Source organism: Xanthomonas sp. LMC-A-07, from assembly GCF_030208825.1.
In the GTDB taxonomy this organism is placed as follows: domain Bacteria; phylum Pseudomonadota; class Gammaproteobacteria; order Xanthomonadales; family Xanthomonadaceae; genus Xanthomonas; species Xanthomonas campestris.
The window spans coordinates 114,841-170,191 of record NZ_JARVTF010000017.1 but is presented as its reverse complement, the minus strand read 5'-3'; the positions used below and the strand labels follow the sequence as shown (position 1 = coordinate 170,191).

Annotated in this window: 56 protein-coding genes and 2 other RNA genes (2 of these 58 running past the window's edge); 35 read left to right on the top strand and 23 right to left on the bottom strand. The window is 66.6% G+C overall.

Annotated features, from left to right (window positions below):
• The 4 genes from QRM89_RS18375 to sufT form a co-directional block, all read right to left on the bottom strand.
• On the bottom strand, window positions 1-48 hold the 5' end (the start) of the coding sequence (locus QRM89_RS18375) for a S8 family peptidase (RefSeq protein WP_225041724.1). The gene continues 1,362 nt to the left of window position 1, outside the view; 48 of the gene's 1,410 nt are visible here — the first part of the coding sequence; the start codon lies at window positions 46-48; its stop codon lies off the left edge, out of view.
• Window positions 49-285: 237 nt separating this feature from the next.
• Window positions 286-2,028, bottom strand: a complete 1,743-nt coding sequence (locus QRM89_RS18370; RefSeq protein WP_285448668.1) for a S8 family peptidase — start codon at window positions 2,026-2,028, stop codon at window positions 286-288.
• A 315-nt stretch (window positions 2,029-2,343) separates the two neighbouring features.
• A complete protein-coding gene (locus QRM89_RS18365) occupies window positions 2,344-3,429 on the bottom strand; it encodes a branched-chain amino acid aminotransferase (RefSeq protein ID WP_011036086.1) in 1,086 nt (361 codons plus the stop codon).
• 64 nt (window positions 3,430-3,493) lie between these two features.
• Complete coding sequence (sufT, locus tag QRM89_RS18360) at window positions 3,494-4,048, bottom strand: putative Fe-S cluster assembly protein SufT (protein WP_011036085.1); 555 nt, start codon at window positions 4,046-4,048, stop codon at window positions 3,494-3,496.
• 173 nt (window positions 4,049-4,221) lie between these two features.
• Between sufT and QRM89_RS18355 the strand changes: the two genes are divergently transcribed.
• The 5 genes from QRM89_RS18355 (at window position 4,222) to QRM89_RS18335 (ending at window position 6,921) form a co-directional block, all read left to right on the top strand.
• Complete coding sequence (locus QRM89_RS18355) at window positions 4,222-4,641, top strand: hypothetical protein (RefSeq protein WP_285448667.1); 420 nt, start codon at window positions 4,222-4,224, stop codon at window positions 4,639-4,641.
• A gap of 348 nt (window positions 4,642-4,989) precedes the next feature.
• Window positions 4,990-5,553, top strand: coding sequence for an RNA polymerase sigma factor (locus QRM89_RS18350; RefSeq protein WP_014506786.1), 564 nt, complete (start codon window positions 4,990-4,992; stop codon window positions 5,551-5,553).
• On the top strand, window positions 5,550-5,903 hold the full coding sequence (locus tag QRM89_RS18345; RefSeq protein ID WP_076056415.1) for a hypothetical protein: 354 nt from the start codon (window positions 5,550-5,552) through the stop codon (window positions 5,901-5,903). Before QRM89_RS18350 ends, QRM89_RS18345 begins: the two co-directional genes overlap by 4 nt.
• A 5-nt stretch (window positions 5,904-5,908) precedes the next feature.
• A complete protein-coding gene (locus QRM89_RS18340; protein ID WP_285448666.1) occupies window positions 5,909-6,388 on the top strand; it encodes a DUF3106 domain-containing protein in 480 nt (159 codons plus the stop codon).
• A gap of 458 nt (window positions 6,389-6,846) precedes the next feature.
• Window positions 6,847-6,921: non-coding RNA, sX9 sRNA (locus tag QRM89_RS18335), on the top strand.
• Between the two features lie 407 nt (window positions 6,922-7,328).
• Here QRM89_RS18335 and QRM89_RS18330 read toward each other — a convergent pair.
• Window positions 7,329-7,988, bottom strand: coding sequence for a TetR/AcrR family transcriptional regulator (locus QRM89_RS18330; protein WP_285448665.1), 660 nt, complete (start codon window positions 7,986-7,988; stop codon window positions 7,329-7,331).
• Between the two features lie 141 nt (window positions 7,989-8,129).
• Between QRM89_RS18330 and QRM89_RS18325 the strand changes: the two genes are divergently transcribed.
• Window positions 8,130-8,993 carry an alpha/beta fold hydrolase gene (locus QRM89_RS18325; protein WP_285448664.1) on the top strand — a complete coding sequence of 288 codons (864 nt, stop codon included), beginning with the start codon at window positions 8,130-8,132 and terminating at the stop codon, window positions 8,991-8,993.
• A 63-nt stretch (window positions 8,994-9,056) separates the two neighbouring features.
• On the opposite strand, the gene QRM89_RS18320 is transcribed toward QRM89_RS18325, so the two are convergent.
• The 3 genes from QRM89_RS18320 to QRM89_RS18310 form a co-directional block, all read right to left on the bottom strand.
• Window positions 9,057-9,131, bottom strand: a non-coding RNA gene (locus tag QRM89_RS18320) — sX9 sRNA.
• Window positions 9,132-9,192: 61 nt separating this feature from the next.
• Window positions 9,193-11,541 (bottom strand): DUF1631 domain-containing protein, encoded by a 2,349-nt coding sequence (locus QRM89_RS18315; protein ID WP_115004007.1) that lies wholly within the window; start codon window positions 11,539-11,541, stop codon window positions 9,193-9,195.
• A gap of 221 nt (window positions 11,542-11,762) precedes the next feature.
• Window positions 11,763-13,976 carry a DUF1631 domain-containing protein gene (locus tag QRM89_RS18310; RefSeq protein ID WP_285448663.1) on the bottom strand — a complete coding sequence of 738 codons (2,214 nt, stop codon included), beginning with the start codon at window positions 13,974-13,976 and terminating at the stop codon, window positions 11,763-11,765.
• Window positions 13,977-14,106: 130 nt separating this feature from the next.
• On the opposite strand from QRM89_RS18310, the gene QRM89_RS18305 reads away from it, so the two are divergent.
• Genes QRM89_RS18305 through QRM89_RS18290 form a run of 4 tightly spaced genes read left to right on the top strand, consistent with a single transcriptional unit; the run spans window position 14,107 to window position 16,997 of the window.
• On the top strand, window positions 14,107-14,682 hold the full coding sequence (locus QRM89_RS18305; RefSeq protein WP_011036076.1) for a nitroreductase: 576 nt from the start codon (window positions 14,107-14,109) through the stop codon (window positions 14,680-14,682).
• On the top strand, window positions 14,679-15,677 hold the full coding sequence (locus QRM89_RS18300; protein WP_285448662.1) for a 5'-3' exonuclease H3TH domain-containing protein: 999 nt from the start codon (window positions 14,679-14,681) through the stop codon (window positions 15,675-15,677). Before QRM89_RS18305 ends, QRM89_RS18300 begins: the two co-directional genes overlap by 4 nt.
• Window positions 15,674-16,225, top strand: coding sequence for an NUDIX hydrolase (locus QRM89_RS18295; RefSeq protein ID WP_012439149.1), 552 nt, complete (start codon window positions 15,674-15,676; stop codon window positions 16,223-16,225). Before QRM89_RS18300 ends, QRM89_RS18295 begins: the two co-directional genes overlap by 4 nt.
• Entirely contained in the window at window positions 16,206-16,997 is a 792-nt protein-coding gene (locus QRM89_RS18290) for an N-formylglutamate amidohydrolase (RefSeq protein ID WP_285448661.1), read from the top strand. Before QRM89_RS18295 ends, QRM89_RS18290 begins: the two co-directional genes overlap by 20 nt.
• A 260-nt stretch (window positions 16,998-17,257) precedes the next feature.
• Here QRM89_RS18290 and pip read toward each other — a convergent pair whose 3' ends face one another.
• Both pip and prmC read right to left on the bottom strand, forming a co-directional pair.
• The gene (pip, locus tag QRM89_RS18285; RefSeq protein ID WP_115576576.1) at window positions 17,258-18,199 is read right to left on the bottom strand and encodes a prolyl aminopeptidase; all 942 of its coding nucleotides are present in this window, start codon (window positions 18,197-18,199) and stop codon (window positions 17,258-17,260) included.
• 173 nt (window positions 18,200-18,372) lie between these two features.
• The gene (prmC, locus tag QRM89_RS18280; protein WP_285448660.1) at window positions 18,373-19,224 is read right to left on the bottom strand and encodes a peptide chain release factor N(5)-glutamine methyltransferase; all 852 of its coding nucleotides are present in this window, start codon (window positions 19,222-19,224) and stop codon (window positions 18,373-18,375) included.
• A gap of 199 nt (window positions 19,225-19,423) precedes the next feature.
• On the opposite strand from prmC, the gene ahpC reads away from it, so the two are divergent.
• The 6 genes from ahpC to QRM89_RS18250 all read left to right on the top strand — a co-directional run bounded on the left by ahpC (window position 19,424) and on the right by QRM89_RS18250 (window position 25,333).
• A complete protein-coding gene (gene ahpC, locus QRM89_RS18275; protein WP_011036070.1) occupies window positions 19,424-19,987 on the top strand; it encodes an alkyl hydroperoxide reductase subunit C in 564 nt (187 codons plus the stop codon).
• Window positions 19,988-20,176: 189 nt separating this feature from the next.
• Window positions 20,177-21,766 (top strand): alkyl hydroperoxide reductase subunit F, encoded by a 1,590-nt coding sequence (ahpF, locus tag QRM89_RS18270; protein WP_076056427.1) that lies wholly within the window; start codon window positions 20,177-20,179, stop codon window positions 21,764-21,766.
• A 90-nt stretch (window positions 21,767-21,856) separates the two neighbouring features.
• Window positions 21,857-22,798 (top strand): LysR substrate-binding domain-containing protein, encoded by a 942-nt coding sequence (locus QRM89_RS18265; RefSeq protein ID WP_011036068.1) that lies wholly within the window; start codon window positions 21,857-21,859, stop codon window positions 22,796-22,798.
• Between the two features lie 226 nt (window positions 22,799-23,024).
• Entirely contained in the window at window positions 23,025-23,456 is a 432-nt protein-coding gene (gene rnk / locus QRM89_RS18260) for a nucleoside diphosphate kinase regulator (RefSeq protein ID WP_285448659.1), read from the top strand.
• A gap of 62 nt (window positions 23,457-23,518) precedes the next feature.
• Complete coding sequence (locus QRM89_RS18255) at window positions 23,519-24,487, top strand: transaldolase (RefSeq protein WP_285448658.1); 969 nt, start codon at window positions 23,519-23,521, stop codon at window positions 24,485-24,487.
• A 276-nt stretch (window positions 24,488-24,763) separates the two neighbouring features.
• The gene (locus QRM89_RS18250; protein WP_285448657.1) at window positions 24,764-25,333 is read left to right on the top strand and encodes a type 1 glutamine amidotransferase family protein; all 570 of its coding nucleotides are present in this window, start codon (window positions 24,764-24,766) and stop codon (window positions 25,331-25,333) included.
• 518 nt (window positions 25,334-25,851) lie between these two features.
• Here the strand turns inward: QRM89_RS18250 and msrA are convergent.
• Complete coding sequence (msrA, locus tag QRM89_RS18245; protein WP_042596344.1) at window positions 25,852-26,502, bottom strand: peptide-methionine (S)-S-oxide reductase MsrA; 651 nt, start codon at window positions 26,500-26,502, stop codon at window positions 25,852-25,854.
• An 83-nt stretch (window positions 26,503-26,585) separates the two neighbouring features.
• Entirely contained in the window at window positions 26,586-27,110 is a 525-nt protein-coding gene (locus QRM89_RS18240; RefSeq protein ID WP_076056430.1) for a calcium/calmodulin-dependent protein kinase type II, read from the bottom strand.
• Between the two features lie 124 nt (window positions 27,111-27,234).
• Here QRM89_RS18240 and QRM89_RS18235 point away from each other — a divergent pair, with 124 nt between their 5' ends.
• Genes QRM89_RS18235 through QRM89_RS18225 form a run of 3 tightly spaced genes read left to right on the top strand, consistent with a single transcriptional unit; the run spans window position 27,235 to window position 30,310 of the window.
• Window positions 27,235-27,942 carry a response regulator transcription factor gene (locus QRM89_RS18235; protein WP_103699479.1) on the top strand — a complete coding sequence of 236 codons (708 nt, stop codon included), beginning with the start codon at window positions 27,235-27,237 and terminating at the stop codon, window positions 27,940-27,942.
• Complete coding sequence (locus QRM89_RS18230) at window positions 27,939-29,849, top strand: ATP-binding protein (protein ID WP_050911687.1); 1,911 nt, start codon at window positions 27,939-27,941, stop codon at window positions 29,847-29,849. The genes QRM89_RS18235 and QRM89_RS18230 overlap by 4 nt, the downstream gene beginning before the upstream one ends.
• Window positions 29,846-30,310 carry a response regulator gene (locus QRM89_RS18225; RefSeq protein WP_011036060.1) on the top strand — a complete coding sequence of 155 codons (465 nt, stop codon included), beginning with the start codon at window positions 29,846-29,848 and terminating at the stop codon, window positions 30,308-30,310. Before QRM89_RS18230 ends, QRM89_RS18225 begins: the two co-directional genes overlap by 4 nt.
• 133 nt (window positions 30,311-30,443) lie before the next feature.
• Here the strand turns inward: QRM89_RS18225 and QRM89_RS18220 are convergent, their stop codons facing one another.
• Both QRM89_RS18220 and QRM89_RS18215 read right to left on the bottom strand, forming a co-directional pair.
• Window positions 30,444-30,674, bottom strand: coding sequence for a DUF2007 domain-containing protein (locus tag QRM89_RS18220; protein WP_012439155.1), 231 nt, complete (start codon window positions 30,672-30,674; stop codon window positions 30,444-30,446).
• A 2-nt stretch (window positions 30,675-30,676) separates the two neighbouring features.
• Complete coding sequence (locus tag QRM89_RS18215) at window positions 30,677-31,318, bottom strand: glutathione S-transferase family protein (protein ID WP_103699476.1); 642 nt, start codon at window positions 31,316-31,318, stop codon at window positions 30,677-30,679.
• Window positions 31,319-31,547: 229 nt separating this feature from the next.
• On the opposite strand from QRM89_RS18215, the gene QRM89_RS18210 reads away from it, so the two are divergent.
• The 7 genes from QRM89_RS18210 to rlmM all read left to right on the top strand — a co-directional run bounded on the left by QRM89_RS18210 (window position 31,548) and on the right by rlmM (window position 37,643).
• Window positions 31,548-33,287, top strand: a complete 1,740-nt coding sequence (locus QRM89_RS18210) for a glutamine--tRNA ligase/YqeY domain fusion protein (RefSeq protein ID WP_115539712.1) — start codon at window positions 31,548-31,550, stop codon at window positions 33,285-33,287.
• Between the two features lie 43 nt (window positions 33,288-33,330).
• Entirely contained in the window at window positions 33,331-34,071 is a 741-nt protein-coding gene (locus QRM89_RS18205; protein WP_285448656.1) for an AraC family transcriptional regulator, read from the top strand.
• A gap of 125 nt (window positions 34,072-34,196) precedes the next feature.
• Window positions 34,197-35,126, top strand: a complete 930-nt coding sequence (locus QRM89_RS18200) for a DMT family transporter (RefSeq protein WP_115003995.1) — start codon at window positions 34,197-34,199, stop codon at window positions 35,124-35,126.
• Between the two features lie 58 nt (window positions 35,127-35,184).
• Window positions 35,185-35,547 carry an STN domain-containing protein gene (locus QRM89_RS18195; RefSeq protein ID WP_238148479.1) on the top strand — a complete coding sequence of 121 codons (363 nt, stop codon included), beginning with the start codon at window positions 35,185-35,187 and terminating at the stop codon, window positions 35,545-35,547.
• Between the two features lie 72 nt (window positions 35,548-35,619).
• The gene (locus QRM89_RS18190; protein ID WP_115004059.1) at window positions 35,620-36,018 is read left to right on the top strand and encodes a hypothetical protein; all 399 of its coding nucleotides are present in this window, start codon (window positions 35,620-35,622) and stop codon (window positions 36,016-36,018) included.
• Window positions 36,018-36,578, top strand: coding sequence for a nucleoside deaminase (locus tag QRM89_RS18185; protein WP_011036053.1), 561 nt, complete (start codon window positions 36,018-36,020; stop codon window positions 36,576-36,578). Before QRM89_RS18190 ends, QRM89_RS18185 begins: the two co-directional genes overlap by 1 nt.
• Window positions 36,579-36,599: 21 nt before the next feature.
• Window positions 36,600-37,643: a 23S rRNA (cytidine(2498)-2'-O)-methyltransferase RlmM gene (gene rlmM, locus QRM89_RS18180; RefSeq protein WP_285448655.1), complete on the top strand. Its 1,044-nt coding sequence runs from the start codon at window positions 36,600-36,602 to the stop codon at window positions 37,641-37,643.
• A gap of 269 nt (window positions 37,644-37,912) precedes the next feature.
• Here rlmM and QRM89_RS18175 read toward each other — a convergent pair whose 3' ends face one another.
• Window positions 37,913-39,022 carry a Gfo/Idh/MocA family oxidoreductase gene (locus QRM89_RS18175; protein WP_285448654.1) on the bottom strand — a complete coding sequence of 370 codons (1,110 nt, stop codon included), beginning with the start codon at window positions 39,020-39,022 and terminating at the stop codon, window positions 37,913-37,915.
• A 124-nt stretch (window positions 39,023-39,146) separates the two neighbouring features.
• Here QRM89_RS18175 and QRM89_RS18170 point away from each other — a divergent pair, with 124 nt between their 5' ends.
• The 7 genes from QRM89_RS18170 to QRM89_RS18140 all read left to right on the top strand — a co-directional run bounded on the left by QRM89_RS18170 (window position 39,147) and on the right by QRM89_RS18140 (window position 46,215).
• Window positions 39,147-40,049, top strand: a complete 903-nt coding sequence (locus tag QRM89_RS18170) for an SMP-30/gluconolactonase/LRE family protein (protein WP_012439163.1) — start codon at window positions 39,147-39,149, stop codon at window positions 40,047-40,049.
• Window positions 40,050-40,130: 81 nt separating this feature from the next.
• The gene (locus QRM89_RS18165) at window positions 40,131-40,853 is read left to right on the top strand and encodes a hypothetical protein (RefSeq protein ID WP_040941735.1); all 723 of its coding nucleotides are present in this window, start codon (window positions 40,131-40,133) and stop codon (window positions 40,851-40,853) included.
• Window positions 40,854-41,087: 234 nt separating this feature from the next.
• Window positions 41,088-41,483: an EF-hand domain-containing protein gene (locus tag QRM89_RS18160; RefSeq protein ID WP_285448653.1), complete on the top strand. Its 396-nt coding sequence runs from the start codon at window positions 41,088-41,090 to the stop codon at window positions 41,481-41,483.
• 144 nt (window positions 41,484-41,627) lie between these two features.
• Complete coding sequence (locus tag QRM89_RS18155; protein ID WP_228423923.1) at window positions 41,628-42,098, top strand: MarR family transcriptional regulator; 471 nt, start codon at window positions 41,628-41,630, stop codon at window positions 42,096-42,098.
• Between the two features lie 33 nt (window positions 42,099-42,131).
• On the top strand, window positions 42,132-42,959 hold the full coding sequence (locus QRM89_RS18150; RefSeq protein ID WP_076039506.1) for a p-hydroxycinnamoyl CoA hydratase/lyase: 828 nt from the start codon (window positions 42,132-42,134) through the stop codon (window positions 42,957-42,959).
• An 86-nt stretch (window positions 42,960-43,045) separates the two neighbouring features.
• A complete protein-coding gene (locus QRM89_RS18145) occupies window positions 43,046-44,515 on the top strand; it encodes an aldehyde dehydrogenase (protein WP_285448652.1) in 1,470 nt (489 codons plus the stop codon).
• A gap of 221 nt (window positions 44,516-44,736) precedes the next feature.
• A complete protein-coding gene (locus QRM89_RS18140; protein ID WP_285448651.1) occupies window positions 44,737-46,215 on the top strand; it encodes an AMP-binding protein in 1,479 nt (492 codons plus the stop codon).
• Window positions 46,216-46,548: 333 nt separating this feature from the next.
• Here the strand turns inward: QRM89_RS18140 and QRM89_RS18135 are convergent, their stop codons facing one another.
• From QRM89_RS18135 to QRM89_RS18125, 3 genes are all read right to left on the bottom strand, one after another.
• Entirely contained in the window at window positions 46,549-47,550 is a 1,002-nt protein-coding gene (locus QRM89_RS18135) for a LysR substrate-binding domain-containing protein (protein WP_011036042.1), read from the bottom strand.
• A gap of 72 nt (window positions 47,551-47,622) precedes the next feature.
• Window positions 47,623-47,982, bottom strand: a complete 360-nt coding sequence (locus QRM89_RS18130) for a protocatechuate 4,5-dioxygenase subunit alpha (protein ID WP_011036041.1) — start codon at window positions 47,980-47,982, stop codon at window positions 47,623-47,625.
• Window positions 47,983-47,991: 9 nt separating this feature from the next.
• Window positions 47,992-48,891 (bottom strand): gallate dioxygenase, encoded by a 900-nt coding sequence (locus QRM89_RS18125; protein WP_011036040.1) that lies wholly within the window; start codon window positions 48,889-48,891, stop codon window positions 47,992-47,994.
• Between the two features lie 236 nt (window positions 48,892-49,127).
• On the opposite strand from QRM89_RS18125, the gene QRM89_RS18120 reads away from it, so the two are divergent.
• Entirely contained in the window at window positions 49,128-49,802 is a 675-nt protein-coding gene (locus QRM89_RS18120) for a GntR family transcriptional regulator (protein WP_011036039.1), read from the top strand.
• Between the two features lie 173 nt (window positions 49,803-49,975).
• Here QRM89_RS18120 and QRM89_RS18115 read toward each other — a convergent pair whose 3' ends face one another.
• From QRM89_RS18115 to ubiH, 5 genes are all read right to left on the bottom strand, one after another.
• Entirely contained in the window at window positions 49,976-51,070 is a 1,095-nt protein-coding gene (locus tag QRM89_RS18115) for a transporter (RefSeq protein ID WP_080870031.1), read from the bottom strand.
• A gap of 48 nt (window positions 51,071-51,118) precedes the next feature.
• Window positions 51,119-51,550 (bottom strand): nuclear transport factor 2 family protein, encoded by a 432-nt coding sequence (locus tag QRM89_RS18110; protein ID WP_115000435.1) that lies wholly within the window; start codon window positions 51,548-51,550, stop codon window positions 51,119-51,121.
• A 114-nt stretch (window positions 51,551-51,664) separates the two neighbouring features.
• Window positions 51,665-52,384, bottom strand: a complete 720-nt coding sequence (locus QRM89_RS18105; protein WP_285448650.1) for an alpha/beta hydrolase — start codon at window positions 52,382-52,384, stop codon at window positions 51,665-51,667.
• 102 nt (window positions 52,385-52,486) lie between these two features.
• Entirely contained in the window at window positions 52,487-53,668 is a 1,182-nt protein-coding gene (locus QRM89_RS18100; protein ID WP_285448649.1) for a UbiH/UbiF family hydroxylase, read from the bottom strand.
• Window positions 53,665-54,873: a 2-octaprenyl-6-methoxyphenyl hydroxylase gene (ubiH, locus tag QRM89_RS18095; protein WP_285448648.1), complete on the bottom strand. Its 1,209-nt coding sequence runs from the start codon at window positions 54,871-54,873 to the stop codon at window positions 53,665-53,667. The genes QRM89_RS18100 and ubiH overlap by 4 nt, the downstream gene beginning before the upstream one ends.
• Before the next feature lie 193 nt (window positions 54,874-55,066).
• Here ubiH and QRM89_RS18090 point away from each other — a divergent pair, with 193 nt between their 5' ends.
• Window positions 55,067-55,351, top strand: partial view of a hypothetical protein gene (locus QRM89_RS18090; protein WP_116902993.1) — the beginning only. It continues 294 nt past the right edge of the window; only the first 285 of its 579 coding nucleotides appear in the window; it begins with the start codon at window positions 55,067-55,069; its stop codon lies off the right edge, out of view.

Genomic DNA, 55,351 nt, shown 5'->3' with positions numbered 1-55,351 from the left:
GACTACCAGCGCGCGCGTAGGCGCACGACGTTGCGACACATTGGACATCGATCGTTCCTTTCAGTGATGAGGTGCCGCGGATGCGGCGTGATGGCCGGACCCCGTCGCGCGCTGCGATGGCAGGTCTGGAAGTGCACAGGCAGGTGCCTGTCGAAACGACTGACCGGTGTCCGTCCCGGCCACGCGGCAACACATCCCCAGCGCCTGCCGAATCGGTAGGCGTGGGAGTGGATTGCAGATGAGGAGCGCGCCCTGGCGCAGTGCCGGGGCGCGCGTGACGCGCGGTTAGTAGCTGGCGCGCAAGGTGACGCCGGAGAACGTGCTGTAGGCCTTCAGCCGCACGTAATACGTTCCGGACGGTGCGGTGATGGTGCAGGTCTCGGCATTGCCGCTGCGGTATGGGCGGCAGGTGTAGGCCGAGTCGGTCGGTGCACTGCCGGCGCGCACGTACAGGTCGGCATCGCCGCTGCCGCCGCTGGTGGTCACCGTCAAGGTGCCGCTGCCGGCCGGCACGGTGATGGTGTAGTTCAATTCCGCGCCGGTTGCCGCGCCCAGGCCGGTCACCGGAGTGCCGTTGGTCAAGGTGTTTCCACCACCGCCACCGCCGCCGCTCCCGCCATTGATGGCCGCAGTGACCGCGGCATCGGCGTTGACGATGCCGGCACCGCAGCCGCCCGAGCAGGCGCCCGGCAATGCACGCGCGGTGTTCTTCAACAAGGTTTCCACCGCCGCTGGCGTCAGCGCGGTCGGGGCGACCGACTGCACCAGCGCGACCACGCCGGCCACATGCGGCGACGCCATCGAGGTGCCGTTGTAGGACGCATAGCTGGCGCTACCCGGCGTGGTGGTGCCGCTGTTGAGCGTGGACAGGATGGCCGAGCCGGGTGCCGACACATCGATACCGGTGCCGAAGTTGGAATAGCTGGCCTTCGCGCCCGCCGAGGTGGTGGCGGCCACCGCAATCACGTTGGCGCAGTTGGCCGGCAGCGAACCGGACACGTTGGATGCATCGTTACCGGCCGCGACCACCACCGTGGTGCCGCGCGACACCGCACCGTTGATGGCGTTCTGCATGGTGGTCGAGCAGCTACCGCCGCCGCCGAGCGACATGTTGATCACCTCGGCCGGGTTGGCATTGGCCGGGATGCCGCTGACGGTGCCGCCGGAGGCCCAGACGATGGCGTCGGCGATATCCGACAGCGACCCACCGCACTTGCCGAGCACGCGCACCGGTACGACCTTGGCGCCGTAGGCGGTGCCGGCCACGCCGGTGCTGTTGTTGGTCACTGCCGCGACCGTGCCGGCCACATGGGTGCCGTGCCAGCTCGAGCTGGCGGCGGGAATGCCGGCGCCGCATTCGTTGGCGGCGTACCAGTCGCCTTCGTCGGCGGCATTGCTATCACGGCCGTTGCCGTCGCGTGCGGTGGTTGCATCGCTGATGAAGTCGTAGCCCGCGAGGATGTTGGCGTTGAGGTCGGCATGACTGGTGATGCCGGTATCAATCACCGCCACGACCGTGCCGCTGCCGGTGGCCTTGTCCCAGGCCGGGCGGATGTTCAGGCCGGCGTTGGTGGTGCCGAACGCCCACTGCTCGGACAACCGGGTGTCGTTGGGGGTAAGCGTGGCATGCAGGATCTGGTCGACTTCAACGCTCTGCACGTTGGGATCAGCGGCCAATTGCCGCATCAGGGTTTCGGCCTCGGCGCGGTCCAGGGCGCGGTCTGCCCTAACCAGTTCCGGCCCCAACGCCAGGCGGCGCACCGAGTTCAGACCAAGCGCCTTGCCGGCTTTGGCCGGCACCGCGCGCGCAGCAGTGCGCAGCGAGGTGGTCAACGCGGACGGGCTGGCCAGCGCGGTGCTGCCATCCTTGTAGGTCACGATGAATTTCTGATGGGTCTGTGCGGTGGCCAGGCCATCCAGGTAGACCTCGCCGGCAAAGGCCGGCCTCGCGAGCAGCAGCGAGGTCAGGGCGGACGCGCCCAGGATGGTGAGCGAGCCAGTACGCTTGCGGAGAGACGCAGTCGACATCGAATTCCCTTCCATATCAAAGAGAACCGCCGGAGCGGTGTTATCCGGCGCCGCCTTCCGTAGGTCAGCGCCGAGGTCCCCGGATCGCCCCTGTTATCGATCCGTTCAGCGAACCTACCGCACTGCAACCGAACTGGACAATAAGAACTTCGCACTTTCAAAAAATTAAATATCAGATTTGTGACACCGTACGGCACCGTTCAGTCTCGCGATGACATGTAGCGACACCAAATGACACGCACGTGCTGCACTGCGCGCAAAAAAAAGGCCCCCGCGCTGACGCGCAGGGGCCCTGATTTGGCTTGACGTGTTGGCTTAGGACAGACGCACCAGCCAACCGTGGCGGTCCGGCACGCGCCCGTACTGGATGTCGGTCAGCTCCTGGCGCAGCGACATCGTCACCTCGCCCGCCGGTGCAGACAGGTCGCCGACCGCAAAGCCATCGCCCTTCAGCTCGCCGATCGGGGTGACCACGGCCGCCGTGCCGCAGGCGAACACCTCGCTGATCTCGCCGGAGGCCACGCCGTCCTTCCACTCGTCGATGGACACCTTGCGCTCCACCACCTGCATGCCGCGGTCGCGGGCCAGTTGCAGGATGCTGTCGCGGGTGATGCCTTCCAGGATGCTGCCGGACAGCTCCGGGGTCACCAGCGTGCCGTCCTTGTAGACCAGGAATACGTTCATGCCGCCCAGTTCCTCGATGTACTTGCCTTCCACCGGGTCCAGGAACAGCACCTGCGAGCAGCCTTGCGCGTAGGCTTTCTGCTGCGGCAGCAGCGAGGCGGCGTAGTTGCCGCCGCACTTGGCCGCGCCGGTGCCGCCCTTGGCTGCACGTGCGTACTCGGTGGACAACCAGATCGACACCGGCGCCACGCCCTTGGCGAAATACGGGCCGGCCGGGCTGGCGATGACGTAGTACGAGGCCTTGTGCGCCGCGCGCACGCCCAGGAACGCCTCGTCGGCGATCATGAACGGGCGGAAATACAGGCTGGTTTCCGGCGCCGACGGCACCCAGCCGGCATCCACCGCCACCAGCTGGCGCAGCGATTCGACGAACAGGTCCACCGGCAGTTCTGGCAGCGCCAGGCGGCGCGCCGAGCGCTGCAGGCGCTCGCCATTGGCCTGCGGGCGGAAGGTCCAGATCGAGCCATCGGCATGCCGGTAGGCCTTGATGCCTTCGAAGATCTCCTGGCCGTAATGCAGCACCGAGGCGGCCGGATCCAGCTGCAGCGGGCCGTAGGCACGCACCTGCGCGTCGTGCCAACCGAGCTCGTTGGTCCAGGAAATGGCGACCATGTGGTCGGTGAAATGCAGGCCGAACCCCGGCGCAGCCAGGATCACGGATAGTTCGTCGGCGCTGCGCGGCGACGGGGAGCGGGTGGAAGCGAAGGACACGGACACCGAGAGATTCCTGTAGAGCGGAAGGAAAGACGCGGCGCCACGTGCAAGACATGGCGCCTGATGGTCAGAGCATGCCGGTCTCGAGACGGGCCGCTTCGGACATCATATGCCGGCCCCACGGCGGGTCGAAGACCAACTCCACGTCGGCCTCGGCAATGGTCGGGATCATTTCCACCTTGCTGCGCACGTCGTCGACCAGGATCTCGCCCATGCCGCAACCGGGCGCGGTGAGGGTCATCTTGACGTCCACCCGGCGCTGGTTGTCTTCTTCGCGATGGCTCACCACCGCCTCGTAGACCAGGCCCAGATCCACGATGTTGAACGGAATCTCCGGGTCGAAGCAGGTGCGCAGCTGCTGCCACACCAGCGCTTCCACTTCCTCGTCGCTGGCGTTCTCCGGCAGTTCCAGCCCCGGTGGGGCCTCCTTGCCGATCGCATCGCCGTCCTTGCCGGCAATACGGAACAGGTTGCCTTCGACGAAGACGGTATAGCTGCCACCCAGCGCCTGGGTGATATAGCCGTAACTGCCTGCGGGCAGGGTCACCGAATCGCCCTGCGGCACCATGACGGCATCGCAATCGCGTTCGAACTGGACGGGTTCGCTGCTACGGGAATACATGGGCTGGATATGGGGCCGCGTCGGGAGCGCGCAAGTCGGCCATTCTAGCCGACCACGGCGGGCAGGCTGCCGATTGCGGCGTGCAGCACGGACGACGCTGCATTCCATCCGCCAGCGCTGCACACCGCAACGGCGGCACGCGCTCTATCATGTGCGCACTGTCAGGAGTTCCAATGCCGCCCACCTCTGCGCCCGCCAGAACCGCTCACTGGCTCTGGCCCCCGCTCCTGCTGCTGGGATGCGTCACCGCCCTCATCGCCTGGATCCTCGTCGCGCTGGCCCTGGGCCATCAATCCGGCTGGATGGCAGTGCTGGTCGCGCTGGAAGTGGCCTGGATGCTGCGCCTGGGCACCTTGCCGGCTGGCCCGCTGCGCGTGGGCATCACCCTGGTGTCGACCGTGGCGCTCATCGTGGCGGCCAACTGGGGCATCGCGTCGGCACAGCTGGGCGGCGCACTTGGCCTGGATCCGTGGACCTCGTCGCTGAAGATGGGCGCCGGCCTGGCCTGGACCCTAATGCAGCTGGCCAATACCGGGTTCGACCTGGCCTGCTATGTGGCTGCGCTGGGACTGGGCTGGTGGGCTAGCCGCTAGCTGCGGTTCCCCGTGCCCGCGTGCGGTGTGCTGGCAGTGTGGGCTGTGATGGTTCGCTCGGACCCGCAGGCGTTGGTGCCTACCGCTTGAAAGGACCGGTGGCCGTCTCTTTGGCTTGTTTGCGAAGCAGACAGATCAGGCCCCAGTTCGGCCAATTGCTGCCACTTGTTTCGGCGCGCTTAGTCCTCCGCGGTGATACGCACATTAGGCCTCGGGCGCTTCGCGGCAGGCATCCCGCCCGCCGCGATTCTTGCTCACCTTCCCTGCCGTGCGCTGCCCGTGTCATCGCGTGTCAACCCGATGGCTGCCCGTGCGTTGACGGCATATCGTCTTCGCGGAAGCTACGCTGTGCTGGTGGGAACCCCTTTCGATCCGCAACCTGCTGCACCGGCAACGGCGGCGCCTGTCTCGCTGGACGCGTTCCTGTCCGGGATCGGGCCGCGCGCGTTCCGCTTTGCCGAGGCCGGCCTGCGCCACCGCGAGGACGCGCTGGACGCGGTGCAGGACGCCATGGTGCGGCTACTCGGTTATCGCGATCGTCCTGCCGAAGAATGGACCCCGTTGTTCTGGAGCATCCTGCGCAGCCGCATCATCGACCTGCAGCGGCGGCGCAGCTTCCGGCTGAAGTTCTGGGCCCCGAACGAACGTGCCGACGACGAGGGCAGCATCGACTGGCTCGATCCGGGCATCGGCCCGGCCGGCGAACAGCAGCAGCAAGAGGCCTATCAACGCCTGGTTGAAGCGCTACGCACATTGCCGGCACGCCAGCGCGAAGCCTTCACGCTGCGCGTGCTCGAAGACCTGGACGTGGCCACCACCGCCAAAGCGATGGGCTGCTCGGAAGGCTCGGTCAAAACCCATCTGTCGCGTGCGCGCGACGCCTTGCAAAAACAGTTCGAGGATTTCCTGTGAACCGCTCCCACGACCCGGCCCAGTTCGATGCGCAGATGCGCCGGCTGCATGCCACCGCGCTCACCACCTTGCCGCCGGAGACACTGGCCAAGCTGCGCCAGGCACGCCATGCGGCCACCGCCCAGCGTTCGCGGCGCCTGCACTGGCTGCTGGCCACCGCGTGCTCGGCGCTGCTGGCGGTAGGCATCGGGGTGCAGTTGCGTCCCACCGAGCAAGCACCGGCAACCACGACCACGCAGGTGGCGACCACTACGCCAGCCGCCACGAGCACCGACACCGATGACCTGCTGACCCAGAACCCGGACCTGTTCGTCTGGCTCGGCTCCGATACCGCCCTGGCCATGGAATGAGCACGATGACCCGCACCACGCGCCTGCTGTTGACCCTGTTGCTGTGCGTCTCGCCTTGCGCGGCGCTGTGGGCACAGGACCGCCCACCCGGCCCGCCTTCGGGGCCGCCACCGCACGATGGGCCCGGCCCGCGCGGCGCCGAGATGCCGATGCCCGAATGGGACACGTTGAGCGCGCAGCAACGCCAGGTCTTGATCGACGCACTGCGCGAGCGCTGGAACGACGCGCCGGACGAGCGCCCACGCATGTTCCGGCACGCACGCCGCTGGCTGGACATGACCCCGGAACAACGCAAGCAGGCCAAGGCCGGGATGGACCGCTTCCGCAACATGAGCCCCGAGCAGCGCCGCGAGGCCAAGGCCCTGTTCGAGCGCATGCGCACGCTCAGCCCGCAACAGCGCAACGAACTGCAGCAGCGCTGGCAGAAAATGAGCCCGGCCGAGCGCAGCGCCTGGCTCCGCGCGCATCCGCCGGTCGATGATTGAGCGCATGCGCCGCGTTGGCGCGTGCGCGTAAGCGTTCGCTGGGCTGGCGGTATCGGAACCCGGAGACGCTGCACCTGCACCGTCCATCGCGAAGGCGTCCGGCCCGTCCTGCTGCAGCGTCATCGCCTCGCCAGGCAGAGCAACCGCAGCTAAGTACGCGCTGTGGATGCTCGATCCAAAGACGCGCATCGAGAGAATCGTCGTTGCCGCCCCATGTGCATCGCCTCTTGCCGCGCACGTTCGTGGCAAGTCGTGCTGCAAGAAACATCCGCAGAAAACGCTTCGCGCAATGCCTGCATGAGCACTGCGCCAACACGATCGGAAATCTGGCGAGCGAGCAGTCGCCACCTGCAGTGCGGTATCGCACTTAGCGTGTGCCGGCGGCCTATTGCATTAAGAGCAGCTATCAAAACGACTGCGCAGCCGCCAGACGGGCGCGGCCGGTGCTCGGAATCGGCATGTACCCGCGTACACTCCGGTTCCTCCGCGCCGTCCGCACCCACCTGACGGCTGCTCGATACGTTTTGTTAGCCGCTCTAAATCAAGTTGATCCCCGCGTTGCTCGCCTGGCGATCGCTGCGACATCGGCTGTCGTCAAACGACGCGACGAGCACGATCCCTGCGTCAAACATTGCATCCGCCGCGCGCAGCCTCCCACTCCGGTACTACCTTGCGACACACCACTCTCGCTAGCTGCCTGTGGTGACTCACTGCGACTGCCTATTTTTGCTGCTTGATGTTTGCTGATCGCTGTTTCTGATTGCTACCAGCTGCCTGCTACTTTTTGCCTGCTGTCCGCTGATCACCGCCTGCGCTTCCCAGCCGCTAATTGCCGGTTGCCGCCAACTATCAAGCACAGCGCCCAGGTGCAAGGCGACGCCCGATTGCTGCGTACGTCACTACGCCAGACTCGCCGCCATGAAGAACAGCCAGCCTGCAGTCAGGGTGCCAGCAGCGCCGGGATCAGCGGCGCGAAGATCAGCTCTGGCGGGAACAGCGGCACCGACTGCGCAGGGTGGTCGATCGCCAACGCGGCATACCCATGCGCCGCGCTCCAGGCCAGCAAGGTGCGCTGCTGCAGCAGCTCGGCCGGCGGGGGGCTGCCGTGCTGCGCACACCAGGCGGTCGACAAGGCATTGCGCAGGCAAGCGCGCGCCGCCTCGCTGGCCTGCGCCAGGCGCGGCAACGGATGTGCGCGCAGATCCAGACTGAGCATCAGCCGGAAATGCTGTGGAAATTCGATCGCAAAGCGGATGTAGCCCAGCCCGCAACCCATCACCGGGTCGCTCACGTCCTGCTGGGTGGCCACGATGCGCGCGACCATGCGCTCGTAGCCGTCGGCCACCATTTCCGCCACCAGGCCATTGAGCGAGCCGAAGTGGTGCGCCGGTGCGGCATGCGACACGCCGGCGCGGCGGGCGCAAGCGCGCAAGGTCAGCGCGCGGGCGCCAGACTCGGCCACGATCTCCCACGCGGCCCGACGCAGTGCAGCGGGCAGATCACCGTGGTGATACGTGCCGGGCGCGTCTGGCGGGGTGGTGATAGCGCTCACGGTGCGGTCCTCATGGGGCAATTCTCGTCTGGCGCGCGCATGTGGCATGCGTTTCTCTCGCGGCTCTCATCATGAGACCAGGGCAGTGAACCACTCAATCTTGACGGTGACAAGATGCAGCAGGCAGACTCGGCCATACCGACTTCTCGGCACCGCCTGGCTGGATGCCCTCCCTTCCGGACTTCTTACATGCGCCCGTCCCGTCCCCCCCTGCGTCTTCGCCTGCTCCGCACCGCCCTGGCCACCACCAGCCGGCTCGCACCCGGCCCCACCGGCCGCTATCTGGCCAAGCGTTTCGTGACGCCGTTGCCCGCAACGCGCCGCCATGCCGCTGCCGCGCTCGCCAGCCTGCCGGACACGGCCCGCCACACCCTGCGCATCGCCGACACGGACGTGACTGTCTATTGCTGGGGCGACCCGGCCGAGCATCCGTACGTGCTGCTCTCGCATGGCTGGTCCAGTTTCGGACTGCGCTTTGCCGCCTGGGTGCCGCGCCTGCAGGCGCTGGGGTATGCCGTGGTGGCCTTCGATCAGGCCGGCCACGGCGCCAGCAGCGGCCATCTCAGCAATTTCCCGCACTTTGTCGAGGTGCTGCGCCACATCGGCCGCCATTTCGGTCGGCCGGCGGCCTTCATCGGCCATTCGATGGGCGCCTCGTCGGTGGTGTTCGCCGATGAAGCCAGCTGGCGACCGGCGCGCTATGTGCTGATCGCGCCACTGCTCACCCCGGCCAAAAGCGCGGAACGCCAGTTTGCCGCCGCCGGCATCGCCGCACGCACGTTCGCACCGTTCGAACAGTGGCTGTCCGAGCTCACCGGCAAGCGCTTCGCCGACTTCGATGCCAGCGAACGTCTGCCGCACTTCGATCGCCCCGCGCTGATCATCCACGACCGCCGCGACCGCGAAACGCCGTGGGAAGAAGGTGCGCGCTTTGCAGCATTATGGCCGGGCGCGCAGCTGGTCAGTACCGAGGGCCTGGGCCACAACCGCATGGTCGATCACGCCTCGGTGATCGATCAGGCACTGCACTTCATCGGCCCGGCGTCTCGCTGAGGCCGGCAACAGGTCGCCGCGCATGCTGCACGGTCATGGCGACCGTGCGGGTGTGCGTAGAGCAGCGAACACAACGGCGCGAGTAATCGTCAGGTGGGTGCGAACGGCGCGGAGGAACCGGAGTGTCCGCCAGTACCTGAGGATTCCTAGCATCGGCCGCGCCCGCCTGGCGGCTGCGCAGTCGTTTTGATCGCTGCTCTTAGTGCACGGTGCCGTTGTTGAGCGGATCCAGGCGATCGATCACGCCCTGCATCGCGCTGTCGAACGCGCCGTCGTTGATGTGCTCGCGCAGCCGCCCCAGCCGCACCATTACCGCCAATTCTTCCGGAGAAGCGACGCAGAAGCGCACGCCACGCCGGTTGACGAACAGCAGCCGCGAGGAGATCGGGCTCACCCACGACAGCTTGCCCGCTTGCACCTTGCCGTCCTTGTCGACGAAATCCAGCCAGGTGCCGATGTCCATCGCGCGGAACCGCTCCGCATCGGCGCTGTCGATGCTCTGTGCCACGGCCTCCGCGCCCAGCACCACGCTGACGCTCTCGGCCGCCGGCGGTGGCAGGTTCACCTGCGGCAACTCCGGCAAGGCCTTTTCCAGCTCCGGCCGCGCCTCGGCAATGGCCTGCAAGGTGTCATGCAGCGCGGTGATCGCCACCACCACGGCATCGCCATGCAATCCCACGCTGGCAAACACGCGGTGCAACGCCGGCTGCCAGGCCTGTAGCCATGGCTTGCCGATGATGTGGCGGCGCGCCTCGGCCAGTTCCTCCAGCACGCCGTCCGCCATTGCCAGCGCCTCGACGGTTCCCGGACCTTCGTCGCCGTCGCGCAGGATCGCCATGGTCAGGTGATGCAGCCACGGCTGGCGCAGGAAATCTTCCACCGCCTTGGGCAATGGCGCGCCGGCCTGCACGCGCTGCTCCAGTTCCGACAGCGCGCGGGCGCGCGCCAGTTCCAGTTTTTCCTGGCCACGCTGGGTTTCGGTAGCGCGGCGTTCGGCAATTTCCACCCGGCGCCGGTGCTGCGACAGGAAGTCGCGGAATTCTTCTTCCAGGGTCAGGAAGATCGCCAGATTCTCGTTGAATTCGGCCACCAGGCGGTCGACGATTTCTTCGACCTTGCCCATCAGTACGCGCTCGGCAGCGCTGTCGCCGTTGTTGCCTTCGCAAGCCTCGGCCAGCGAATTGAGCAGGCGCCGCGCCGGATGGGTCTTCTGCACGAACATCTTGCGGTCCAGCAGCGCAACCTTGACGAAGGGCACCACCAGCCGGCCGATCATCTCGCGCGAGCGGTTTTCCAGGTCGCGCTCGTCCAGCATCACGTCGAACAGCATGCCGACCAGGTCGATCGCATCCTCGTCCATCGGATCCAGCTTTGCGGTGGCCGGGTCCACGCCCAGACGCGTGGCGCTGTTGAGCACTTCGTTTTTCAGACGCTGCGCAAGCGATTCATTGTCGTCACCGATCGCCGCCTGCAGCGTGGCACTCGGCGTGGCCTGCAGCAGCGACAGCACCGACATCATCTCGCGCTGGCTCAGCGGGCGTTGCTGCCCCACCGCCACGGATGCAGCGGATGCGGCGTTTTCACGCACGTTGCGGGTCTGCTGCAGCAGCTCGTGCAGCGCATCGAGCAGCATGCCCTGGCTGCCGCCCGGGTGATCGGCGTCGCCGTCTCCGCCCGCATGGCCATCGGCACTGCCGCGCTGCGCGGCCGCCTGCATGCGCCCGCGGCTATGCGCCCAGCGATCCAGAAACCGGTTGGCCCAGGCCGGCGCGTACTGCTCGTTGGGGTCTTCGCCAGCGGCCTCGCCATCAAACCCCTGGCCGTCGGCGGCGCTGCGTTCGCCCTGCGCCTGATCGCGCGGCTGCATGCGCGGCGGCGCACGCTTGGGCTGGGAAATCTCGGGCATCACCCCGGCCTTGGCCAGGGTCTCGTCCAGGCGGGCGTAGAGCTTGCCGATCGGCTCGGCCAGGTCGCGCTCGCACAGTTTGATCAGCACCAAGCGCACTTCCGGCGCCAGGTCGCAGGTGGCAAAGGCTTCGTGGATGGCTACGCCCAGATGCTCGGGGCCCACCGGGTTGGTATCGGCCACCAGCTCCAGGCCGCCAGCGATCCAGCCCAGGCGACGATCGATGCGCGCCAGCACCTGCTTGAAATCCCGCAGCAGCACGGTGGCCAGGTTGCGCACCGCCAGCCGCGATTCCAGCACGTGCTCGGGCACCAGGCTCAGCGGGCCGGTGCCCATGTCGCCGGCCAGCACCACCTCCGCCGACAGCGGCGTGCCTTGCAGCAAGGCCTGCCAACCGGCCTCGAGCTGCTGGCGGAATTGTGCGCAGACCTCGTCGCGCTTGCGGCGCAGTTCGCGCATGCCATCGAGAAACAGCAACTGTGACGCGCCCGCGGATTCGGCGCGGTCGAACAGGACATCATCGAAATGTGCCACTGCAGCTGCAAATACCTGCGCGATCGGCGGCACGAAGACAGCGTGCGCCTGATCGAGCAAGCGTTGGTCACGGCCCGGGTGTCCCGACGGACTGGGCTGGAAGGTCATGCGCAAAGGCTCCCCGCCTTTGCAGGCGTGAAAATTCTCGAACGAGGAAAAACAGACGCGGCCCCAAATTCCGCCCTCGCATGGTAGGCGGTTCGTATGCGCGATAAATGTGACGAAGTTCTCACTTTACTCGTGACCGCCCTGGGTTTGCATGGCAGTCGGACATCGTAGCCCCTGCACTGCAGTGGAGCTTGCCAGAATCGGCCGGGCGGCGGCCAAGGTTAAGCATGCGCGGCGCCGGAACCGTCCAGGCGGTCCACCACCCCTTGCATCGCGCTGTAGAAGGCATCGTCCTCGCGGTGCAGGCGCAGCCGGTCCAGCCAGACCATCATGGCCAGTTCTTCGGGCGAGGACACGCACAAGCGCCCGCCACGGCGGTTGACGAACATCAGCCGCCCGGAGATCGGGCTGATCCAGGACAGCTTGCCCGGCTGTACACGCCCGGCGCGGTCGATGAAGTCCAGGCAGGTTCCCAGCGGCAACCTGCGGAAGTAATCGGCGGTGACGCGGTCAAATTCCACCTCGGCGGAGGCGTCCAGCATCGGGGTCAGCGGCTCGGCCACCGCATCGGCGGGGCTGGCGCCGACCCGCAAGGTCGCCAGGATCGGCGCGGCCGCGCCCTGCCCGGCCACCAGCGCGTGCTGCAGTTCCTGCAGCGCCTGCTCGGCTTCGCGCTGGGCCAGCCCGGCCTGGGCAAACGCCTGCAGCAGTGCCGCGCGGTACGGCTCCAGCGCTTCGCCGCCGCCGGCCTGGCTCAGCTGCGCCAGCACCGCGTCGCCGAGCGCCAGCGCCTCTTCGAGCAGCGGGCCGGCGCCATCGCCGCGCAACGCCCCCTGCTGCACCGCCGGGTGCCAGACGCGGCTGAGAAAATGTTCCACCACCGGCGGCAGCGCGCCACGCGCCAGCCGCTCAGCCAACGCCTGTGCGGCGACGCCGCGCGCACGCTCGCGGCGTTCTTCGGCGCGCTGCAGTTCGTTGGCACGGCGCTCGGCGATTTCCACCCGGCGCCGGTATTGCTCGTAGCTGGCGCCGAACTCGGCCTCCAGCGACAGAAACACTGCCGGGTGCTCGTCGAAATCGCGCACCACCTCGTCCACCGCGGCCTGCACCTGCGCCAGCAACGCCTGCTCGGCCGAGGTTTCGCCACCGTTGCCGTCGCAGGCCTCCACCAACAGGTTGAGCAGGCGCCGCGCCGGGTGGCCATCGCGCACGAACAGGCGGCCGTCGAGCATGGCCATCTTGGCCATCGGCACCATCAGATGCCCCAGCAAGGCGCGCTGCCAGTCGGACAGATGGCTCTGCACCAGGATCGCTTCGAACAACAGCGCCACCAGGTCCAGCGCGTCTTCGTCGTCGGGATTGAGCCGGGCGGTGGCCGGGTCCACGCCCAACGACGACGCCGCACGCATCACTTGTTGGCGCAGCCCGCGCGCCAGACCCAGCTGCAGCCCGTCGATGGCCTCGAAGCCGGCCTTGGGCATGGTCTGCAGCAATGACAGGGCCGAGACCACTTCGCGCGGCGACAGCAACCGTTGCTCGGTGGAGACAGTTGCCTGGCTAGGCTCACGTTGCCGGCGCGCATGCTGCAGCAACTGATGCAGCCCGGCCGGCAGCACGTCGCGGCCGGTGCGCAGATGCACGTCGATGACCTCCACTCCGACCAGCGCACTCTGGCCGCCGGACCAGTCGGCGAAGAAGCGTGCGATCCAGTCCGGCGCATCGCCGCTGTCTTCGCCCTCTGTCTCGCCCTGGCGCGGAATTCCGCGCCGGCGGCTGCGTGCGTGTGGCAGGTCGCGCAGGCGCGCCACCTGTGCCAGCGCCTGTTCGAGTTCGCCGTAGCGTGTGCCGACGCGGTCCATCAACTGCTGCTCGCACAGTTTGATCACCGCCAGATGCACCTTCGGCGCCATGGTCACGCCCTGAAAGGCTTCGTACAGCGCCACGCCCAGGTGCTCGGGGCCAAACGGATTGCTGTCGCCGTCGATGCGCAGCCCGCCGGCAATGAAGCCCAGGTAGCGGTTGAGCCGCATCAGCTCCGGGCGCCACTGGTGTTGCAGGGCGCCCGCCAGGTTGCGCACCGCCAGGCGCACCTCCAGGTCCTGTTCGGGCAGCAGGCTCAGGCCCGCGCCGCCGCGCGCCAGGGTGCGGTCGGCCGACAGCGGGCGCCCGGATTCCAGACCTTGCCAGGCCTGCGCCAGATGCCCACGGAAGCGCGCGGTGATCGGCTCACGTTGCTGGCGCAACGCCTTGATCGCTTCCATGAAATCGTTCTGCGCCGGGCCGGCATCGGCCGCCAGCCGGAACAGCGACTCGGCCAGTACGTCCTGCACGTCCAGGAAGGCGTCAGCCAGCGGCACGAGCACCACCTCGCGCACCTGGTCCAACAGTTGCGGGTTGCGGCTGGGAAGCGCATCGGTGGGCAGGAACTGGGTCATCGGACGACGCGAAGGGCACGCATGAAGAAGGATCTGCCATGGCAGGCGGACAGCGCCCGGCCGGCCATGGTGCAACGGGCGTTGGGAAGGGCCCGTCTATAATCGAGCACCCCCGCCCTGATCCGGAATTATGCACGCACCGTATTCGCTCCAGGCGCTGGACGCCCGCCGCTCGGTTCCCTCCAAACAACTCGGCGAGCCCGGCCCGGACGAGGCCACCTTGTTACGCATGCTCACCTCGGCGGTGCGCGTGCCCGACCACGGCAAGCTGGTGCCGTTCCGCTTCCTGCGCATCGCCGGCGATGCACGGCAGGCGCTGGGCGAATTCCTGGCCGAACGCACCCTGGCAGGCGATCCGCTGACGCCGCCAGCGGCCGTGCAAAAGGACCGCGAACGCTTCAGCCAGGCGCCGCTGGTAATTACGGTTATCGCCACGCTGCAGCCGGAGCACAAGGTGCCCGAGCAGGAACAGTTGATGACCGCAGGCTGCGTCTGCTTTGCGCTGCTGCAGGCCGCGCAGGCGCATGGCTTCGGTGCGCAATGGCTGACCGCCTGGATGGCCTACGACCCGGCGGTAGCCGGGTACCTGGGGTTGGGCGAACACGAGCGCGTGGTCGGCTTCATCCACATCGGCACACCGCGCATGCAGGTGCCCGAGCGCGAGCGCCCCGACCCGCGCGCGCTGCTGCGCGACTGGACGCCGTGACCACGCCCGCGCCCCCGCTTGCCACCGCGCCGCTTGCCGCGGCGCTGCAGACGCCGCGCCCGGTACCGCTGTATCTGGTTGATGCCAGCCTGTACGTGTTCCGCGCCTGGCATTCGATCCCGGACGAGTTCCAGGACGCGCAGGGCTGGCCCACCAACGCGGTGCATGGCTTTGCCCGCTTCCTGCTGGATCTGCTCGAACGCGAGCGCCCGCAGCACATCACCATCGCGTTCGACGAAGCGCTGGACAGTTGTTTCCGGCATGCGATCTACCCTGCTTACAAGGGCAACCGCGAGCCCGCGCCGGACGCACTGCGTCGCCAGTTCGCGCATTGCAAGGCACTGTGCGCGGCATTGGGGCTGAGCGTGCTGGCCCATCGCGAATACGAAGCCGACGACTTGATTGGCAGCGCGCTGCACAGCGCGCGTGCACAGGGCCTGCGCGGCATCATCGTCTCGGCCGACAAGGATTTGTCGCAGCTGTTGTTCGAACATGACGAACAGTGGGACTACGCGCGCAATGTGCGCTGGGGCATGGACGGGGTGAAGGCACGCCATGGCGTGCACGCGCACCAGATGGCCGACTACCTGGCGCTGTGCGGCGATGCGATCGACAACATCCCCGGCATCACCGGCATCGGCGCCAAGTCCGCAGCGGTGCTGCTGGCGCACTTCGGCAGCCTGGATGCCCTGCTCGAACGGCTGGACGAGTTACCGTTCCTGCGCTTGCGCGGCGCCGCGCAAATGGCGCTGCGGTTGCGCGAACAGCGCGAGCACGCCTTGCTGTGGCGTCAGCTCACCACTATCGCGCTCGATGCGCCGCTGGAACTCACCGAGTCCGGCTTCACGCGCACGCCCGCCGATACCGACATGCTGACCGGCCTGTGCGACAGCCTGCGCTTTGGCCCGCTCACGCGCCGGCGCCTGCTGGCCGCCAGTGGCGGCGCCGTGCTGCCGCCACCTCCCGCTTCCCTGTCCCAAGGTCCCTTCCCATGAATCGACACGACACTCCGCCCACCGTGGTCTACGAAGGCAAGTACCAGCGCATGGTGGTGCGCGGCACCTGGGAATATTCCGAGCGCGTACATGCCGGCGGGCTGGCCGCGATCATCGTGGCAGTGACGCCGGACGATGCAATGCTGTTCGTCGAACAATTCCGCGTGCCGTTGCAGGCGCGCACCATCGAAATGCCCGCCGGGCTGGTGGGCGATATCCATGCCGACGAATCCATCGAGCTATCGGCGATCCGCGAGCTGGAAGAAGAAACCGGCTGGACCGCCGACCATGCCGAAGTGCTGATGATCGGGCCGACCTCGGCCGGCGCCAGCAGCGAGAAGATCGCCTTCGTGCGCGCCACCGGCTTGCGCAAGGTCGGCGCAGGCGGCGGCGATGCCAGCGAAGACATCACCGTGCATGAAATCCCGCGCGCGCAGGTGGGCGCGTGGCTGGTGCAGAAGATGGCCGAGGGCTACCAGATGGATCCGAAGTTGTGGGCCGGCCTGTACCTGGTCGACCACGCACTGGATGGCACGCCGCGTGGTTGAGGTGGCCGCCCCGCTGCTCGGCACGGATGACCCCGCGCCGTTCACGGTGCACAACGCACAAGGCGCATCGCCGTGGTTGTTGATCGCCGATCACGCCGGGCAACGCGTGCCGGCGCGCTTGCACAAGCTCGGCCTGCCGCAGCACGAACTCGACCGGCATATCGGCTGGGACATCGGCATTGCCGAGGTCACGCGCCGGTTGGCCGAGCAGCTGGATGCGTTTGCGATCAGCCAGACCTATTCGCGGCTGGTGATCGACTGCAACCGCCCGCACACTGCCGCCAGCCTGATGCCGGAGGTCAGCGACAGCACGCCGATTCCCGGCAATGCCGGGCTGACCGCCAGCGCGCGCCAGCAACGTATCGACGCCATCTTTGCGCCGTACCACGCGCGCATTGCCGCCGAACTGGACGCACGCGCAGCACGCGCCCAGCCGACGCTGCTGGTCTCGATGCACAGCTTCACCCCGGCGATGGCCGGGATCGCACGGCCCTGGCATGCGGGCGTGCTGTACAACCGCGACACGCGCCTGGCGCATCGGCTGCTGCAGGCTTTGCGCGCGGAACCTGATCTGGTGGTGGGCGACAACCAGCCGTATGCGGTGAGCGATGCCACCGACTACGCGATCCCGGTGTACGGCGAAGGCCGCGGCCTGCCGCATGTGGAGCTGGAAATCCGCCAGGACCTGATCAGCGACGCCGCCGGCCAGGCCGCCTGGGCACAGCGGCTGGCGCGGCTGTTGCCGCCGCTGGCGGAGGGTTTGCTGGGCTAAGTACCGCGCTGGTTTGTTGAGCTCATTTGTTGAGCGAAATGCCGCGATGGTTTGCCGGGCTGAAAGCGACGTAGGAGCGCGCTTGCGCGCGATGGGGCGTTATCGGTAACGCTTCATCGCGCGCAAGCGCGCTCCTACGTAAGTTGGTCGTTGCATTGGCGCATTGCATCGCATTGCATTGGCGCGTTGCATTCTGCAACGCAGCTACTGCTGCAACTTGGCCAGCGGCCGGATATACCGGCCGCTCACCGCGCGCCTTCTCAGGCGAAGCTGTCGGTCGCACGCACCAGCGCGTCCACAGTCTCCGGCTCGAAGGCCGAGTGCCCGGCCGCCGGGCTGATCTTCAACTCGGCCTTCGGCCACGCCTTGTGCAGCTCCCACGCGCTCTGCATCGGGCACACCACGTCGTAGCGCCCCTGCACGATCACGCCGGGAATATCGGCGATGCGGTGCGCGTCGCGCAGCAGCTTGTCTTCGGCATCGAAGAAGCCGCCGTTGACGAAGTAGTGGTTCTCGATACGTGCGAAGGCCAGCGCGAAATGCGCGTCCTCATGCCCGGTGACGAAATCCTCGTCCACATGCAGGAAGCTGGTGGCGCCTTCCCACACGCTCCACGCCTTGGCGGCGGCCAGGCGGGTGGCTTCATCGGTGCTGGTGAGGCGGCGATGGAAGGCGGAGATCAGGTCGTGCCGTTCCTCTGCGGGAATCGCGGCGATGTAGTGCTCCCACGCATCCGGGAACAGCCGGCTCGCGCCTTCCTGGTAGAACCACTCCAGCTCCCAGCGGCGCAGTAGGAAGATGCCGCGCAGCACCAGCTCGGTGACCTGCTGCGGATGGGTCTGCGCGTACGTCAGCGCCAGGGTCGAGCCCCAGCTGCCGCCAAACACCTGCCAGCGCTCGATCCCCAGATGCGCACGCAGCCGTTCGATGTCGGCGACCAGATCCCAGGTGGTGTTGTCGGTGAGATCGGCATGCGGCGTGGAGCGGCCGGCGCCACGCTGGTCGAACAACACGATGCGGTACTTGGCCGGGTCATGGAACCGCCGCATCTTGGTATTGCAGCCGCCGCCCGGGCCGCCATGCAGCATCACCACCGGCTTGCCCTGCGGGTTACCGCATTGTTCGAAGTAGAGGGTGTGGCGGTCGTCGACCTGGAGGGTGCCCTGGTCGAAGGGCGTGATCTCGGGATAGAGCGTGCGCATGCGTCGGTCCTGCGGGAAAGGCCGCATTGTATCGGCTGCCGCCAGAGGCACGCCGCGCGGCGATGCGCAGGGACATGGCGCTGCGCGCAGGCACACAGCCTTGTGTGGAATCCGTCCTTCAGGCAGTTGCTTGCTGGACAGTCCAGACCGAACCGCTGCCGCATGCGCCGGGATCACCCCGCAGCCTGCGGCCACTGCCCCAGCGTGACGCGGTCGCGCTGCTCCAGGTCCTGGTGGCTCGCCACCGCCGCAAATCCACGCGCGGACAATAGCGCTGCCACCGCCTCGCCCTGGTCCCAGCCGTGCTCAAGCAGCAGCCAGCCGCCTGCCAGTAGATGGGCCGGCGCGTCGGCCACGATCAGACGGATGTCATCCAGGCCGTCGCTGCCGGAGGCCAGCGCGCTCGCGGGCTCGTAGCGCAGATCGCCCTGCTGCAGATGCGGGTCCGCAGCGGCGATGTAGGGCGGATTGCTGGCGATCAGATCGAACCGCTCGCCGGCCAGCGGTTGCAGCCAGTGGCCCAGGCGGCACTCCACGTTGTGCAGCCCATGCGCGTGCGCGTTGTGCCGGGCAATGGCCAGGGCGTCGGCACTGGCATCGGTGGCGACCAACTGCGCGTGCGGCCGCTCGCTGGCAATCGCCAGCGCAATCGCGCCGCTGCCGGTGCCCAGATCGGCCACCCGGACGCCGGCAGTCAGCTCCAGGCGTTCCAGCGCCAGCTCCACCAGCGTTTCGGTATCGGCGCGCGGGATCAGCGTGGCGGTGGAGACCGCCAGGTCCAGGGTCCAGAACCCGCGCGAGCCGGTCAGGTAGGCCACCGGCTCTCCCTGCTGCCTTCGCTCCACCAGCGCGCCGAAGCGCTGCGCCTGCTCAGCCGGCACCGGATCGCGCCCATGCGCGAACAACCAGGCGCGGTCGCGCCCAAGCGCATGCAGCAGCAAGGGCTCGGCGTCGCTGCGCGCAATGCGGGTGGCGGCCTCACGCAGCAGCTGTTCGGCGGACATGACGGCGGGAGCCTCAGACATGCAGCAACTTCACTTGTGCGAAACATCGGCCGACCATTATCGGGGATGGCCGCAGGTGCGCACGCCAGAGCCAGCCTGGCGTTTTGATAGCCGCAGACTATCTATGTAATTCCATCAATCGATTTGAGATATCTATTGATCCTGCCTACCATGGCGCCTGTTCCGTCCCCCAACCCCTTTCACCGCAAGAGGAAACTCAATGTCTCTCATCAACACCCAGGTCCAGCCCTTCAAGGCGAACGCGTACCACAACGGCAACTTCATTGAGGTCACCGAAGCAAGCCTGAAGGGCAAGTGGTCGGTGCTGATCTTCATGCCGGCCGCCTTCACCTTCAACTGCCCGACCGAAGTGGAAGACGCCGCTGACAACTACGCCGCGTTCCAGAAGGCCGGCGCCGAGGTGTACATCGTCACCACCGACACGCACTTCTCGCACAAGGTGTGGCACGAAACCTCCCCGGCCGTGGGCAAGGCGCAGTTCCCGCTGATCGGCGATCCGGCCCACAAGCTGACCCGCGCGTTCGGCGTGCACATTGAGGAAGAAGGCCTTGCCCTGCGCGGCACCTTCATCATCAACCCGGAAGGCGTGATCAAGACCCTGGAAATCCACGACAACTCCATCGCCCGCGACGTCACCGAGACGCTGCGCAAGCTGACCGCGGCACAGTTCGTGGCCAACAATCCTGGCCAGGTCTGCCCGGCCAAGTGGAAGGAAGGCGCCAAGACCTTGGCTCCGTCGCTGGACCTGGTCGGCAAGATCTAAGCCGCCTCACATCCCTGGCCCGGTTTCCGGGCCGGGGGTGAACCGGAGCCGGTGCCGGGCTGCCCGCCAGCCACCGCCAGCACGCACCCCGCCTTCGCGCCGGCTGCGGTTCATCCCCTTCCTCCCCAGGCGACCTGCGCATGCGCAGCGACGCCCTGCCCTCCCCTTGCCCATTCCCAGGAGTTTTCCATGTTGGATGCCAACCTCAAGACCCAGCTGACCGCCTACCTGGAACGGGTCACGCGGCCGATCCAGATCCATGCCTCGATCGACGACACCCCCAAGGCGCGCGAGATGCTCGAGCTGCTCGAGGATCTGGTGCTGCTCTCGGACAAGATCAGCCTGGACGTGCACCGCGACGACAATCAGCGCAAGCCCTCGTTCGCGCTGACCACGCCGGGCCAGGACATTTCGGTGCGCTTTGCCGGCCTGCCGATGGGGCACGAATTCACCTCGCTGGTGCTGGCGCTGCTGCAGGTCGGCGGCCACCCTTCCAAGGCCACTGCCGAGCTGATCGAGCAGGTGCAGCATCTGGATGGCGACTACCAGTTCGAAACCTATTTCTCGCTGTCGTGCCAGAACTGCCCGGACGTGGTGCAGGCGCTGAACCTGGCCGCGGTGCTGAACCCGCGCATCAAGCACGTGGCCATCGATGGCGCGCTGTTCCAGGACGAGGTGGAAACCCGCCAGATCATGTCGGTGCCCACCGTGTACTTGAACGGTGAACTGTTCGACCAGGGCCGCATGACGCTGGAGCAGATCGTCGCCAAGCTCGACACCAATGCAGCCAAGCGCGATGCCGCCAAGATCGCCGCCAAGGACGCCTTCGACGTGTTGGTGGTCGGCGGTGGCCCGGCCGGCTCGGCAGCAGCGGTCTATGCCGCACGCAAGGGCATCCGCACCGGCGTGGCTGCAGAGCGTTTCGGTGGTCAGGTACTGGACACGATGTCGATCGAAAACTTCATCTCGGTGCCGGAAACCGAAGGCCCGAAGATGGCTGCCGCGCTTGAGCAGCACGTGCGCCAGTACGACGTGGACATCATGAATCTGCAGCGTGCCGAGCAGCTGATCCCGGCCGGTGCCGATGGCCTGGTCGAAATCAAGCTAGCCAATGGCGCATCGCTCAAGAGCAAGACCGTGATCCTGTCCACCGGCGCGCGCTGGAGGCAGATGAATGTGCCGGGCGAAGACCAGTACAAGAACAAGGGCGTGGCCTACTGCCCGCATTGCGATGGCCCGCTGTTCAAGGGCAAGCGCGTGGCGGTGATCGGTGGCGGCAATTCAGGCGTGGAAGCGGCGATCGATCTGGCCGGCATCGTGGCGCATGTCACGTTGGTGGAATTCGACGACAAGCTGCGCGCCGACGAAGTGCTGCAGCGCAAGCTGCGCAGCCTGCACAACGTGCGCATCATCACCAGCGCGCAGACCACCGAAGTGCTGGGCGATGGTCAGAAGGTCACCGGCCTGGTCTACAAGGACCGCACCGGCGGCGATACGCAGCACATCGACCTGGAAGGTGTGTTCGTGCAGATCGGCCTGCTGCCCAACACCGAGTTCCTGCGTGGCACGGTGGAGTTGTCCCCGCGCGGCGAGATCATCGTCGACGACCGCGGCCAGACCAATGTGCCGGGCGTGTTCGCGGCCGGCGATGCGACCACGGTGCCGTACAAGCAGATCGTGATCGCGATGGGCGAAGGTTCCAAGGCTGCACTGAGCGCGTTCGATTACCTGATTCGCTCCAGCGCACCGGTCAGCGCCGACGTGGCCCAGGCTGCGTAAGCGTGAGCTCAGCCAGCGCCCGGCCCGCCCGGGCGCTAAGCTGCGGTTGGTCCAGTCCGTTCCACGTCACAGCCACGAGGGCTGCTGCACATGAATCTGCGTGACCTGAAATACCTGGTAGCCCTGGCCGACCACAAGCACTTTGGCCGTGCCGCCACCGCCTGTTTCGTGAGCCAGCCCACCTTGTCCACCCAGATCAAGAAGCTGGAAGACGAGCTCGGTGTGCCGCTGGTCGAACGCGCGCCGCGCAAGGTGATGCTCACCCCGGCAGGCCGCGAAGCCGCCATGCGCGCGCGCAGCATCGTGGCCGAAGTGGAACAGATGAAGGAAGCCGCCCGCCGCAGCCAGGACCCGGAAGCGGGCACCGTGCGCCTGGGCATCTTCCCCACCCTGGCGCCGTATCTGCTGCCGCATGTGGTGCCACGCATCCGCGAGCGTTTTCCGCGCCTGGAGCTGCTGTTGATCGAAGAAAAAAGCGACCAGCTCATCCACCAGTTGCGCGAAGGCCGTATGGACGCCGCACTGCTGGCCCTGCCCCTGCAGGACGAGCAATTGCATGCCGAATTCCTGTTCGAAGAACCCTTCGTGCTGGCGGTGCCGGAAGGCCACCCGCTGTCACGGCACGACAGCATGACGCTGGACGATCTCTCCGAGCAGCGCCTGTTGCTGCTCGAAGACGGCCACTGCCTGCGCGAACAGGCGCTGGACGTGTGCCATCTTGCCGGCGCGCTGGAAAAGTCCGAATTCCAGGCCACCAGCCTGGAAACCCTGCGCCAGATGGTGGCGGCCAATGTCGGCGTCACCCTGCTGCCGATGCTGGCGGTCAAGCCGCCGGTGGCACGCTCGGAAAACATCCGCCTGATCCGCTTCCGCGAAGACAAGCAGCCCAACCGGCGCATCGCCATGGCGTGGCGGCGCAGCTCGGCAATGACGGCGTTCCTGGAGCAGCTTTCGCAGATCTTCAAGGAATTGCCGGACAGCCTGTTTACGCTGGACCAGCCGGCAAGCGGCCCGAAAGCTGTCGCCGCCTGAAGGCCGCGCACTGCCGCGGTCGCTTCACAACGCAATCTTGTCGACAATGGACGAAGGCGGCACGCAGGTCGCCTTTTGCTTGTCCACTCTTTACCGCTGATGCCGGCGCCTACTGGCAACGCGTGACCGGTGCGATGTGCCCGCCTGCATTGTGGTCACGCCGCGCCGCCCTCACCTGTTGTTGGAGGGCGCACCGTGCGTCCGCTGCCCTTGTCAGGAGATTGCCATGACCTCGCAACACCACAGCGGCTTGCCACCATCCATTCTGGTGTCCAGCCACGACCTCGCCCGCCTTGAAGCGATGCTCGAGTCTTCCGCGTTGAACAACCATCCGGCCGCCGCTGCGCTGGCCGACGAACTGGGCCGCGCACGCGTCGTGCCGCCCGAACAGATTCCCGGCGATGTCGTCACCATGCACTCACGCATCGAATGCGAAGACGAGCTGCATGGCGAACGTCACACGCTCACCCTCGTGTACCCGCACGAAGCCGATGTCCAACACAGCCGCATCTCGGTGCTGGCGCCGGTGGGCACCGCCTTGCTCGGCCTGTCGGTCGGCCAGTCCATCGATTGGCGCGCACCCGGCGGACGCGACCTGCGCTTGCGCGTGACCGCCGTGCACGACCAGCCCGAAGCGGCGGGCGACTTCCGTCGCTGAGCGCGCTAACGTAACGCGCTGCGTCCTATCCCCGACCCGTTCCACGATTCGAGAGAACCCGCATGACTGCATCCCCCTCCAAGCTTGCCCAACTGCGTGACCTGTCCGTTGTCGTTGCCGATACGGGCGACTACGACGCGATCAAGCGGCTCAAGCCGGTCGATTGCACCACCAATCCCACCCTGGTCAAGAAAGCCCTGGATCTGCCGGTGTATGCCGACCTGATCGAGCGCGAGCTGGCCTGGGGCCGTGCGCACGGTGGCGAAGACCGCAACAGCACCATCAACGAAGTGGCCGATCGCCTGACCGTCGGCGTGGGCACCATGTTGTCGGAACTGGTACCCGGCCGCGTGTCCACCGAAGTGGACGCGGACCTGGCGCACGACACCCAGGCCACCATCGCCAAGGCACGCAAGTTCATCGCGATGTACGCCGAGCGTGGCGTGTCCAAGGACAAGATCCTGATCAAGATCGCCGCCACCTGGGAAGGCATCGAAGCCGCGCGCCAACTGCAGCAGGAAGGCATCGACTGCAACCTGACGCTGATCTTCAACCGCTCGCAGGCGCTGGCCTGTGCCGAGGCCGGTGTGTTCCTGATCTCGCCGTTTGTCGGCCGCATCCTGGATTTCTTTGTTGCCAAGGGCCAGACCCCGGCCAGCATCGACGAAGATCCGGGCGTGGTGTTCGTGCGCGGTGTCTACGACGAGTTCAAGCGCCGCGGCTCCTCCACTGTGGTAATGGGCGCCTCGTTCCGCTCCACTGCACAGATCGAGGCGCTGGCCGGCTGCGACCGCCTGACCATCTCGCCGGACCTGCTGGAGAAGCTTGACGCCGACCACGGCGACCTGCCGCGCAAGCTGTCGCCGTTGAATGCGGACAATACGGCCATCACGCCGATCAACAGCGACAGCTTCGCCACCGACTTGGCCGCTGACGACATGGCCACCGAGAAGCTGGCCAGCGGCATCGACACCTTCGCCAAGGACCTGGAAGCACTGCGCAAGACCATCGCCGACAAGCTCGCCGGCTGATCGTTCCCGTTGTTGCGTCACCTCCAACGCCTGCGGCATGGCCCGCAGGCGTTTTTGTTTGTGGCACTAGCGGCTGATTCGTATCGCGCACAGACCGCCGCCGATCGATGACCTGCAGCCCAGCGCGATCTACCAATAGCGCGTAAGCCTCCTGGCGCGTGCCGACCCGGCGGCGCAGAACCCCAGCAACCGGCGCGTTGCTGTTTCGACAACACGCTCACAACATCTGACGGGCCGCTGCCTAGAATCCGGATTCCTCAACGGACGAAACGGACAATGGCAAACATCGCAGTGGTGATGGTCGACGGTGTCGCCGACTGGGAAATCGGCGTGGTCCTGCCTGCGGCGCGCGAGTGGTTAGGCGACCAGGTCGCCATCGCCAGCATCGACGGACAGCCGGTGCACTCGATCGGCGGCTTGCGCATCACGCCGGAATTTGCGCTCTCGGATCTGGCACCGCTGGACGCCGATCTGTGGATCCTGCCAGGCAGCGAGCGCTGGCAAGCCGGTGAGATTCCCGGGCTGAGCGGCGTGCTATGCGAACGCGTGCAACAGCAGCGCCCGATTGCGGCCATCTGCGGAGCCACCATCGCACTGGCGTATGCGGGTCTGCTCGACGAGCGGCCGCACACCAGCAATTCGCTGGCGTTCTTGCAGGAGCACGTGGTGCCGTACGCCGGCGCTGCGCATTACCGGCACGAGAAAGTGGTCAGCGCCGACGGCGTGATCACCGCGCCCGGCACCAGCCCGGTGGGGTTTGCGGTGACCTGCATGCGCACCCTGCATCCGGAGCGCACCGAGCTGTTGGCACAACTGCGCGGCATGTTCTCGGGCGAATTCGTCTAGCAGCAGCGGCTGTTGACGTAACAGGACACGCCCTTCTGCGATATGCCGGCACCGAGCTTGTGGGGGCGGCTCGCCAATCAGCGAGAAATGCGCCTTCCACGGCTGGGGTGGTTCGTGCCACGCATGTGCGAGAAGTGCGCATTCAGTGACGGCATCCCAGAACGCTGTGGAAACGTAGTTGCTGCTCGCGTGCTGGAGGCTTGCCATCAGCTGGTACCAGGCCACTGCGACTACCTTTAGTGGCGTTACCGACCTGCGTCCACGCACCCGACGCCAGTGCGTGACGCACGCGCCTTGCAGCCGGCCGCATACACCAGCACGCAACCAGCGTCCCACCGCAGGTCGGCCACCGCAACTGGCACACAAAAAGATGGCCACGCCGTCTCCGGCGTAGCCATTGCAAGTTGCCTGGCATGCACTCCCATGCGCTGCCTGATCGTGAAAACGCTGCCGGTCACTATGGCCATCGGCACGCCACGATCACATGGCAGCGCTTGGATCCGGCCTCGCCTTTCCGCTCAGGCATCCAGCCCGATCGGGCAGCTCACTCCCGTTCCGCCAAGCCCGCAATAGCCATTGGGGTGCTTGGCGAGATACTGCTGGTGATCGTCTTCGGCGTAATAGAACGTGGGCGCCGGGTAACGGATCTCCGTGGTGATGTCGCCATAACCGGCTGCGGTCAACTGCTGCTGGTAGGCATCGCGGCTGGCAATGGCCGCGTCGTATTGCGCTTGCGTGCTGCAGTAGATCGCCGAGCGGTATTGCGTACCGACATCGTTGCCCTGCTGCATGCCCTGGGTTGGATCGTGGCTTTCCCAGAACGTGCGCAGCAATTGTTCGAACGACACCGCCTGCGCGTCGTACACCACCAGCACCGCCTCGGTATGGCCGGTCTGCCCTGAGCACACCTCCGAATACGTCGCGTTCGGTGTTTCGCCGCCGGCGTAACCCACCGCCGTGGTGTAGACCCCAGGCACGTTCCAGAACTTGCGTTCCGCGCCCCAGAAGCAGCCGAGCCCGAATTGCACCTGGGCCAGGCCGGTGAACTCACCACGCAACGGGTGGCCGTTGATCAGGTGCGTGTTGTGCAGGGGCAACGCCTGGGTGCGTCCCGGTAGTGCTTCGCCGGGCCGTGGCATGCGTTGTTTGAAGGCGCCGATTCCCAACATGGTGCAACTCCCGCGTGTTTGAGGGTTGCCTGCTGGATGGCGCCAGTGGGAGCGGCTTTCAAGCCGCTCCCGGCGATTGCACCTCACTTCGCCTTGGTGACCGCAGCGGTGGCGGTGGCGGTATCCACTTCCGGCATGGCCGAGCTGTGGTGGTTGATGATCAGCCACTTGCCATCGCGCTTTTCGTACACGAAGGTGTAGCGGGCCTGTACATCGCTCTTCTTGCCGCTCTTGTCGGTGAGCGTGAAGGTGTACACACCCGCGTCCACCGCGCTGTCGTCATCGAGCAGGCGCACGGTGCGGTAGTTGATGACGCCCTTCGGCTTTTTGGTCAGGAACATCTCGAAGTAGTTTTCGATCTGCTCGCGCGAGGCGCGTACTTCGTTGGAGACCGTCGGCAATAGCACGCCGTCCGGGGCGTACAGGTCGGCCACCTTGTGCGGGTTGCCGGTGGCCAGGGCCGCGTTCCAGGTGTCGAACAGCGCAGCCACTTCGCGCGCTTCGCCATCGGCGGGCAGCGCGGCCTTGTCGGTGTAGTGCATCACGCCGCCAGCCAGCGCCGGGGTGGCAGCCAGAGCCAGAACCAGAGAGAACAGGGTGCGACGCATGGGGTATCTCCGTTGAGTGATGGGGGTTGCCTCAGTGGGCGAGCCCAGTATCGAAATCCAGCGAGCCCAACAATTCTGCCGGGTGGCATATACTCAAATATGCTGATCGGCCTAGAGCTCGGATATGGAAACCCCAACCAATGCAGGCGATTGGCGCCTGGCGCTACGCCGCGACGCCTCCGACAGCGCACGCTGGCAGGCGCTGCAGGAGGCCAGCGCGGCGCTGCGCAGCGCCAGTACGCCAGAACAGGCTTGCGATGCGGTGCTGGGCCGCGTGCTGTTGCTGCTGGGGCTGGAAGATGGCGCGGTGCTGGCGCAGCGCGGGCCACGCGCGCAGGTGTTTGCCAGCAGGGGCCGCGCCCTGCCGCCCGGCGCCAGCGCCCCTGGTGACAGCCATGAAGCCGCCTGGCTGATGCCGCCTCGCCCACCCGAAGCGCGTGATGCAAGGCTGCCGATCCAGCTGCTCGGCACCACCCTGGGCATGGTGTGCGTGGCCTGGAACGACGGCCGCCTGGCGCCGGGCAGCGACGACCTGCAGGCATTGCAGGCCTTTGCGCTGTTGTTGCCGGCGATAGTCGCCGAGCCAGCCAAGCCGGTCGCCACGCGGCGGCGCAAAGCGGTGCAGGACGACCGCCTGAGTGCCCTGAGCAAGCGCGAAAAACAGGTGCTCTCGCTGCTGCCGCGCGGGCTCACCAACGCGACGCTGGCAGCTGAACTGGGGATTTCTCCCGGCACGGTCAAAGTGCACGTCGAGCGAATCCTGCAGAAACTTGAGGTAAAAGATCGCACCCAGGCCGCGGTGTACGCGGTCCACGCAGGACTTGCGCAATGAATGCTCTGGCGGTGCGATGGAACGATTGGCCGATCACCCGCAAGAGCCTGGCGGTGGTCACCCTGCCGCTGCTGCTGCTGGCCGTGGCCTTGATGGCGATCTACAGCGTGGAGCGGCAGAACATCGCCGCCGAAAACGATGTGCGGCAGACCCTGGAAGTGCTGAGCGATCTGTACGAAGCGCACGCGCTGCTGGCCGAAACCGCCGCCGGTGTGCGCGGGTATCGGCTGGTGCGCCGCGATGAATTCCTCACCCCGTACCGCGACGCGGAGCCGCGCCTGCAACGCGTGGCCGAGCGGCTGTCGCAACGCATTACCGACCCGGTGCAGGCGCAGCGTTTTGCGCGCATCAAGCCGTTGTTCGCCGAAAAGATGCAGGGCTGGCGCCGCCTGCTCGCACCGGATCTGAGCCGCGAGGAAGAGATCCGCCAATTGTGGGATGGCAAGTACAAACTCGACATCCTGCGCGCTGAATTGCGCGAACTGCGCAATTACGAAACCGCGCAATTGCAGGTACGCACCGCCAAGGCGCAGGGGCTGCGCCAGCGCAATCTCATCATCACCCTGAGCGCGGCGATGCTCGGCGGCCTGGGCGCGGTGTTCGCGGTGGCGTGGTTCGCCTCGGCCTTGTCCGGGCGCCTGCGTACGCTGGCGGCCAATGCCGACCGGCTCGGTGAAGGGCTGCCGCTGGCCGCGCAGCCGCGTGCCGGCGATGAACTCGGGCAGGTCGGCCAACGCCTGGCACAGGCCAGCGAACTGCTGGCCGCACGCGCCAACGAAGCACAACTGGCCCGCCGCGAGGCCGAGACCGCCAACCGCGCGAAGACCGAATTCCTCTCGCGCAGCAGCCATGAACTGCGCACCCCGCTCAACGCCATCCTGGGCTATGCGCAGGTTCTGGAGATGGATTTGCCCGAACCGGGCCACCGCCGTCACCTGCAGCACATCCTGGGCGCCGGCCGGCACCTGCTCGGCCTGATCACCGAGCTGCTGGACATCGCGCGCATCGAAGCCGATCAACTGGATCTCAGCCCCGAACCAATCGCGGTACGCGCCGCCGTGCACGAGGCACTGGGCCTGATCGCGCCGGACGCCGACAAGCACGGCATCAGCCTGCAGCCGCCCGCCATCGATGGCCCTTGGACGGTGCGCGCAGATGCGCAGCGCCTGCGCCAGGTGCTGCTCAACCTGTTGTCGAATGCGGTCAAGTTCAATCGCACCGGCGGCCAGGTACAGGTGAGCGCGCAGCCGGATGGCGATCAGGTACGCATCGTGGTTGCCGACCAGGGCGCCGGGCTCACGGCGGCGCAGATCGAACGGCTGTTCACCCCGTTTGAGCGGCTGGGCGCGGAACGCTCGGCCGTGGAAGGCACCGGGCTGGGGCTGGCGCTGAGCAAGCGCCTGATCGAGGCCATGGGCGGGCAGATCGGCGTGGACAGCAGCCGTGACGGCGCGCGTTTCTGGATTTCCCTGCCGCAAGGCGAGCCGCAGAGCGCCGAACCTGCGCGCACGCTGCTGCCGCCCAGCAACGCTGGCAGCGGTGTCTGCCGCCTGCTGAGCATCGAAGACAACCCCTCCAACCAGGCGCTGATCCGCACGCTCACCGAACGGCGGCCGCAGTGGCAGCTGCTGGAAGCGGCCAGCCTGGCGCAGGCGCGTGCGCTGCTGCAGCACGAGGTGCCGGACCTGATCCTGCTCGACCTGCACCTGAGCGATGGCAATGGCGAAGAACTGCTGCGCGACCTGCAGGCGCAGCCGGCTACTGCCGCGGTGCCGGTGGTGGTGATCAGCGCCGACGCGACCTCTGCCACGCTGGCGCGCGTGGGCAACCAGGGCGTGCGCGCCTATCTGACCAAACCGCTCGATGTGGCGGAATTCTTCGCCGTGATCGACAGGCTACTGGCATGACACGCGACGACATCCTCGCCTCCCGCATCCTCATCGTCGACGACGAGCCGGCCAATGTGCGGCTGCTCGAAGACCTGCTGCAACGCGAAGGCTTCCAGCAGGTGGTCGCCACCACCGACCCGCAACGGGTCATGGGCCTGGTGTCGGCATTCGCGCCGGACCTGATCCTGCTGGATCTGAAGATGCCGGAACTGGACGGCTATGCGTTGCTGGAGCAGCTGGCGCGCCTGTCCGACCCGGGGCAGTTCCTGCCGGTGATCGTGCTCACCGCAGACCCCAGCCGCAGCGCCCGCCATCGCGCGCTCGGGTTGGGTGCCAAGGACTTCCTGACCAAGCCGTTGGACACCTTCGAGGTGGCGTTGCGGGTGTGGAACGTGGCCGAAACCACGGTGTTGTTCAAACGCCTGCGGGCATTGGCCTCGCCCGATGCCGCGCCGCCGGGCTGGCGTCAACCGGAGTAATCGCGCCCCTATTGTTGCGTTCGCGATCGTCGTCGGAGCGCACCTGGGCGCGACCGGCGTTGCCTGGGAAACCTCATCGCGCCCGGGTGCATGTCTACGCGCAGCACAGACAAACGCAGGGGGCCGCGCACCGTTACAGCGCGCGCGTGACCTCGCCGCACAGGCCGATCTCGGCCAGCACCGCCTGCGCCTGGCTCAGATGCATGTCTGCCACGCAGACCTGCAACACGCCGAAGGCCGGCAGTTCGCCCGCACCGCCCAGCAGCGATTCGCCGAACACGAAGGCGGTGATGCCCGCATCTTCCAGCGCGTGCTTGGCCAGATGGGCGTCGATGATGTGGCTGGCTCGATAGGCGATCTGCATGCTCAGCCGCGCCCCAGCCGTTCGCGTTCGGCATCCAGCTTCCACTCGCGCAGTGCCGGCAGGCTGTCGAGCGCGGCCAGATAGTCGCCGGCGGCTTCGAACAGCGGCACACCGTAGCTGGCAAAGCGCAATGCCACCGGCGCGAACATCGCATCGACGATGCCGAAGTCGCCGCACAGGAACGCACCACCCTGCCCGTGTTCGGCACGCAGGCTGGCCCACAGCGCCTGGATGCGCGCGATGTCGCGCTCGGCGGCGGCATCCCAGTGGGCGGGCGCGGGCACACGCGCCAGATCCATCGGCAGCTGGCTGCGCAGCGCGGCAAAGCCACCGTGCATTTCGGCGGCGGCGGCGCGGGCCTGCGCGCGCACTGCCGGGTCGGCCGGCCAGCCGCGGCCGTCAAGCCAGCGCTCGTTGACGTATTCGCAGATCGCCAGCGAATCCCACACATGCAGCGTGCCATCCCACAGCACCGGCACCAGCCGGGTCGGCGAATAGCCGGCGATACGGGCCTGGAATTCGGGCGTGTTCAACGGCAAGGCGACTTCTTCGAACGGCACCTGGAAATGCCGCAGCAACAGCCACGGCCGCAACGACCAGGAGGACAGGGTCTTGTCGCCGATCACCAGGCGGGGCAGTGACATTGCGCAGCTCGCTCGAAGGAGTGCGCGCAGCGTACGCGTCGGGCGCGATGCCGGCCAGCGGCCGATGGCAGGCCCCATGAACCGGTTGCGCGCCGGCCCTGGCCGCCGCAGGTTCCAGTGCGCTCTGGCACTGCCCCGCACGTGCCACCAGGCCGCCACGTGCGCCGCGCCTACCCCTAAACCGGTGCCACCGCCTAAACTTGCGGTTTATCCGATACCGATGCCCCGCATGTCCGAGATTCCAGCCACCGACGCCACCGCCCCGGCGGAGAAGAAAGACTTCATCCGCCAGATCGTTCGCGAGGACCTGGCCAGCGGCAAGCACACGGCCATCCGCACCCGCTTCCCGCCCGAGCCCAATGGCTACCTGCATATCGGCCATGCCAAGGCGATCTGCCTGGACTTCGGCCTGGCGGCCGAGTTCGGCGGGCTGTGCAACCTGCGCCTGGACGACACCAACCCGGCCAAGGAAGACCCCGAGTTTGTGGTCGCCATCCAGGACGACGTGCGCTGGCTGGGCTTTGAGTGGGCGCAGTTGCGGCACGCCTCCGATTACTTCGAGGTGTATTACCTGGCGGCGGAAAAGCTGATCCGCGACGGCCATGCGTTCGTCTGCGACCTCTCGGCCGAGCAGGTGCGCGAATACCGCGGCACGCTGACCGAGCCGGGCCGCAACTCGCCATTCCGCGAGCGCAGCGTTGACGAAAACCTGGACCTGTTCCGGCGCATGCGGGCCGGCGAATTCCCCGATGGCGCGCGCACGCTGCGCGCCAAGATCGATATGGCCAGCGGCAACATCAATCTGCGCGACCCGGCGTTGTACCGCATCAAGCACGTCGAACACCAGAACACCGGCAACGCCTGGCCGATCTACCCAATGTACGACTTCGCGCATTCGCTGGGCGATGCGGTGGAAGGCATCACCCATTCGCTGTGCACGCTGGAATTCGAAGACCATCGCCCGTTGTACGACTGGTGCGTGGACAAGGTGGATCTGAGCGGCCATCCCGAGCTGCTGGCGCCGCTGCTGGGCAAGGGCTACCCGAAGGAAGCCGCCAAGCCGCGCCAGATCGAGTTCTCGCGCCTGAACATCAACTACACCGTGATGAGCAAGCGCAAGCTCACCGCGCTGGTGGAAGAACAGCTGGTGGACGGCTGGGACGACCCGCGCATGTACACGCTGCAGGGCCTGCGCCGGCGCGGCTATACACCGGCAGCGATGCGCCTGTTTGTGGACCGCGTGGGCATCAGCAAACAGAACTCGGTGATCGATTTCTCGGTGCTGGAAGGCTGCCTGCGCGAAGACCTGGACGCGGCAGCGGCGCGGCGCATGGCCGTGATCGACCCGCTCAAGCTGGTGCTGACCAACTTGCCCGAGGGCCACACCGAGACACTGCAGTTTTCCAATCACCCCAAGGACGAGAGCTTCGGCACCCGTGACATCCCGTTCGCGCGCGAGCTGTGGATCGAGCGCGAGGATTTTGCCGAAGTGCCGCCCAAGGGCTGGAAGCGGCTGGTGCCCGGCGGCGAAATCCGTCTGCGCGGCGCGGGCATTGCGCGCGTGGATGAAGTGATCAAGGACGCCGCCGGCGAGATCGTGGAGCTGCGCGGCTGGCTGGATCCGGAATCGCGCCCGGGCATGATCGGTTCCAATCGCAAGGTCAAGGGCACCATCCATTGGGTCAGTGCGGTGCACGCGGTGGAGGCGGAAATCCGCCTGTACGACCGTCTGTTCTCGGTAGAAAAGCCCGACGACGAGTCCGAAGGCAAAACCTACCGCGACTACCTCAACCCCGAGTCCAAGCGCAGCGTGCGCGGCTATGTGGAACCGTCGGCGGCGCAGGCCGCGCCCGAGCAGGCGTTTCAGTTCGAGCGCACCGGCTATTTCGTGGCCGACCGCCGCGACCACAGTGCCGCCACGCCGGTCTTCAACCGCAGCGTGACCTTGCGCGACACCTGGGCCAAGTGAGGCTCCACCGCGCCGCTGCTCGCAACGGCGCGGCCCTGCTGCAATGAGCGATGGCGCCCTGCACCTGCGCCGGTACGGGCGTGACGGGTATCGCCACCGCCACGCCCATGTGCAGGTGGTGCTGCCGATTCGCGGCACGTTGGAGATCGAGGTCGGTGGACGCGGCGGGCGCGTCGATCACCGGCAGGCGGTGGTCATCGCACCGCACACCGATCACGATCAGACCGCGCACGACGACAACCGTTTTCTGATCCTGGAATGCAGCGTCGCTGACGTGGGCGCCCATCGCGTGGAGCAGCTGCAACAGCGGCCATTTGTGGCCACCACGCCGCGCCTGCTGGCCATTGCCAACTTCATCGACCAGCACTGCCGCACGCGCGATGCCGTACCCGCGCTGCTGCGTGGCCATTGTCTGCCGCCGCTGCTGCACGCCTTGCGCGGCGACCCAGCACCACTGCAGCGCCTGCAGCAGCTGTGCGACACGATCACCGCAACACACGCCGAGCCCTGGCCGGTGCAGCGCATGGCCGCGTACCTGGGCGTGGGCGCAGGCCGCGTACACGCGCTGTTTCGCGACACCTTCGAACAAACGCCGCAGCAATGGCTGGGCGCGCTACGCCTGCAGCGCGTCTGCCTGCAGCTGGCGCATACCGATGTGCCGATCGCGCAGCTGGCACTGGCGCATGGCTGGTCGGACCAGACCGCACTGACGCGTGCGATGCGCCGCACCCTGGGCATGACGCCGGCGGCGTATCGACGCCAGCCCCATGCCGGCACTCGCTGAGCGGCATGCCGTGGGCGGTGTGATCCCCGCACACAGCGGCGGCCAGGCTGAACGCCGCACAAGAGCCCGGGTCAAGCCGCCCCTGCACACACGCGGCATGCTGCACGCCTGGAAGGAGGCGTGCGATGCGTGAGCGGCTGATGGCAGGCGTGGCCAGTGGCATGGGCGCCGGCGCGTTGTGGGGGTTGGTGTTTTTGGCACCACAGTTGCTGGCGGCGTTTTCGCCGTTGCAACTGGCGTTGTCGCGCTACCTGGCCTATGGCGCAGTGGCCGCATTGGTGCTGGCGCCGCGCGCGCGGCGCACCGCCGCCCGGCTGGGCCGCGCCGAGTGGTGGGCGCTGGTGCGCCTGAGCCTGCTGGGCAACCTGATCTACTACGTGCTGCTCGGCAGCGCCGTGCAATGGGCCGGTGGTGCGGCCACCGCGCTGATCATCGGCCTGCTGCCGGTGGTAGTCACGGTGATCGGCACGCGCGCCGCCGGTGCGGTGGGATTACGGCGCCTGGCCGCGCCGTGCGTGCTGTGCGTGGCAGGCGTGGCGCTGGTGGCGGTGGACACCTTGCAGCGCGACGGCGGCGCGCAAGCGTCGGATCTGGGCACCCGCGTGGCCGGGCTGTTGTGCGCGGTGGGCGCGTTGATCAGCTGGTCGGTGTATTCCATCGGCAATGCTCGCTGGCTGCGACGCCGCGCCGACCTGTCCAGCCAGGACTGGTCGCTGCTGACCGGCGTGGTCACCGGGGCACTGGCGCTGCTATTGGCCCCGCTCACATTGCTCAATACCACCGCGCATGCACCGCTCGACTGGGCACGCTTCTGGGCCATTGCATTGGTACTGGCGGTGCTCGCCTCGGTGATCGGCAATGGCCTGTGGAACCGCGCCAGCCGGCTGCTGCCGCTGACCCTGGTCGGCCAGATGATCGTGTTCGAAACGGTGTTCGCGCTGCTGTACGGCTTTGCCTGGGAAGCGCGCCTGCCCACCGGGCTGGAGCTGGCCGCCATTGCCTGCCTGCTGGTGGGCGTGCTGTGGTGCGCAGCGCTGCATGGCGAAACGAACTGACTCACCGCTCGCACCACAGCAGGCGCCTACCCTGCGGCATCGCCCCCACGGAATGCCCATGCACCTTTCCCCACCCCTACGCAGCGCGTTGGCTTGCCTGATGCTTGGCCTGGGCGCCTGCACAACCCAGCCCGCTGGCCCACAGGCGAGCACGCCGCCCAGCGGCCCCTGCGATGTGGTTGCAGTGCCGCCGAACTACGACATCCCGCCGGCACGGCTGGACGAAACCATGCAGCAGCTGGCCCACGCCACCCGCTGCGCGATTCAGTTTTCGCCGCCCACCGACCGCTCCTTCGATGCAGTGCCGGTCAATGCGGTGCACGGCCAGGTGAGCATCCGCCAGGCAGTGCGCCAGGCCATCGCCGGCACCGGGATCGTGGTCCAGCAAGAAACCGCCGATTCGATCACGCTAAGCCGCTGACCGGCCACAGCGGCGTGCTGCGTGGGCAGGAGGGCTACCATGGCAGTCCTCCGCCCCTTGCAGGACGCCCGCATGCCCCGTCCCCATTCCTGGCTCCTGAGCACCGTGCTGCTGATCGCGCAGGCCTTGCTGATTGGCTGTGTTGCTCCCGCGCCCACCGAAGCGGCCACACCGCCCGCATCGGCCTCACCCATCAAGCGCATCCAGGTCAACACCACCTGCCGCACCGATGCCGATTGCACGGTGAAAGACGTGGGCAACTGTTGCGGCGCGTTTCCCGCATGCGTCAACGTCAACAGCGCCACCGACCCCAAGGGCGTGGTGGCGCAATGTCAGGCCAGCGGCACGATGAGTGTGTGCGGCTTCCGCGAGATCAGTGCCTGCCAGTGCGTTTCCGGCCAATGTGCCGCAAGCGATGCACAGACCGATACACTGCGCCGCCCCGATTCCTCTCCTGCACCGGTCCAGTGATGCTCTACGCGCAAGTTCACCTCACCCTGCCCGCCTGGATCCACGACCATGTGGACGCCAGCCGCGCCTATCCTGGCGACGCCGAGAAAGTGGCGCTGGCGATCGATCTGTCGCGAATGAACGTGGAAGCACGCAGCGGCGGGCCCTTCGGCGCAGTGGTGTTCGGGCCCGACGACCGCATCATCGCCGCGGCGGTGAACCGCGTGGTGCCACAAAACACTTCGCTGGCACACGCGGAAAACATGGCCTACATGCTGGCCCAGCAGCGCCTGCAGACGCCGCGGTTGAACGACGTGCTATCGCCGGTGACGCTGGCCACCTCCGCGCAGCCGTGCTGCCAGTGCTACGGCGCCACCGTGTGGGCCGGCATCGACCGCCTGCTGATCGGCGCACGCGCCGAAGACGTGATGGCCTTGACCGAATTCGACGAAGGCCCGTTGCCGGCCGACTGGGTGGGCGAGCTGACCCGTCGCGGGATCGAGGTGGTGCGCGATGTGCAGCGCGAACAGGCCTGCGCGGTGCTGCGCAGCTATGGCGAGGGTGGCGGTGATCATTATTGACCTCCCACGGCAGGCACTGCGATGAGCGGGCTGCTGTGCTATTGCCGGCAGGGCTTCGAGCCGGAACTGGCCGCCGAACTCAGCGCCCGCGCAGCGTTTGTCGGCATTGCCGGCTATGCGCGCACGCAGCGTAACGATGGCTATGTGCTGTTTGTCTGCGACGAGGCCGCGCAGCTGGCCGCCAGGCTGCAGTGGCGCGAGCTGATCTTCGCGCGCCAGAAACTGGTGGTGCTCGCCGAACTCAAAGGCCTCGATCCCAAGGACCGCATCACCCCGATCCTGGCGGCGCTGGACGGCCAACCACGCTTTGGCGATCTGTGGGTGGAGCATCCGGATTCGGACGCCGGCAAACCACTGGCCGGCCTGGCCCGCAGCTTCGGGAATGCGCTGCGTCCGGCGCTGCGCAAGGCCGGCCTGCTGACCGACAAACCGCAAGCGCGCCTGCCGCGCCTGCACATCTGTTTCCTGGATGGCGACCACGCATTGCTGGCAGTGGCCGACAGCAGCGACAGCGCGCCCTGGCCGCTCGGCATTCCGCGCCTGAAATTGCTGCCGGAGGCGCCATCGCGCTCGGCACTCAAGCTCGACGAAGCACTGCTCACGCTGCTGACCCCGGAAGAACGCGAACAGCTGGTCAAACCCGGCATGCGCGCCGCCGATCTGGGCGCCGCACCGGGCGGCTGGACCTGGGTGCTCACCCGCCAGCACGTGCACGTGACCAGTGTCGACAACGGCCCGCTACGCGAGCACGTGCTGGCCACCGGCCTGGTCGAACATCTGCGCGCCGATGGCTTTCAGTGGAAGCCCGCGCAACCGTTGGACTGGATGGTCTGCGACATGGTCGAGCAGCCGCGCCGCGTGGCCGAACGCATGGCCACCTGGGTGCGCGAAGGCTGGTGCCGCCACACCATCTTCAATCTCAAGTTGCCAATGAAAAAACGCTGGGACGAGACCCGACTGTGCCTGGACCTGTTCGAGCAGCAAGCCGAGAAATCACTGACCGTGCGAGCCAAGCAGCTCTATCACGACCGTGAGGAAATCACGGTGCTGGCGATGCGGGGCTAGGCGCTGGGAATTAGGAATCGGGATTGGGGAATCGTAAGAGCGGGGACTGGTGGCGTTATTGCTACTCGCTGGCGAGCACTCGCTGACCAAGCGTGACGTTTCCCTCGCGCGCAGTTGATATTTTTCGGCGGGCGGTCGCGCTTTCGGTCATCGCCTGGTAGTGCTGCCACATGCTTATTCGCACTGCATGCATCGCTGCAGGCTGGTTTGCGCCAGCCTGCTCGCTTGATTTAGGCGGCCGCTCCGTCGACCAAAAGAGCGGGCTGCGGTTACAGCATGATGCGCTTGCTGCCCTCGCGCGCAGAGCGGTAGATCGCATCCACGATGCGGATGTCGCGCAGGCCCTCTTCGCCCGGTGCACGTAGCGGCGTGCCGTTGAGGATGGCCAAGGCATCTTCGTCCATTTGCAGTGCCTGTTGGTGCGGCACCTTGGCGTCGAACACGCGCCCATCGCTGGCCTTGCCGGTGACGCCCTGGTAGGCCTGAAACGGCGACAACTCGTACCAGCCACGTTCGCACTCGGCACGCAGCACATTCATGTTGGCACCGAAGCTGGTCTTGCATGCGGCACGTACGGAATTGGGAAATTCCAGCGTGAAATCCATATGCTCGTCGACTTCGTCGAACAGCTCCGGGCGATCGGTCCAGCGCTTGGCAGTCACGGCCACCGGCTCGGCACCCACCGTATAGCGCGCGGCATTGAGCGGATACACGCCCATGTCGTACATCGCGCCGCCACCGAATTGCGAACGCAGGCGCCACGGCCGGTCCGCCTTGGTCGCATCGTGATAGCCGTTGTAGCCGGCTTCGGCACGCACGCGCTGCATGGCTCCAAACGGCTTCTCGCTGGCCATCGCAATCAGGCGCCGTGTGTTGGGCTCGTGCTGCATGCGATAGCCAATGGTCAACGCCACCTTGTTGCGTTTGCATGCAGCGATCATCGCCTCGCACTCGCCTGCGTTCATTGCCATCGGCTTTTCGCACCATACGTGCTTGCCGGCCGCGGCCGCGCGCAATGTCAGCGGCGCATGCAGATGGGTGGGCGTGACGATGTAGACCACGTCGATGTCGCCGTTATCGGCGATCTGGTCGAAATTCTCGTAGTTATAGACGTTGCGATCGGGAATCTTGTACTTGGATTGCCACTGCGGAATCTTCGACGGCGTACCGGTCACGATGCCGGCGAGCCTGCAGTGCTTGGTCAAGGCCAGGCCCGGTGCGAGCTGTTCGCTGGCATAACTACCCAGCCCGGCAAGCGCGACATTGAGCGGTTTTCCTGGCGCTTTTTTCGGCAATGCCCAGGCAGGTGCACCGAGCAGGATGCCTGCACCGCCGAAGGCGGCAAGCAAGCGGCGACGCGTTACGGATTCCACAGACATGCAAACCTCCCTCGCAAGACTAGGCCAATACTGCTCGCGCACCTTACTTGATCGGCGGCGATCACCGCCATGGTTGCAACGCACGTTCTGGCACACTGCGGCGCACCCTCTCGGAGCCTGTCGCATGATCGCTGCCGCCTGTGTTCGCTTGTTGCCGTTTGCGCTTGTCTTGTCCAGTTCGCTCGCCATCGCGGCCGATGCGCCCTTCGTTGCACGCGACCTGATCGGCGATGGGGCCTTTACGAGCAATGCAGAGGGCCCGGCCGCCGGGCCGGACGGTGCGATCTACGCGGTGAATCTCGACAAGGACGGCACCATCGGCCGCATCACGCTGCACGCCGATGGCAGTGCCAAGGCCGAGGTTTTCCTGACCTTGCCCGAAGGCAGCCGCGGCAATGGCATCCGTTTCCGCGATGGCGCGATGTTCGTGGCCGACACGCTTGGCCGCAAGATTCTGCGCGTGGATCTGCGCACGCGCGCGGTGAGCACGTTCGCCGCGCTGCCCGCCTCCAACGGCCCCAACGATCTTGCGCTCGCCCCCGATGGCAGCTTCTACACCAGCGATCCCAACTGGACCGACAACAGCGGCCGCCTGTGGCAGGTCAGCCGCGATGGCGCCGTGCAACTGCTCGAAGACGGCATGACCACGCCCAATGGCCTGGATGTGAGCCCGGATGGCAAGCACCTGTACGTCAACGAGAGCATGGCGCGCAAGGTGTGGGTCTACGACCGCGTGGACGGCGGCCTGCGCAACAAGCGCGTATTGATCGAATTCCCCGATTTCGGCCTGGACGGCATGCGCTGCGATGCCGACGGCAATCTCTACATCGGCCGCTACGACGCCGGCCAGATCGCAGTGGTGTCGCCGCAGGGCAAGCTGCTACGCACCATCGCGCTCAAGGGCCGCAAGGCCAGCAACGTGGCGTTTGGCGGCACCGACGGCAAGCAGGTGTTCGTCACGCTGCAGGACCGCGGCGCAGTTGAAACGTTCAGGTCCGACCGCCCCGGCCGCGAAACCGGACGCTGAAACTGCTGCCCACGTCGCAGCGGTTCTCAGGCCACGCAACGGCGTCTTGGCATGCTGCATGTCACCTGTGGAGGACTCCTCATGCAACCGATCGAACTGAAGGACGCGGCCGCCTTTGGCAGCGAATTCCTGCGCCTGACCTTGCTGCAAGGCTTCCAATCGCTCACCAAGCGCGATCTGGAATTGTTGATCTTCGTGTTGCTGGAGCGCGACGGCGCGATCTCCCGCAACAGCTCCAATGCCGCGGTCGCACTGCAGTTGCGGGTGACCTCGGCCAAAGTGAAGGCCCTGCGTCGCGATGGCTACGCACGCTGGCGCGCGTTGGTGCCCGAAGAAGGCGACGCGGCCATGCAGCGCATCGTGGCCAACGTACTCACCGAAGACAATCTGCGCTCGGGCGCAAAACATGTCAGCGAACGCAGCCGCAAGGAAGGGTTTCTGGCCGTGCGCATCGAACACCCCGATGATGCACAGCAGTTCGAGCAGGCCATCCTGGATGTCGGCGCGCTGCCGGTGTACGAGCGCAATCGTGAAGTGGTGGCGGTGCGCTTCGACACGCTGTTGAAGATCGCCGAACGCTGGGGCTATCTGCAGCCGGACCCGCAGGCCACCGTGCGCGAACTGCAAAAGCTCACGCCTACCGCCGAAGAAGTGTCCGACCTGCTGAAAAAGGACATCACGCAGGTGCGCTGGGAAGATGTGCGGCGCGCGCTCAACAGCCTGGGCGCCAAGGCGGTGGCCAGCACCGCCGAAGGCGGCTTGAAAGGGTTGCTGAAGATCGTGTTCCCCTTCATTCCTGGTTGAGTGCACGTACGGCGTTGCAGGTCCGCACGATCCTGTAACGTCGATGCGTTGGTCGGCGGTTCTTCGTTGCGACAACCAGGCACCACCGCATGGCTGCACACGCTCAACACGCATGCGGATGCCGCGTCCACCACAGGAATACAGCGCGCCTGACGACTGGCCGCACCAGGAATGACTCGCAGCCGCCCGCCATCGGCGCTAGGCTTGCCGGCTGTTCCACATCAGGGGGATCTGATGACCACGCTCCGTACCGTTACCTGTTTTTTGCTGCTGCTCGCCAGCGGCACTGCCTGGAGCCAGCAGGCGCCCACGCCCGCCAGCAGCATGCCGTTGATCGATGTGCCTAGCGCCATCCGTACCCAGCCGCTGGCCAGCGGCGAAGTGACCCACCAGGCGCAGCTGGAGCGCCCGCGTGGCGAATCCAGCGTGATCGTGCGCTCCATCCAGCCCACCAGCGTGGTGGGCAGTTACCGCATCGATTTCCAGGCGATGGACACCGATGGCGACGGCCGCATCAGCCGCGCCGAGGCGCAGGCCAACCCGGCACTGGCCGATGAATTCGACGCACTCGATACGCGCCACAGCGGCACTCTCAGCCGCGAACAGCTGGCTGGCTGGCTGATCCAGTAACTGCCCCGCGCTCCTTGCGCAGCGGCCGTGCGCGCCGCCGCACGGCCACGCGCACAGTCGTTCATGCAGCGGCCGTCTTTGCCTATTGCAGGGTCCGCTTGGGTCGGCTAGATTGTATTTATTGGATACAATCTGGACACCCCGATGACCGCTCGCCTGGCCCTTGCCGCCGACCTTGGCTATCAACTGCAACTGGCTGCCCTGGCTTCCGGGCATGCCGCGCGGCAGGAGCTGGCCGAACTGCATCTCACCCCGGCGCGGGTCACCGCACTGATCCACATCCGCGACCAACCCGGTTGCGATCAGACCGAACTTGGCCAACGCCTGCTGGTCAATCGCGCCGCCGGCATGAAGATCGCCAACGCGCTCGCCGAGCAGGGCCTAATCGAACGCCTGGCTGGCCGTGACCGGCGCAGCAAGGGGCTCTATCTCACGCCGATGGGCGAACAGACGCTTGTGACCGCGCAGGGGTGCCTGGCGCGCGCCACCGACCGCACCTGCAGCGATCTGCAGGCTGGCGAACGCCAGACCCTGTTGCGCCTGCTGTGCAAATTGAACGCCAGCACTGTCCTGCAACCGGCAGACGCCGAAGACGCGCTGGCCGAATCACTCTGATCCGCTACATCCCTCACTGATAGGAGAGGCCGCTTGAACGAGCATGACGTGGTATCGGTGCATGTGGAAAACCGCATTGCGTGGGTGAAGTTTGCGCGGCCGGACAAGCGCAACGCGATGAGCCCGGCGCTCAATCGCCGCATGCTGGACGTGCTGGACGAGCTGGAATTCGACGACAACGTCGGCGTGCTGGTGCTCGGCGGCGAAGGCACCGCGTGGTCGGCCGGCATGGACCTGAAGGAATACTTTCGCGAGACCGAAGCACAAGGCCTGCGCGGCGTGCGCCGATCGCAACGCGAATCCTATGGCTGGTTCCGCCGGCTGCGCTGGTATCAAAAACCCACCATCGCCATGGTCAACGGGTGGTGTTTCGGCGGCGGCTTTGGCCCGTTGTTCGCCTGCGACCTGGCCATCGCCGCCGACGAGGCGCAATTCGGCCTGTCGGAAATCAACTGGGGCATCCTGCCCGGCGGCGGCGTCACCAAGGTGGCGGTGGAATTGCTCTCCATGCGAGATGCAATGTGGATGACGCTCACCGGCGAACTGGTCGACGGCAAGAAGGCCGCCGAATGGCGCCTGGTCAACGAAAGCGTGCCGCTGGAACGGCTGGAAGCACGCACGCGCGAAGTGGCCGAGTTGCTGCTCAAGAAAAACCCGGTGGCACTGAAATATGCCAAGGACGCCGTGCGTCGCGTCGGCACCATGACTTACGACGAGGCCGAAGACTATCTGGTGCGCATGCAGGAAGCGGCCAACTCGTTCGACAACAACGCGCGCAAGGAAGGCATCCGTCAGTTCATCGACGAAAAGCGTTACAAGCCCGGTCTGGGCGCGTACGAGCCGGACGCCGGCACCAACTGAGCAACGCCTTCGGCGCGTGAGCGGCCCGTGCAACGCACGTGCCACCCATCGCTGCCGCCAGTGGTTTTCTGCACCGAGGAGGGAGTATGGAAGCCTTAGCCGCGACCCTGCGTGGCATCGCCGCGCGTGGACCGTTGGGACTGTTCATCGATGGCCAGTGGCGCGCCAGCACCGGCAACCAGACGCTGGATGTCATCGCGCCGCACACCGAAGAACGCCTACTGCGCTACACCGAACCATCGCATGCTGACACCGAGGCCGCGGTTGCCGCGGCGCGCAGAGCATTCGATAGTGGCCCCTGGCCGCAGCTGCCGCCGCCAGAACGCGGCGCCGCACTCAAGCGCATTGCCGACCACTTGCGGGCGCGCATGCCGGAACTGGCAGATGCATGGACCGCGCAGGTCGGCGCCACCATCGGTTTCAGCCGGCGCGCCTCCAAGCAGGCGCCGGATCTGTTCGACTACTACGGCGATCTGATCACCACCCACCCGTTCGTCGAGCCACGCACGCGCTCCAGTGGCGGACGCGTGCATGTGGTGCAGGAACCGGTCGGCGTGGTCGTCGCCATCACGCCGTGGAACGCGCCGTTGGTGCTGCTCTGCTACAAGGTCGCCGCCGCGCTGGCGGCCGGCTGCACCGTGGTTGCCAAGCCGTCTCCGGAAACGCCGATCGACGCCTATATTCTGGCCGAATGCATCAGCGCCGCCGGACTGCCGGATGGCGTGTTCAATCTGCTACCGGCCGGGCGCGAGGTGGGTGAACAGCTGATCCGGCACCCTTCGGTGGACAAGGTGAGTTTCACCGGCTCCACCCAGGCAGGGCGATCGATCGGTGTGGCCTGCGCCGAGCGCCTGGCGCGCGTCGGTCTGGAGCTGGGCGGCAAGTCGGCGGCGATCGTGCTGGAGGATGCCGACATCGAGAAAGTGCTGCCTAGCCTGGTGCCCTACTCGATGCCGATCACCGGCCAGGTGTGTTTCGCGCTCACCCGCGTACTGGTCCCCGCGCATCGGCGCGAGGCCATCCTGCAAGCGTATTGCTCGGCGCTGGCCACGCTCAAACTCGGCGACCCGTTTGCCGCCGACACGGGCATGGGCCCGCTGGCACTCGGCCGCCAGTTGGAACGTGTGCAGGGCTACATCGCCCAGGGCAGCGCCGAAGGCGCCAAGCTGGTCATGGGCGGTGGGCGGCCAGCGCACTTGCCACGCGGTTTCTTTCTTGAGCCGACCGTGTTTGCAGGTGTGACGCCGGAGATGACCATTGCCCGCGAAGAAATCTTCGGCCCCGTCGTAAGTTTTATCGACTACCACAACGAAGAAGATCTGATCGCCAAAGTCAACGCCAGCGATTACGGCCTGCATGGCACCGTCTACAGCGACGATCCCGAACGCGCCTACGCGATTGCACGACGCGTGCGGAGCGGCAGCCATTCGATCAACGGCATGTGGGTGGATATCGAGATGCCGTTCGGTGGTGTCAAACACTCCGGCATCGGCCGCGAAGGTGGCATCGAAGGCCTGCACGGATTCCTCGAAACCAAAACCATCTATCTCGGCTAATAACGTTTAACGCAGTCAACAGCGTGTAACACCGATCACGTTGCCAACATGCGCAGCGCGCAGCGCGCTGCGCCATGCGTCGCGTTGCGCTCGCTGCTGCAGGTTGCTTGCCAATGCTGTGGTGAATGCGCACTACATACAGATGCATGCACTTGAACCTTCTTGTCACCTCCGTCGCACTCACGCCCGTCACTCCCCCATCCGTACCGGAAGACAGCGCCATGACCATGCCGACCGACTCGATCTCGTTCCATGCCCGTCTCACACCGCAGCGGCTTGCTGCCCGCGACCTATTGCTGCAACAGGAATGGACCTACGCCGAACTGGACGACCTGATCGGTCGCCTGGCTGCCGTGCTGCAGACACGCGGCTGTGTCGACGGCGACCGAGTTGCGGTGCTGGCGCGCAATTCGGTCTGGCAGGTTGCGCTGCATTTTGCCTGTGCGCGGGTTGGTGCCATCTATGTGCCGCTCAACTGGCGGCTGAGTGGCACCGAGCTGGATGCCTTGTTGCAACGTGCAGAGCCTCACCTACTGCTGGGCGACGATGTTGCTGCCGGACGCGCGCAGGTGGAAGACTTCGCACACTTCATCGACAGCGCCAAGGATCTCGCGCCTGCCGAAACACCCTACATTCCGCCCGATCGGGTCAGCCTGATTCTGTTCACTTCCGGAACCTCCGGCCAGCCCAAGGGCGTGATGTTGAGCGAGCATAACCTGCAACAGGTCGCGCACAACTTCGGCGTCACCACGCGGGTGGAAGCGCACAGCAGTTTTCTGTGCGAGGCACCGATGTTTCACATCATCGGCCTGGCCACCAACGTGCGCCCGGTGCTGGCAATGGGCGGCTCGATCCAGGTGTCCAATGGCTTCGAGCCCAAACGCACGCTGGGCTGGCTGGGCAACCCGGCACTGGGCATCACCCATTACGTCGGCGTGCCACAGATGATGCAGGCCTTCCGCAGCCAGCCAGGCTTCGATCCTGCAGCGCTCCGTCATCTCACCGCATTGGTCAGCGGCGGCGCGCCGCACGCCAGCGAGGACCTGCTGGGCTGGCTGGAGGATGGCATCCCGATGGTCTGCGGCTTCGGCATGAGCGAAGCCGGCACCGTGTTCGGCATGTCGGTCGATTGCGAGGTGATACGCAGCAAGCTCGGTGCTGCGGGAATCTCATCACCCACCGTGCAGACGCGGGTCGTGGACAACGAGGGCAACGACTGCGCGGTGGGCACGCCGGGCGAATTGCTGTTGCGCGGGCCCAACCTCAGCCCCGGCTACTGGCGCGACCCGCAGGCCACTGCCGAGATGCGTGATGGCGCGGGCTGGTTCCGCACCGGCGACATCGTCCGACGCGATGCCGATGGGTTCTTCTGGGTAGTCGACCGCAAGAAAGACATGTTCATTTCCGGGGGTGAAAATGTGTATCCCGCAGAGATCGAAGCCGTGCTGGCCGACCATCCAGAAATCCGCGAGTGCGCCGTGGTCGGCATGGCCGACGCGCAATGGGGAGAAGTGGGCTATCTGGCAATCGTGCCGGCCAGTGAAACCCCAGACCTGGAGCGGATTCGCAGCTATCTGAGCGAACGCCTGGCCAAGTACAAGGTACCCAAGCACCTGCGCGTAGTCGAGGCGCTGCCGCGCACTGCGACGGGCAAACTGCAAAAAGCGCGCCTGAAGGATGCTTTGGCGAAGGATGCCTGATGCAGGCCAGCGGGCCAGCGGGCCATCGAACAGGCGGGCGCGCGTATTGCGGCCCGCTTCGTTCTTATCATTCCGCACTACCCACGCATGCACGGTACGCGACGCAACAAGACGCATAGATCCAAAGAGAAGACGCAGCTGCGCTCAACCGGCGCAGCGAGCCGCACGCTGGCTCACCACTGTGTAACACCACTTCCGGACAGCTCTGCAGCAGATACACGGACACGACCGCGACGGACACGAGCGCGATCGAACGGAGACCGGCACCCAACACGGGCGTGCCCAGCCATCCCGTTCAACCACCCAGCATCACGCGCGCACAGCAACCCTCAGCTACGCAGACGCATCCATCAGCACGTCGTATTCACCGGCCTGGTCATCGACCCACACCGCGCCCTGCTCGGCCATGGTCTTCAGCTGACGCTCCAGCTCACGCATCAACAGCCGCACGCCCGGCTTGAGGATTGCGCCGCTGTCGCGGTAGATCACGCCACCGGCGCGCGCCTGCGACGGCTGCTGCAGCTGAAACGCACGTAGCTCGCCACGTGCGATATCGCCGGAGACCATCATGCTGGGCATTACCGCGATGCAATCGGTGCCGAGCAGGATCTCGCGGGTAAAGCTGGCCGAGCTGGAACGCAGCTGATCGCGCGTGGCCAGCCCGTGCTCGCGCATCACCTGCGCCACATCGCGCTCGACATGCTGGCTCAGGGTCGGCAGCACCTGGCGATACGCCGCGGCCTCGGCGATACGCACCTGGCCATCGGCGAACAGCGGGTGGTCGCTGCGCGCCACCAGGGCGATCGGGTCCTGATACAGCACCTTGCGCACCAACGCGTCGTAGCGCGCCAACGGATACAGGCGCCCGACCACCAGATCGATCTCGTTGCCGGCCAGCTTGGGCAGCAGCTCGTCAGTGCGCCCATGCAGCAGGCGCACGCGCAACGTGGGCTCGGCGCGGTACAGCGCCGCCAGCACGGCAGGCAGCAGCCCGCTGGCGGCCACGGGCAGCGCGCCGACGGTGATGGTGAGCGCGTCGTCCTGCAGCAGCCCTTCGAACGTATCCTGCGCGCGCCGCAATTGGCCTAGCACCACGTGCGCAGTCTGTACCAGCACCTCGCCCATCGCATTGGGACGAACCCCGCGCGAGTGGCGCTCGAACAGCGGTGCACCGACGATCTCTTCGATCTCCTGCAATGCACGCGTCAGCGCAGGCTGGGTGACATTGAGCACGCGCGATGCGCGCAGCAGGCTCTTTTGCCGGTCCAGCGCTTCGATGACGCGCAGATGCCGGACCTTGATGCGGTGTTCGAAGAACACGGAGGACATGGTCATGGGGACGACCTTCAGTAGGGAAAAGCAAGAAGGGCTGCGCAATCGCGTGCCCTGGACGTGCGTGAGCTGGGATCAGCGCGCATCGGGTACGCGTCGCGTCTGCATGAAGGCTTCAAAGGTCTCGCCGCGCATGATGGCGTAGACCTGCAGGTTGGTCATGCGCACCACCCGGGCGAACTTTTCGATCACGAAGAAGTTGGCGCCGTACTGCACCAACCCCAGCCAATCGCGTGCGCGGATCAGCTCTTTTTCCTGCTCGCTGAGGTCGGCCTCCTGCATCAACGCCTCGGCATCCTGCAGGAAGCGGTCGCGCCACGGCGCGCGAATCATGTGCCAGAAAAAGCGGTTGATCCGCAGCGCGCGATTGCTGGTGCGCAGATCGAACACATAGGTGCCGCCGAGTTGGTCCATGCCTTGCACTTGTGGATTCATGTCCAATCCTCAGGCTGCATTCGCGTTTGCGTGCCCAAGCCAGTCGGCAGAGCGCGGGGCATCGGCGCGTTCTTCGCCGGGCTCGTACAGCACCACGGTCATCGCGGTGGTGGTCATCAGGTAATAGTTCTGGTGCAGCTTGCGGATCGGCCCGCCCATCGCGCCACGCATCGCCAGCCACATGATCTGCTCCACGCTTTCCGCGCCGCCCAGGCGGACGTAGTCGGTATGCGTCAGGTCGGTCAGCGTTTCCGGTGCGTGCTGGAAGCGGTCCAGAAACTCCATGTCCCACTCGGTGTTGTTGAAGCCGGTCCGCTCGCCATGGATCTGGTGCGACAACCCGCCGGTCCCCACCACCACCACCTTGAGATCTTCCGGATACGACTCGATCGCCCGCCGCAGCGCCTGGCCCAGGCGGTAGCAACGGCGCGCAGTCGGCAGCGGGTACTGCAGGACATTGATGGCGATCGGCACCACCGTGCCGGGCCAGTCGGGCACGTGCGGCCACAGCAGCGGCAGCGGCGCGGCGCAGCCGTGGTCGATGGGCTTGTCCTGGAATACGGTCAGATCGAATTCGTCGTTGACCAGGCATTCGGCGATGTGGGCCTGCAGCTTGACGTCGCCCCGGATGGGCGGCAAGTCCCGCAAGCCGGCGCCCTCGTCGGCGATGGGGAAACGCTCACCGACGCCCAGTGCGAAGGTCGGATACAGGTCAAAGAAGAACGTCGTGCAATGGTCGTTGTAGAAGAACACCAGCACGTCCGGCTGCTGCTCGGCCAGCCAGTTGGCCACCGGCGTGTAGCCATCGAACAACGGCTTCCACAGTGGATCCTGCTGTTTGCCCTTGTCGTAGGCCACGCCGATGGTGGGCACGTGCGAGGTGCCGATCCCGCCAATGATGCTTGCCATGCTGCACTCCTGCGAGGCGAGCGGCCGGACCGCGTCATGCGGAACAGCGCGCGTCAATGTGGGTGGGATCGGTGCCGCTTGGGATCCCAAACTCAATCAACCGGGACGGCTTTGCCCCGAAACGGTATCCTTGGGATCCAAATTGCCATCAAGCGACCTCATCCGCAAGGTTTTTGTGCGGGCTGCATCGAGTTTTGCCACTCGGGCGGGCAGGCAGCACGGCTAGGCGCGAGAGAATGGAGCCCATGGCGAACAACCACCGATTGCAAGCGGTCCAGCAGCTACGCGAACTGATCCTGTGCGGCACCTTTGCGCCAGGCGAGCGCATCACCGAGGCGGCCCTGGCCGAGCGCCTGGCCATTTCCCGCACCCCCATCCGTCAGGCACTGCCTGCGCTCTGCCAGGAGGGTTTGCTGGTGCAGGCGGGCAACCGCGGCTACGCGGTGCGCCGCTTCAGCCAGCAGGAGAGCCTGGACGCGCTGGCGGTCCGGGCGCTGATGGAAGGCATGGCCGCGCGGGCGGTGGCCGAACAAGGCGCCTCCGCCACCCTGCTCGCCGCACTGCATGGCTGCCTGGACGAGGGTGACCGCATCCTGGCCAAGCGCACCCTGGATGCCAGCGACGAGCTGGCCTACGGAGACATGAACGCGCGGTTCCACCGCATGATCGTGATGGCGGCCGACAAACCGATCCTGACCGAGACCGTGGACCGCTGCACGCTGGTGCCGTTTGTCAGCCCCACCAACGTGGTGTTTGGGCAACGCTCGCCGACGCTCGCCTACGACGATCTGTTCTACGGCCACCGCCAGCACGGCGCGATCGTCACCGCCATCGAGCAACGCGATGGCGCGCGCGCCGAACTATTGTTCCGCGAGCATGCCAACACGCAACGCCACAGCATGGGGATGTGAGCTGCGGTTTGGCTACGTTTGCAGCGCAGCCAAACCGCGAAACTAGCCTGCGTCAACACTCACGCGCGTCTCCACCCTTTCGTTGCGCAGGCGCGCAGCGCGAGTTGCGCCACTCCTGCACGCCACGTCACGTGCATGCCGGCCCTGCGCCCACATGCACGCCGTTGCGCACGCTACAACGAATGCACGTACATCAGGTTCACGCTGTTGCCTGCGACCGAATTCTCCACGTCCAGCGGGATGTACAGATTGAGGTTGAACAGGTTCTTTGCATCCACGCGCCAGGACAGCCCAGGCCCCAGATAAAGCTGCATGCGCTTGCTGTCGGCCACGCGCTCGCCGTTGGTCCGATTGTCTTTGAGCTGCTGCAGGAAATAGCCGTTCACACCCACGCGCAGTTGCTCGCTCACTTTCACCGAGCTGGCGAAGTTGACCCAGACCGCATCGCCAGCCTGGCCGTTGCGAAACCGGAAGCCCGGGATGGGTGGCACGCCACCGGCGCGATCGGTGCGGAAATTGTAGAGATAGTTGATGCGCGCACTGATTTCCCAGTTATCAGTGGGCTGCACCGTGAATGCCCAGTGCGGTGCGATCGACCAGAAACCGGTGCCCTGGTTGATGGCGATGTCGCGATCAAACTTACCGACCGGTGCGAACAGATCCAGCGCAAAGCGCTGAAAGAAGAACACACGCCCATCCCGCATGACCGGCGGCATCTGCAGCGCCGGACCGAACGAAATATCGCCCATGCCAAACCCATTGCTGCGCAACCGCACCGGGCTGTCGGCTGCGAACGAGGTGTCGTAATTCACCAGCGGGATGATGGTGTTGAAGCTTAGCGAGCCGCGCCCCAGCGAATACGGGGTCACGTAGATCAACTGGGTCAGCAACGCGCTGACCCCGACCTGCGGGTCGCGAAACGCAGGCGAGTTATCCCCGCGCGCATTCTTGATCGCATCCAGATCGTAGTAGCGCAGGTATTCCAGCACCGTCCAGCCAGGCGTGGTGGAGCCGAAGCCATCCATGAAACTGGTGCCGCCCAGGTTGATGCCCTGCGGCATGGCCACTGTGTCGGGCGCTGCCTGCGCAAGGGCGACCGCCGGTGCCAGCGTGCCGAGCAAGAGGGCCAGCCTGCCCGCATGCTGGCGGCGCGACCGGGACGATGAAGGACGACGACCAACAGACAAGCATGCGCGTTCCACTAGGCGATTCTCCGATAAGGATGGGCGATTGAGGCAACGCGACAGGGGGGAGGAGCGGTGGTGCACTGCCGCCTGGGTTCGTCGGCGGCATCGGTGAACAGCGGTGGTAGGTGTCTAGTGCGCTTCCACACGCACCAGCAATGCGCCGAGGCGTTGCTTGAACAGCCAATGCCCGTCCTGGCGCACCAGCACATCGTCGAACGTGCCAATCAATGCCGGCGCCTGTGCGGTCCACGGCGGCGGCGTGGTGGCCTGTGGTGCGCTGTACAGGACCACATAGCTATGCGCATGGGCCAATGCGTCCGAGTGCACGCTGACCAGGGTATTGAGCATGAGATGGCAGGTACTGCGCGGCGCACGTGCACGGAATGCCTCGCGAATCGCCTCACGCCCATGCACGGGCGCATCTGGCGCGCTCGGCCGTGCAAACACGCCATCGGCGGTGAACAACGCAGCCAGCGCGTCATGTTCATGGCGATCGTTGTGCAAGGCGAAGCGGCGGATCAGCTGTTCGCAGGCAACGGTGATCGAAGCGTCTGGGGACACGCGGTGGCCTCACTGGCAATGGTGGTACTGATGAAGAACGCGGCGGGCGACGCTGACGTCAGCGCACGTGCATTGGCGAGCCGATGGGTCTGCCGTCGAACGGGGAGACGGCGGTCATGCAGCCAGCCAATCGCGCAGCGCGGCGCTGACCGCAGCAGGCGCTTCCACCGGCGTCATATGCCCGCTGTGTTCGAACACCACCAACTGCGCGTGCGGGATCTGCCGCGCCATGTCCTGGTGGCGTTCCAGCGGACTCCAGCTGTCTTGCCGGCCAACGCCGAGCAGCGTTGGACACTGCACCTGCGCCAGCACAGGCGCGGCATCGGGCCGGTTCAGTAGCGCGGTCACCTGGGCGGCATAGCTGTGCGGGGTCTGCCGCATGACCATGGCCACCAGTGCGTCCATCAGTTCGGCATCGTCGTGGCGGTCGGGGTGCAGCATCGGCGGCAGCCACTGCCGGGCCAGCACCTGCATGCCGTCACGGCGCGCAAGCTCCACCAGCGCACCACGCTGCGCGTGCTCCTGCGCGTGCGCCGGATGCACGCCGGTGTCCAGCAGCGCCAGACGCTGCACGCGCTCCGGCGCCTGGCGCACGATCTCCAGCGCCACCCGGCCGCCCATCGAATGACCGGCCAGCGCAAACTGGTCTGGCGCGGCGGCCAATGTCTGTGCAGCCATCTGCTGCACGCTGTCGATGCCGGGAAAATCGAGCACGTGCACTTCGGCGATGTCCGCCAGCGCTGCGCGTTGCGCGTCCCAGATGCTGGCATCACACAGCAGCCCGCTCAGCAGGAGCAGCGGCGGGGTGAGTTGTGCGGGAACGGCGGAGGTCATGGCCCGACTGTAGCCAGCCCAGGCGTATCCGTCGTATGGAAACTGCAGCCTTCGCTATTAGCGCTGGAACATAGCGGCCAGCAAACCGTCAGCGCAGTACGCCTACGCGTTGCCGGACGCGCGCTTCCACAGCAGGTCCACCAACGGCGGCAGCTTGCCCGCCGCCCCCAGCACCGAGCCGCGCAGCAGGGTCAGATGCATCTCGTCGTTGGAGAACACGCGGTTGATGGCGTCGAACCCATACGCAGCGACGGTATTTTCGCTGCGACGCGTGCGCGCCCAGCGTTGCAGCCGGTGCGGCGCGGCCCAGTCGGCGCGACGCGCCAGAGCGTCGTGCGCCAACGTGCTCAACGCCGCGACATCGCGCAATCCCAGATTCACGCCCTGACCGGCCAGCGGATGCACCACGTGCGCGGCATCGCCCAGGGTCAGGACGCGGCCGCTGACGTACTGCTGCACCAGTTGGCGCTGCAGCGGGAACGCCGCGCGCGGCGAACTCACCTTCACCGCGCCTAGACGGCCGGCAAACGCCTGGGTCAGCTCGCGCGAAAACGCAGCATCGTCCAGACCCAGCACGCGCTCGGCGTCGGCATCGGGCAAGGTCCACACGATCGAACTGCGGCCATCGGCGAACGGCAGGAAGGCCAGCGGGCCGGTGGTCAAAAAGCGCTGCCAGGCCGTGGCCTGATGTGCGTGTTCGGTGTCTACGAAGGCGACCACGCCGCGCTGCGCATAAGCGTGACGCGCGACCGGCAGGCCAGCCAACTCGCGCAGCGTGGAAGACGCACCGTCGGCGGCGATCGCCACCGCGGCTTCCAGCCGGCTGCCGTCATCCAGGCGTAGGCGCACGCCGGTGGCATCCTGGTCCAGCTCGACCACGCGCGCCGGGCAATGCAGCGCAATGCCCCGGGCATGCACGGCCGCCCACAGGCGATCGACCAGCAGATCGTTTTCGACGATCCAACCCAACTGTTCGCGACCCAGCGTATCTGCATCGAAGCGCAGTTCACCGCCACCGCCGGCATCCCACACCCGCATGCGGCGATACGGCTGCACGCGCGCGCCGCGCACGTCCTTCCACACGCCAAGGCGCTCCAGCAGCGTGGCGTTGTCGGCGGCAAATGCGTAGACGCGCAGGTCCGCAGAATCGGCACGCCAGCGCGGTGGCTCGCGGCCCTCCACCAACGCGACCTGCAGGCCGGCATCGGCCAGCGCCAGTGCGCACGCCGCACCGACCACGCCGCCGCCGACGATCACGGCATCACGCCCCGAGCGCCGGCTCATGCCTGGCTCCGGCACAGCTGCGGCACATCCCCGCGGAATCCCATCGCCCCACCGACCAGCATCGATTGCAGCGGTGCCGCCTGCGAGGCGGCCAGCAGCCCCAGGCTGCGCAACGGGCGTAGCAGCGGCGCCGGGTTGCCGGTGAGCCGTGCCAAGCCGCTGGAAAAACCGATGGTGTGGTCGCGATCCACCCGCCGCCGCGCAAGATACTCCGCCAGCAACGGCGCTGCGCCGGCATCGCTGCGGTCGGGTTCGATCAGTTCGGCCAGCGTGAGCGCATCGCGCAGACCCAGGTTGAAGCCTTGCGCGCCGATCGGGTGCAGCGTCTGCGCCGCGTTGCCCAGCAGCACCACGCGCTCGGCCACTACGGTGTTGGCCAAGATCTGCACCAGCGGGTACGCACTGCGTTCGCCACTGGCAACAAAACGCCCCGCACGCCAACCGGCGGCGCGTTGCAGCCGCGCCAGCCAGCCAGCCTCATCGAGCGCTGCAACCGTCTCGGCCTCGGCCCGCGCCACACAGTGGATTGCACCGTAATGACGGTCGCCACGCGGCAACAGCGCGGTCGGCCCATGCTCGCCGAAGCGCTCCCAGGCCGTGCCATCGGGCGGGCGTGAGGCGCGCACGCGTGCTACGAACAAGGTCTGCAGGAAATCGTGTTGTTCGGTGCCGATATGCAGCAGTTCGCGCACCGCGCTATGGCTGCCATCGGCGCCGACCACCAGCCGCGCACGCACCAGCTGCTCGCCGTCGGCGGTGGCCAGGCGCACCGCGCGATAGCCGTCCTGCACCGGTTCCACGCCGATGCAGCGCGCAGGCCGGTACCGCTGCAAGCTACGCAATTCGTCCAGGCGCGCTTGCAGGGCCTCGCCGAAATCCCGTGCCACCACCACCTGCCCGAAGCTGTCGCGCCCGTAGTCGGCGGCGTCCAGCTGCACCCGGCCAAAATCGCCGGCACGGCTCACATGGATGCGCCGGATCGGGCCCGGCGCGGTGCGCAGCTTGGCCATCACACCGAGCGCGCCGAGCGCGTTGACGGTGGCCGCGGCGAAACTGAGGTTGCGTTGATCGAACACCGCCGGGGGTGCGCCGGCCGGCGTCGCCTCCACCAGCCCCACATCCAGGCCGATGCGGTCCAGCGCAATGGTCAGGCTCGAGCCCACCAGCCCGCCGCCAACGATCAAAACGTCATGTGCGTGTGTCATCGGCACATGATAAGCCTTCGACCCTGGCCCGTTGCCGCCCCGGGGGTGGGACACGTTGCCGCGTCTGCTGCCGATACCCTCGCCCATGCCCTAGACCGGTAGTCCCGCAGGTGGCGACTGCACGCTCGCCCGGGCGCGGGCATGCCGAGTTCCACGCTACACTCGCGAGTCTGCAATCCGGCCACTTCCGCGCATGACGCCTCGTTCGCACGACACCTTGGTCCTGAGCCTGCTCGCCGTCCTGATGGCGGCCACGCGCATCCATCATTTCGGGCAGGTCCCGGACGCCTCCTGGGCCGTGTTCTTCCTGGGCGGATTCCACCTTGCGGCGCGCACCAAACTGGCCTTCCCGTTGCTGATGGGGTTGGCGGTGGCGATCGACTGGCTGGTGATCACCCAGCAGGGCATGAGCTTCTGGGCGCACTACTGCGTCTCGCCGGCCTACTGGTGCCTGATCCCGGCGTACTTCGCGCTGTGG

What these genes read in the sequence shown, in the direction of transcription:
- QRM89_RS18370 (WP_285448668.1), bottom strand. Translation starts at nt 2,028, where the DNA reads ATGTCGACTGCGTCTCTCCGCAAGCGTACTGGCTCGCTCACCATCCTG.
- sufT (WP_011036085.1), bottom strand. Translation starts at nt 4,048, where the DNA reads ATGTATTCCCGTAGCAGCGAACCCGTCCAGTTCGAACGCGATTGCGAT.
- QRM89_RS18355 (WP_285448667.1), top strand. Translation starts at nt 4,222, where the DNA reads ATGCCGCCCACCTCTGCGCCCGCCAGAACCGCTCACTGGCTCTGGCCC.
- QRM89_RS18340 (WP_285448666.1), top strand. Translation starts at nt 5,909, where the DNA reads ATGACCCGCACCACGCGCCTGCTGTTGACCCTGTTGCTGTGCGTCTCG.
- QRM89_RS18330 (WP_285448665.1), bottom strand. Translation starts at nt 7,988, where the DNA reads ATGCCACATGCGCGCGCCAGACGAGAATTGCCCCATGAGGACCGCACC.
- QRM89_RS18325 (WP_285448664.1), top strand. Translation starts at nt 8,130, where the DNA reads ATGCGCCCGTCCCGTCCCCCCCTGCGTCTTCGCCTGCTCCGCACCGCC.
- QRM89_RS18315 (WP_115004007.1), bottom strand. Translation starts at nt 11,541, where the DNA reads ATGACCTTCCAGCCCAGTCCGTCGGGACACCCGGGCCGTGACCAACGC.
- QRM89_RS18310 (WP_285448663.1), bottom strand. Translation starts at nt 13,976, where the DNA reads ATGACCCAGTTCCTGCCCACCGATGCGCTTCCCAGCCGCAACCCGCAA.
- QRM89_RS18305 (WP_011036076.1), top strand. Translation starts at nt 14,107, where the DNA reads ATGCACGCACCGTATTCGCTCCAGGCGCTGGACGCCCGCCGCTCGGTT.
- QRM89_RS18295 (WP_012439149.1), top strand. Translation starts at nt 15,674, where the DNA reads ATGAATCGACACGACACTCCGCCCACCGTGGTCTACGAAGGCAAGTAC.
- QRM89_RS18290 (WP_285448661.1), top strand. Translation starts at nt 16,206, where the DNA reads ATGGCACGCCGCGTGGTTGAGGTGGCCGCCCCGCTGCTCGGCACGGAT.
- pip (WP_115576576.1), bottom strand. Translation starts at nt 18,199, where the DNA reads ATGCGCACGCTCTATCCCGAGATCACGCCCTTCGACCAGGGCACCCTC.
- prmC (WP_285448660.1), bottom strand. Translation starts at nt 19,224, where the DNA reads ATGTCTGAGGCTCCCGCCGTCATGTCCGCCGAACAGCTGCTGCGTGAG.
- ahpC (WP_011036070.1), top strand. Translation starts at nt 19,424, where the DNA reads ATGTCTCTCATCAACACCCAGGTCCAGCCCTTCAAGGCGAACGCGTAC.
- ahpF (WP_076056427.1), top strand. Translation starts at nt 20,177, where the DNA reads ATGTTGGATGCCAACCTCAAGACCCAGCTGACCGCCTACCTGGAACGG.
- QRM89_RS18265 (WP_011036068.1), top strand. Translation starts at nt 21,857, where the DNA reads ATGAATCTGCGTGACCTGAAATACCTGGTAGCCCTGGCCGACCACAAG.
- rnk (WP_285448659.1), top strand. Translation starts at nt 23,025, where the DNA reads ATGACCTCGCAACACCACAGCGGCTTGCCACCATCCATTCTGGTGTCC.
- QRM89_RS18255 (WP_285448658.1), top strand. Translation starts at nt 23,519, where the DNA reads ATGACTGCATCCCCCTCCAAGCTTGCCCAACTGCGTGACCTGTCCGTT.
- QRM89_RS18250 (WP_285448657.1), top strand. Translation starts at nt 24,764, where the DNA reads ATGGCAAACATCGCAGTGGTGATGGTCGACGGTGTCGCCGACTGGGAA.
- msrA (WP_042596344.1), bottom strand. Translation starts at nt 26,502, where the DNA reads ATGTTGGGAATCGGCGCCTTCAAACAACGCATGCCACGGCCCGGCGAA.
- QRM89_RS18240 (WP_076056430.1), bottom strand. Translation starts at nt 27,110, where the DNA reads ATGCGTCGCACCCTGTTCTCTCTGGTTCTGGCTCTGGCTGCCACCCCG.
- QRM89_RS18235 (WP_103699479.1), top strand. Translation starts at nt 27,235, where the DNA reads ATGGAAACCCCAACCAATGCAGGCGATTGGCGCCTGGCGCTACGCCGC.
- QRM89_RS18230 (WP_050911687.1), top strand. Translation starts at nt 27,939, where the DNA reads ATGAATGCTCTGGCGGTGCGATGGAACGATTGGCCGATCACCCGCAAG.
- QRM89_RS18225 (WP_011036060.1), top strand. Translation starts at nt 29,846, where the DNA reads ATGACACGCGACGACATCCTCGCCTCCCGCATCCTCATCGTCGACGAC.
- QRM89_RS18220 (WP_012439155.1), bottom strand. Translation starts at nt 30,674, where the DNA reads ATGCAGATCGCCTATCGAGCCAGCCACATCATCGACGCCCATCTGGCC.
- QRM89_RS18215 (WP_103699476.1), bottom strand. Translation starts at nt 31,318, where the DNA reads ATGTCACTGCCCCGCCTGGTGATCGGCGACAAGACCCTGTCCTCCTGG.
- QRM89_RS18210 (WP_115539712.1), top strand. Translation starts at nt 31,548, where the DNA reads ATGTCCGAGATTCCAGCCACCGACGCCACCGCCCCGGCGGAGAAGAAA.
- QRM89_RS18205 (WP_285448656.1), top strand. Translation starts at nt 33,331, where the DNA reads ATGAGCGATGGCGCCCTGCACCTGCGCCGGTACGGGCGTGACGGGTAT.
- QRM89_RS18200 (WP_115003995.1), top strand. Translation starts at nt 34,197, where the DNA reads ATGCGTGAGCGGCTGATGGCAGGCGTGGCCAGTGGCATGGGCGCCGGC.
- QRM89_RS18195 (WP_238148479.1), top strand. Translation starts at nt 35,185, where the DNA reads ATGCACCTTTCCCCACCCCTACGCAGCGCGTTGGCTTGCCTGATGCTT.
- QRM89_RS18190 (WP_115004059.1), top strand. Translation starts at nt 35,620, where the DNA reads ATGCCCCGTCCCCATTCCTGGCTCCTGAGCACCGTGCTGCTGATCGCG.
- QRM89_RS18185 (WP_011036053.1), top strand. Translation starts at nt 36,018, where the DNA reads ATGCTCTACGCGCAAGTTCACCTCACCCTGCCCGCCTGGATCCACGAC.
- rlmM (WP_285448655.1), top strand. Translation starts at nt 36,600, where the DNA reads ATGAGCGGGCTGCTGTGCTATTGCCGGCAGGGCTTCGAGCCGGAACTG.
- QRM89_RS18175 (WP_285448654.1), bottom strand. Translation starts at nt 39,022, where the DNA reads ATGTCTGTGGAATCCGTAACGCGTCGCCGCTTGCTTGCCGCCTTCGGC.
- QRM89_RS18170 (WP_012439163.1), top strand. Translation starts at nt 39,147, where the DNA reads ATGATCGCTGCCGCCTGTGTTCGCTTGTTGCCGTTTGCGCTTGTCTTG.
- QRM89_RS18165 (WP_040941735.1), top strand. Translation starts at nt 40,131, where the DNA reads ATGCAACCGATCGAACTGAAGGACGCGGCCGCCTTTGGCAGCGAATTC.
- QRM89_RS18160 (WP_285448653.1), top strand. Translation starts at nt 41,088, where the DNA reads ATGACCACGCTCCGTACCGTTACCTGTTTTTTGCTGCTGCTCGCCAGC.
- QRM89_RS18155 (WP_228423923.1), top strand. Translation starts at nt 41,628, where the DNA reads ATGACCGCTCGCCTGGCCCTTGCCGCCGACCTTGGCTATCAACTGCAA.
- QRM89_RS18145 (WP_285448652.1), top strand. Translation starts at nt 43,046, where the DNA reads ATGGAAGCCTTAGCCGCGACCCTGCGTGGCATCGCCGCGCGTGGACCG.
- QRM89_RS18140 (WP_285448651.1), top strand. Translation starts at nt 44,737, where the DNA reads ATGACCATGCCGACCGACTCGATCTCGTTCCATGCCCGTCTCACACCG.
- QRM89_RS18135 (WP_011036042.1), bottom strand. Translation starts at nt 47,550, where the DNA reads ATGACCATGTCCTCCGTGTTCTTCGAACACCGCATCAAGGTCCGGCAT.
- QRM89_RS18130 (WP_011036041.1), bottom strand. Translation starts at nt 47,982, where the DNA reads ATGAATCCACAAGTGCAAGGCATGGACCAACTCGGCGGCACCTATGTG.
- QRM89_RS18125 (WP_011036040.1), bottom strand. Translation starts at nt 48,891, where the DNA reads ATGGCAAGCATCATTGGCGGGATCGGCACCTCGCACGTGCCCACCATC.
- QRM89_RS18120 (WP_011036039.1), top strand. Translation starts at nt 49,128, where the DNA reads ATGGAGCCCATGGCGAACAACCACCGATTGCAAGCGGTCCAGCAGCTA.
- QRM89_RS18105 (WP_285448650.1), bottom strand. Translation starts at nt 52,384, where the DNA reads ATGACCTCCGCCGTTCCCGCACAACTCACCCCGCCGCTGCTCCTGCTG.
- QRM89_RS18100 (WP_285448649.1), bottom strand. Translation starts at nt 53,668, where the DNA reads ATGAGCCGGCGCTCGGGGCGTGATGCCGTGATCGTCGGCGGCGGCGTG.
- ubiH (WP_285448648.1), bottom strand. Translation starts at nt 54,873, where the DNA reads ATGACACACGCACATGACGTTTTGATCGTTGGCGGCGGGCTGGTGGGC.